Origin of the sequence: Sphingomonas folli (genome assembly GCF_019429525.1) — a bacterium.
GTDB classification, from domain to species: domain Bacteria; phylum Pseudomonadota; class Alphaproteobacteria; order Sphingomonadales; family Sphingomonadaceae; genus Sphingomonas; species Sphingomonas folii.
Map to the genome: position 1 here is coordinate 394,703 of NZ_JAHXZL010000003.1, position 57,671 is coordinate 452,373.

Annotated in this window: 44 protein-coding genes and 1 pseudogene (2 of these 45 running past the window's edge); 21 read left to right on the forward strand and 24 right to left on the reverse strand. The window is 67.1% G+C overall.

Annotated elements, in window-relative coordinates:
- The 5 genes from KZ813_RS06730 to KZ813_RS06750 form a co-directional block, all read right to left on the reverse strand.
- A protein-coding gene (locus KZ813_RS06730) for an N-acetyltransferase DgcN family protein (protein ID WP_219754187.1) crosses the window boundary here: on the reverse strand, positions 1 to 241 show its beginning. The gene continues 803 nt to the left of window position 1, outside the view; only the first 241 of its 1,044 coding nucleotides appear in the window; it begins with the start codon at positions 239 to 241; its stop codon lies beyond the left edge, outside the window.
- Between the two features lie 2 nt (positions 242 to 243).
- Positions 244 to 2,553 (reverse strand): TonB-dependent receptor, encoded by a 2,310-nt coding sequence (locus KZ813_RS06735; protein ID WP_219754188.1) that lies wholly within the window; start codon positions 2,551 to 2,553, stop codon positions 244 to 246.
- Between the two features lie 66 nt (positions 2,554 to 2,619).
- On the reverse strand, positions 2,620 to 3,894 hold the full coding sequence (locus KZ813_RS06740) for a peptide MFS transporter (RefSeq protein WP_308461807.1): 1,275 nt from the start codon (positions 3,892 to 3,894) through the stop codon (positions 2,620 to 2,622).
- Positions 3,891 to 4,880, reverse strand: coding sequence for a dipeptide epimerase (locus tag KZ813_RS06745; protein WP_219754189.1), 990 nt, complete (start codon positions 4,878 to 4,880; stop codon positions 3,891 to 3,893). Before KZ813_RS06745 ends, KZ813_RS06740 begins: the two co-directional genes overlap by 4 nt.
- Complete coding sequence (locus KZ813_RS06750) at positions 4,880 to 6,865, reverse strand: serine hydrolase domain-containing protein (protein ID WP_258046468.1); 1,986 nt, start codon at positions 6,863 to 6,865, stop codon at positions 4,880 to 4,882. The genes KZ813_RS06745 and KZ813_RS06750 overlap by 1 nt, the downstream gene beginning before the upstream one ends.
- Before the next feature lie 101 nt (positions 6,866 to 6,966).
- On the opposite strand from KZ813_RS06750, the gene KZ813_RS06755 reads away from it, so the two are divergent.
- The 7 genes from KZ813_RS06755 to KZ813_RS06785 all read left to right on the forward strand — a co-directional run bounded on the left by KZ813_RS06755 (position 6,967) and on the right by KZ813_RS06785 (position 12,085).
- Positions 6,967 to 7,671, forward strand: a complete 705-nt coding sequence (locus KZ813_RS06755; protein ID WP_219754191.1) for a helix-turn-helix domain-containing protein — start codon at positions 6,967 to 6,969, stop codon at positions 7,669 to 7,671.
- Positions 7,668 to 8,936 carry a dipeptidase gene (locus KZ813_RS06760; protein WP_219754192.1) on the forward strand — a complete coding sequence of 423 codons (1,269 nt, stop codon included), beginning with the start codon at positions 7,668 to 7,670 and terminating at the stop codon, positions 8,934 to 8,936. The genes KZ813_RS06755 and KZ813_RS06760 overlap by 4 nt, the downstream gene beginning before the upstream one ends.
- Positions 8,937 to 9,116: 180 nt before the next feature.
- On the forward strand, positions 9,117 to 9,656 hold the full coding sequence (locus tag KZ813_RS06765) for a GNAT family N-acetyltransferase (RefSeq protein WP_219754193.1): 540 nt from the start codon (positions 9,117 to 9,119) through the stop codon (positions 9,654 to 9,656).
- Between the two features lie 263 nt (positions 9,657 to 9,919).
- A complete protein-coding gene (locus tag KZ813_RS06770; protein ID WP_258046469.1) occupies positions 9,920 to 10,108 on the forward strand; it encodes a putative quinol monooxygenase in 189 nt (62 codons plus the stop codon).
- Positions 10,109 to 10,136: 28 nt separating this feature from the next.
- Complete coding sequence (locus KZ813_RS06775) at positions 10,137 to 11,141, forward strand: aldo/keto reductase (protein ID WP_219754195.1); 1,005 nt, start codon at positions 10,137 to 10,139, stop codon at positions 11,139 to 11,141.
- A gap of 577 nt (positions 11,142 to 11,718) precedes the next feature.
- On the forward strand, positions 11,719 to 11,877 hold the full coding sequence (locus tag KZ813_RS06780) for a hypothetical protein (RefSeq protein WP_219754196.1): 159 nt from the start codon (positions 11,719 to 11,721) through the stop codon (positions 11,875 to 11,877).
- Positions 11,878 to 11,902: 25 nt separating this feature from the next.
- Positions 11,903 to 12,085, forward strand: a complete 183-nt coding sequence (locus tag KZ813_RS06785; RefSeq protein ID WP_219754197.1) for a hypothetical protein — start codon at positions 11,903 to 11,905, stop codon at positions 12,083 to 12,085.
- Positions 12,086 to 12,345: 260 nt separating this feature from the next.
- On the opposite strand, the gene KZ813_RS06790 is transcribed toward KZ813_RS06785, so the two are convergent.
- The 3 genes from KZ813_RS06790 to KZ813_RS06800 all read right to left on the reverse strand — a co-directional run bounded on the left by KZ813_RS06790 (position 12,346) and on the right by KZ813_RS06800 (position 18,326).
- Entirely contained in the window at positions 12,346 to 14,325 is a 1,980-nt protein-coding gene (locus tag KZ813_RS06790) for a S9 family peptidase (protein ID WP_219754198.1), read from the reverse strand.
- Between the two features lie 53 nt (positions 14,326 to 14,378).
- A complete protein-coding gene (locus KZ813_RS06795; RefSeq protein WP_219754199.1) occupies positions 14,379 to 17,177 on the reverse strand; it encodes a TonB-dependent receptor plug domain-containing protein in 2,799 nt (932 codons plus the stop codon).
- A gap of 252 nt (positions 17,178 to 17,429) precedes the next feature.
- A complete protein-coding gene (locus tag KZ813_RS06800) occupies positions 17,430 to 18,326 on the reverse strand; it encodes a LysR family transcriptional regulator (RefSeq protein WP_308461809.1) in 897 nt (298 codons plus the stop codon).
- Positions 18,327 to 18,777: 451 nt separating this feature from the next.
- Here KZ813_RS06800 and KZ813_RS06805 point away from each other — a divergent pair, with 451 nt between their 5' ends.
- Both KZ813_RS06805 and KZ813_RS06810 read left to right on the forward strand, forming a co-directional pair.
- On the forward strand, positions 18,778 to 21,465 hold the full coding sequence (locus KZ813_RS06805; RefSeq protein ID WP_219754200.1) for a TonB-dependent receptor plug domain-containing protein: 2,688 nt from the start codon (positions 18,778 to 18,780) through the stop codon (positions 21,463 to 21,465).
- 54 nt (positions 21,466 to 21,519) lie between these two features.
- Positions 21,520 to 22,065 (forward strand): GNAT family N-acetyltransferase, encoded by a 546-nt coding sequence (locus KZ813_RS06810; RefSeq protein WP_219754201.1) that lies wholly within the window; start codon positions 21,520 to 21,522, stop codon positions 22,063 to 22,065.
- 86 nt (positions 22,066 to 22,151) lie between these two features.
- Here KZ813_RS06810 and KZ813_RS06815 read toward each other — a convergent pair whose 3' ends face one another.
- The gene (locus KZ813_RS06815) at positions 22,152 to 22,997 is read right to left on the reverse strand and encodes an N-formylglutamate amidohydrolase (protein WP_219754202.1); all 846 of its coding nucleotides are present in this window, start codon (positions 22,995 to 22,997) and stop codon (positions 22,152 to 22,154) included.
- Between KZ813_RS06815 and KZ813_RS06820 the strand changes: the two genes are divergently transcribed.
- Both KZ813_RS06820 and KZ813_RS06825 read left to right on the forward strand, forming a co-directional pair.
- A complete protein-coding gene (locus KZ813_RS06820) occupies positions 22,991 to 23,932 on the forward strand; it encodes a transglutaminase family protein (protein ID WP_219754203.1) in 942 nt (313 codons plus the stop codon). The genes KZ813_RS06815 and KZ813_RS06820 overlap by 7 nt on opposite strands.
- Positions 23,926 to 24,741 (forward strand): transglutaminase-like domain-containing protein, encoded by an 816-nt coding sequence (locus KZ813_RS06825; RefSeq protein ID WP_219754204.1) that lies wholly within the window; start codon positions 23,926 to 23,928, stop codon positions 24,739 to 24,741. The genes KZ813_RS06820 and KZ813_RS06825 overlap by 7 nt, the downstream gene beginning before the upstream one ends.
- A 340-nt stretch (positions 24,742 to 25,081) precedes the next feature.
- Here the strand turns inward: KZ813_RS06825 and KZ813_RS06830 are convergent, their stop codons facing one another.
- The 5 genes from KZ813_RS06830 to KZ813_RS06850 all read right to left on the reverse strand — a co-directional run bounded on the left by KZ813_RS06830 (position 25,082) and on the right by KZ813_RS06850 (position 32,348).
- Positions 25,082 to 26,644 (reverse strand): sulfatase family protein, encoded by a 1,563-nt coding sequence (locus KZ813_RS06830; protein ID WP_219754205.1) that lies wholly within the window; start codon positions 26,642 to 26,644, stop codon positions 25,082 to 25,084.
- Positions 26,644 to 28,953: a TonB-dependent receptor gene (locus tag KZ813_RS06835; RefSeq protein WP_219754206.1), complete on the reverse strand. Its 2,310-nt coding sequence runs from the start codon at positions 28,951 to 28,953 to the stop codon at positions 26,644 to 26,646. Before KZ813_RS06835 ends, KZ813_RS06830 begins: the two co-directional genes overlap by 1 nt.
- An 83-nt stretch (positions 28,954 to 29,036) precedes the next feature.
- Positions 29,037 to 30,290 (reverse strand): MFS transporter, encoded by a 1,254-nt coding sequence (locus tag KZ813_RS06840; protein WP_219754207.1) that lies wholly within the window; start codon positions 30,288 to 30,290, stop codon positions 29,037 to 29,039.
- 106 nt (positions 30,291 to 30,396) lie between these two features.
- Positions 30,397 to 31,455: an LLM class flavin-dependent oxidoreductase gene (locus KZ813_RS06845; RefSeq protein WP_219754273.1), complete on the reverse strand. Its 1,059-nt coding sequence runs from the start codon at positions 31,453 to 31,455 to the stop codon at positions 30,397 to 30,399.
- Positions 31,452 to 32,348, reverse strand: a complete 897-nt coding sequence (locus tag KZ813_RS06850) for an aldo/keto reductase (protein ID WP_219754208.1) — start codon at positions 32,346 to 32,348, stop codon at positions 31,452 to 31,454. Before KZ813_RS06850 ends, KZ813_RS06845 begins: the two co-directional genes overlap by 4 nt.
- Positions 32,349 to 32,377: 29 nt before the next feature.
- Here KZ813_RS06850 and KZ813_RS06855 point away from each other — a divergent pair, with 29 nt between their 5' ends.
- Positions 32,378 to 33,457 (forward strand): Gfo/Idh/MocA family protein, encoded by a 1,080-nt coding sequence (locus KZ813_RS06855; protein ID WP_219754209.1) that lies wholly within the window; start codon positions 32,378 to 32,380, stop codon positions 33,455 to 33,457.
- 471 nt (positions 33,458 to 33,928) lie between these two features.
- Here KZ813_RS06855 and KZ813_RS06860 read toward each other — a convergent pair whose 3' ends face one another.
- Positions 33,929 to 34,654: an SDR family oxidoreductase gene (locus KZ813_RS06860; RefSeq protein ID WP_219754210.1), complete on the reverse strand. Its 726-nt coding sequence runs from the start codon at positions 34,652 to 34,654 to the stop codon at positions 33,929 to 33,931.
- 147 nt (positions 34,655 to 34,801) lie between these two features.
- Between KZ813_RS06860 and KZ813_RS06865 the strand changes: the two genes are divergently transcribed.
- The gene (locus tag KZ813_RS06865; RefSeq protein WP_219754211.1) at positions 34,802 to 35,698 is read left to right on the forward strand and encodes an AraC family transcriptional regulator; all 897 of its coding nucleotides are present in this window, start codon (positions 34,802 to 34,804) and stop codon (positions 35,696 to 35,698) included.
- A gap of 185 nt (positions 35,699 to 35,883) precedes the next feature.
- On the opposite strand, the gene KZ813_RS06870 is transcribed toward KZ813_RS06865, so the two are convergent.
- The gene (locus tag KZ813_RS06870) at positions 35,884 to 36,435 is read right to left on the reverse strand and encodes a TetR/AcrR family transcriptional regulator (protein ID WP_219754212.1); all 552 of its coding nucleotides are present in this window, start codon (positions 36,433 to 36,435) and stop codon (positions 35,884 to 35,886) included.
- Between the two features lie 42 nt (positions 36,436 to 36,477).
- On the opposite strand from KZ813_RS06870, the gene KZ813_RS06875 reads away from it, so the two are divergent.
- A complete protein-coding gene (locus tag KZ813_RS06875; protein WP_219754213.1) occupies positions 36,478 to 37,194 on the forward strand; it encodes a DUF1349 domain-containing protein in 717 nt (238 codons plus the stop codon).
- The gene (locus tag KZ813_RS06880) at positions 37,194 to 37,775 is read left to right on the forward strand and encodes a sugar O-acetyltransferase (protein ID WP_219754214.1); all 582 of its coding nucleotides are present in this window, start codon (positions 37,194 to 37,196) and stop codon (positions 37,773 to 37,775) included. Before KZ813_RS06875 ends, KZ813_RS06880 begins: the two co-directional genes overlap by 1 nt.
- Before the next feature lie 98 nt (positions 37,776 to 37,873).
- Here the strand turns inward: KZ813_RS06880 and KZ813_RS06885 are convergent.
- Positions 37,874 to 38,587: pseudogene (locus KZ813_RS06885) on the reverse strand (IS6 family transposase).
- Positions 38,588 to 38,651: 64 nt separating this feature from the next.
- Entirely contained in the window at positions 38,652 to 39,737 is a 1,086-nt protein-coding gene (locus KZ813_RS06890) for a cupin domain-containing protein (protein ID WP_258046471.1), read from the reverse strand.
- Between KZ813_RS06890 and KZ813_RS06895 the strand changes: the two genes are divergently transcribed.
- Positions 39,736 to 41,676: an alpha/beta fold hydrolase gene (locus tag KZ813_RS06895; RefSeq protein ID WP_219754215.1), complete on the forward strand. Its 1,941-nt coding sequence runs from the start codon at positions 39,736 to 39,738 to the stop codon at positions 41,674 to 41,676. The genes KZ813_RS06890 and KZ813_RS06895 overlap by 2 nt on opposite strands.
- Positions 41,677 to 41,737: 61 nt before the next feature.
- Positions 41,738 to 43,099, forward strand: coding sequence for an amidase (locus KZ813_RS06900; protein WP_219754216.1), 1,362 nt, complete (start codon positions 41,738 to 41,740; stop codon positions 43,097 to 43,099).
- A 38-nt stretch (positions 43,100 to 43,137) separates the two neighbouring features.
- Here KZ813_RS06900 and KZ813_RS06905 read toward each other — a convergent pair whose 3' ends face one another.
- A complete protein-coding gene (locus KZ813_RS06905) occupies positions 43,138 to 45,492 on the reverse strand; it encodes a TonB-dependent receptor (RefSeq protein WP_219754217.1) in 2,355 nt (784 codons plus the stop codon).
- 245 nt (positions 45,493 to 45,737) lie between these two features.
- Between KZ813_RS06905 and KZ813_RS06910 the strand changes: the two genes are divergently transcribed.
- Positions 45,738 to 47,021, forward strand: coding sequence for an MFS transporter (locus tag KZ813_RS06910; protein WP_219754218.1), 1,284 nt, complete (start codon positions 45,738 to 45,740; stop codon positions 47,019 to 47,021).
- Between the two features lie 63 nt (positions 47,022 to 47,084).
- Here the strand turns inward: KZ813_RS06910 and hisD (KZ813_RS06915) are convergent, their stop codons facing one another.
- Positions 47,085 to 48,392: a histidinol dehydrogenase gene (gene hisD / locus KZ813_RS06915; RefSeq protein WP_219754219.1), complete on the reverse strand. Its 1,308-nt coding sequence runs from the start codon at positions 48,390 to 48,392 to the stop codon at positions 47,085 to 47,087.
- Here hisD (KZ813_RS06915) and KZ813_RS06920 point away from each other — a divergent pair.
- From KZ813_RS06920 to KZ813_RS06930, 3 genes are all read left to right on the forward strand, one after another.
- Entirely contained in the window at positions 48,360 to 49,538 is a 1,179-nt protein-coding gene (locus KZ813_RS06920) for a LacI family DNA-binding transcriptional regulator (protein WP_219754220.1), read from the forward strand. The genes hisD (KZ813_RS06915) and KZ813_RS06920 overlap by 33 nt on opposite strands.
- 303 nt (positions 49,539 to 49,841) lie before the next feature.
- Entirely contained in the window at positions 49,842 to 52,493 is a 2,652-nt protein-coding gene (locus tag KZ813_RS06925) for a TonB-dependent receptor (protein WP_219754221.1), read from the forward strand.
- Between the two features lie 10 nt (positions 52,494 to 52,503).
- On the forward strand, positions 52,504 to 53,772 hold the full coding sequence (locus KZ813_RS06930; RefSeq protein ID WP_219754222.1) for an MFS transporter: 1,269 nt from the start codon (positions 52,504 to 52,506) through the stop codon (positions 53,770 to 53,772).
- Positions 53,773 to 53,858: 86 nt separating this feature from the next.
- On the opposite strand, the gene KZ813_RS06935 is transcribed toward KZ813_RS06930, so the two are convergent.
- The 4 genes in view from KZ813_RS06935 to hisD (KZ813_RS06950) are tightly spaced (at most 17 nt apart) and all read right to left on the reverse strand, a layout consistent with a single transcriptional unit that may run on beyond the window.
- The gene (locus tag KZ813_RS06935; RefSeq protein ID WP_219754223.1) at positions 53,859 to 54,608 is read right to left on the reverse strand and encodes an HpcH/HpaI aldolase family protein; all 750 of its coding nucleotides are present in this window, start codon (positions 54,606 to 54,608) and stop codon (positions 53,859 to 53,861) included.
- Complete coding sequence (locus tag KZ813_RS06940; RefSeq protein ID WP_219754224.1) at positions 54,605 to 55,756, reverse strand: cobalamin-independent methionine synthase II family protein; 1,152 nt, start codon at positions 55,754 to 55,756, stop codon at positions 54,605 to 54,607. Before KZ813_RS06940 ends, KZ813_RS06935 begins: the two co-directional genes overlap by 4 nt.
- A gap of 17 nt (positions 55,757 to 55,773) precedes the next feature.
- The gene (locus KZ813_RS06945; protein ID WP_258046472.1) at positions 55,774 to 56,541 is read right to left on the reverse strand and encodes an SDR family NAD(P)-dependent oxidoreductase; all 768 of its coding nucleotides are present in this window, start codon (positions 56,539 to 56,541) and stop codon (positions 55,774 to 55,776) included.
- On the reverse strand, positions 56,538 to 57,671 hold the 3' portion of the coding sequence (gene hisD / locus KZ813_RS06950) for a histidinol dehydrogenase (protein ID WP_219754225.1). 195 nt of this gene lie beyond the right edge of the window; 1,134 of the gene's 1,329 nt are visible here — the last part of the coding sequence; the start codon falls outside the window, past its right edge; it ends in the stop codon at positions 56,538 to 56,540. Before hisD (KZ813_RS06950) ends, KZ813_RS06945 begins: the two co-directional genes overlap by 4 nt.

Below are 57,671 nucleotides of genomic sequence, written 5' to 3' on the forward strand. Positions count from 1 at the left end.
CTCCGATCACCATCGATCGCGCCCCCGCCGCCGCGGCGATCGCGGGAGCCATCCGCGGCAGCCCGGTGGACACGGTCGCGGCGGGCAGCGCGTGCTCGGCGAGGCACTTGTCCGCCGCCCAGTCGCGCAGCCCGAGCGCGGTCTTGGCGAAGCCGGGCTCGGTCGCGTCGCCGAGGAACAGCAGGTATGGCGCCGCCAGCGCGTGCACCGCGCGCGGAGGAGGAGCGGGTGCGTCGCGCACGCTCAGAACCCGACGCCCAGTGTCGCGCCGATCGTGCGCGGCTGGATCGGGCTCACCTCGATCGCGCCGTTGGGGCGGGTCGGATAGGTGCCGGCCGAGATCAGCCCGCGCGAGTCGGCGACGTTGCGCGCGTAGACCGAGAGGTCGAACCGCCCCAGCGACACGCCCGCGCGCAGGCTGGCGGTGGTATAGCCGTCGAAGGTGATGCGCCGGCCGAACAGGTCGCGGTAGGCCGCGTCGAAATTGCCGAGCCGGTCGCTCACGGTCGAGACGTCGGCGCCGACATAGGGCCGCGCGCCGTCCCAGTCCCAGCTATATTCGGCCGAGACGTTGGCGTTCCAGGTCGGCGCGAACGGCAGCTGGTCGCCGTCGCGGCCACCGTTGGAAGTGTCGCCGCGCAGCCGCGTGTGGTTGTAGGCGACGGTGGTGGTGACGGTGAAGCCGCGTGTCGGGCGCAGCGTCGCGGTCGCCTCGACGCCGTAGCTGCGGGCGCCCTGCCCGTTGGCGTCGGCCGAGATCGGCCCGGCGTCGGTCTGGAAGGTCGCGACGATCAGCGTCTTGTCCCAGTCGAGATAATAGCCCGACAGGTCGATGCCGAAGCTGCGGTCGGCGGTCTCGGCGCGGACGCCCGCCTCATAGCTCATCAGCGTGTCGGCGTCGGTCTGGGTTGGATAGTCGGGGCCGGCACCGGGGGGCACGACATTGGGGCCGCCCGGGCGGTACCCCTTGGCGACGCGCGCGTAGACCTCGCTGTGCGGCGCGAACGCGTAGCGCGGCGACACCGACCAGGTGAACACGCCCTCCTTCGAGGTCGCGCGGTTCTGCGACGGGCCGCCGAACAGCGCGCCGTCGAGCGTCTGCGTGGTACGCTGGTCGTTGTGGCTGTAACGCCCGCCCGCGGTGAGGTCGAACGTGTCGCTGAGATGCAGGGTCGCGCTGCCGAACCCGGCATATTCCTTGTAGGTCGAGTCGAGCTGCGCCAGCACCAGGCCGTTGAAGCCTGGGATCACCGGCACCGGGGTGATCGGGCGGCCGGTCGCGGTGTCGAACGGGTAATAGCGCTGGTAGAGCTGCCCCGGCTCGCGCGTGTAATAGCCGCCGATCAGCCACTCCAGCGTGACGGAGCCGTGGGAGGCCAGCCGCAGCTCCTGGGTGAATTTCTTCTGCGTCGAGCGATTGGGATAATAGATGCCGTAGGCGTCGGGCGCGACGCCGTAGACGCTGGCGGACGCCAGTTGCGCCAGCGTCAGATCTGGCGCGACGATATTGTACGACACGTCGCTACGATCGGTCGCGACCTGCCGGCTGTAGCTGGTCACCGAGGTGAAGTCGGCGAAGCCGAGGTCATAGTCGAGCGTGCCGGTATACAGGCGGTAGCTCACCTCGTTGCGATCGGGGAACAGCTGGTACCGCACCTCGCGCCCGCGGGTGCTCGCGCCGGTGAACGGGTCGGCGGTGATCGGGCGCAGCGTCGCCGCGTCGGCGTCGAAAGCGTTGCGCGAGTCGACGTCGATGTTCTGCAGCACCGCGGTGAGTCGCAGCGAGAGCCGCTCGCTCGGCTTGAGCAGCAGCGAGGCGCGGCCGCCGTAGCTGCGCGCGCGGTTGACGTCACGGTCGGCGATGCCGATCGCGTCGATATACCCCGCGGTGCGGCGGTAGAAGCCGCTCGCGCGCAGCGCCACCGCGTCGCCGAGCGGCACGTTGACCACCGCATTGCCGTAATATCCGGTGCCGCCGTCGCGCACCGTCTCGGCGCCGCCCTGCCCGCGCGCCTCCCACGCGCCCAGCTTGGGCGCGACGGTGACATATTTGACCACGCCGCCCAGCGAGTTGGCGCCGTACAGCGTGCCCTGCGGCCCGCGCAGCACCTCCAGCCGCTCGATGTCGAACGTGTCGAAATCGCCCGCCAGCGTCGCGCCGTTGGTCTGCCCCGTGCTCGAGCCGAACGGCGTGTCGTCCAGATAGACCGCGACGGTCGGGCTCGCACCGCCGGCGTTGATGCCGCGCAGCACGACGCGGGTCTGGCCGGGATTGCCCGACTCGAACGACAGGCCTGGGACCAGCGCGGCATAGTCGGCGATGGTGCGCGCCTGACGCTGCTCGAGCGCCTCGCCGCCCAGCACCGACATCGACTGCGGCACGTCGGACAGCAGCTGCTCGCGCTTCTGCGCGGTGACGACGATGTCGCCGACCTGCGCGGCCTCGCGCTCGGGCGGCGCGGCCTCGGGAGCCGCCTGCTGCGCGGCCGCGGGCCCGCCGAGGAAGAGCGCCAGCGCGCTCGCGACCGACGCGCTACGACGAATGTCCCTCATCGATACCCCCCTCGATGTTGCTGAATAGGATGCTAGTGTCCTGATCAGAGAATAGTCAATCTATAATCAGCGCCGTTCGCCTGTACCGATCACCGCGATCGACGCCGGGTCGATCGCCGCCAGCAGCGCCGCGGCGAGCGCGGCCAGTCCGGCGAGCAGGACGAAGAAGGCGCCGTGTCCCAGCGCGGTCCAGGCGGTGCCGACCAGCCCGGCGGCGAGGCTGCCCGCGAACGTGGCGAGGTACCAGGCCGCCACGGTGGTCGCGCCCAGCCCCGCGGGCGCGAGCCGCGCGAACAGCCCCAGGCCGGTCGGCAGAATGTGCAGCTCGCCGACGGTCAGCAATGCGAAGAACAGCGCGAGCCACAGCCAGTGTGAGGCGCCGCCGCGCGCCGCCAGCGCCGCGAGCAGGAGATAGGCGCCGGCGACGATCAGCGCGCCCACCGCCATGCGCCGCACCGGCCGCTCCGCGCCGCCGCGCTCGGTGCGACGCCGCCAGCGCGCCAGCAGCGGCGGGGTCAGCGCCATCACGAACAAGGGGTTGAGCGACTGGAACCAGGTCATCGGCACGATCGCGCCGCCGGCGCGGCGGTCGACCCCGGTGTCGGCCCAGAGCGCGACGGTGTTGCCGACCTGCTCATAGGCGGCGCGGAAGACGGTGACGCCCAGCGCGACCGCCACCAGCAGCAGCGCCACCTCGCGCGTGAAGCGGCCGCGCGGCCCGGCGCGGCGCACCGGCGCGGCCTGCGCGGCGGCGGGCAGGTAGCGCTGCCCCCACAGGTAGATGCCCAGCCCCGCCACCATGCCGATACCGGCCGCGCCGAAGCCGTAATGCCAGCCGTACAGCTCCCCCAGCGTCCCGCACAGCAGCGGCGCGAGGAAGCCGCCGATATTCACCCCGACGTAATAGACGTTGTACGCCCAGCCGACGCGCGGGTCGCCGGGTTCGTAGAGGTCGTCGATCTGGCTCGGCAGGCTCGGCAGGAACAGCCCGTTGCCCAGCGCGATCGTCACCAGCGCGACGTAGAAGAGCGGCTCGAACGCCATCATGAAATGGCCCAGCGCCATGATCGCGCCGCCCAGCACGATCGCCCGCCGCTTGCCGAGCAGCCGGTCGGCGATCACCCCGCCCAGGATCGGCGTGAAATAGGCGCAGGCGGTGTAGGCGCCGTAGATCAGCGAGGCCTGCGCCTGCCCCAGCATCAGCTGCTTGGTCATGTAATAGACCAGCAGCGCGCGCATCCCGTAATAGGAAAACTGCTCCCACATGTTGGTGAGGAACAGCACGGTCAGCCCGCGCGGCTGACCGAACCAGGTCGGTGCCGGCGGCACGGGCGCGCTCACCCGCCCCACACCTCGGGCCCGGCGTGGAGCAGGCCGTCGTCGTAGCGGACGCTCGGCACACGGTCCTCCGCGAGGAAGGTCGGGCCGTCGAGGTCGACCAGGTCGGCGATCTGACCCAGCACGAAGCCCGGTGCGGTGGCGAGGCTGGTGCCGATCATCGTCCCCACCATCACGCCCAGCCCGCGCCGGCGCGCCTCGGCCGCCATCAGCAGTCCCTCGGTGAGCCCGCCGCACTTGTCGAGCTTGATGTTGACCACGTCGAACCGCCCGACCGCGTCGGCGACGTCGTCGAGCGTCAGCAGGCTCTCGTCCCCGGCGATCGCGATGGCGGAGCGATAGCCGTCGAGCGCGGCCTCGGCGCCGCGCGCGAGCGGCTGCTCGAGCAGCGACACGCGGTGTGGCAGCAGGCCCGCGACCAGCGCGTCGAGCTCGTCGCGCGCGAAGCCCTGGTTGCCGTCAACGCCGAGCCACACGTCGGGCCGCGCCGCGCGGATCGCGGCGACGCGCGCGAGATCCAGCGCCAGCTCGCCGGTCAGCTTCACCTTGATCGAGCGCGCCCGCGCGTAGCCGCGCGCCACCGCCGCCATCGCCTCGGGCGTGTCCGCGCTGACCGTGAAGGTGGTGACGATCGGGCGCGGCGGCTCGACCAGCCCGGCGAGCCGCCACACCGGCGTGCCGCCGCGCCGCGCCTCCAGCTCCCACAGCGCGGCGTCGACCGCGTTGCGCGCGCCGCCCGCGGGCATGAGCGCGCGCAGCCGCTCGCGCGTCGGCCCCGCCTCGATCGCCGCACGCGCCGCCTCGACGTCGGCCAGCATCTTGGCGAGATCATCGCCGAGGTAATAGGAGCCGGCGCCCTCGCCGCGCCCCCGATGCGCGCCGTCGTCGAGCGTCACGACCAGCACCTCGGCGGTCTCGAAGACATAGCCGGCGATGCGGAAGGGCTGCGCCAGCCGCAGCGTCGCGGTCTCGGTGTCGAGCCGCAGCATCAGTAGAACACCGTCAGCGCGAGCAGGTGGAAGGCCACCGCGACCCACAGCACCACCAGGGTAGCCAGCAGCAGCAGCACCGCCCACAGCTTGCGCGTCCACGGCCGCTCACTGCGCCACGTCACCCAGGCGTTCCACCCCGCGACGCCGACCGCGCCGACGAACACGACGATGCTCGCGAGCTGCAGCAGCGTCAGCGCGGCGTCGCCGGGGGCGCTGTCGCCGAACAGCACCGAGATCAGCCAGAACCAGCCGCCCAGCACCAGCAGCACCGCCAGCGCCATCACCCGCGCCGCGCGCGCCGCGCGCAGCGGTACCCCGGCGAGCGGCGCGGCGGCCTGGTAGCGGCGCCGCAGGTACCAGGCCGCCGGCCAGAACAGCACGGTCAGCAGCAGCACCGCGAGGCTGGCGTAGAGCGCGGGCAGCAGCCAGGCGGCGTTCCGATGGGCCGGCACGCGGTCCCACACCATGAAGGGCGAGACGAGGTCGAAGCTCCATCGCACCGGCTGTCCGTCGACCAGCTGCGCCGCGAGCCGATCGTGTCCCGCGGGATCGCGCCAGACATAGGGCGCGACCTCGACCCAGCGCACCGGCACCCCGTTGGCGCCCTTGATCGAGGGGATGACGAGCCGGCCCTGCGCGTCCGCCCCCACCTCGGCCTGGCCGAAGAGGTTGGCGATGTCGACGAAGTTGGTGAACGACGAGCGGCTGACCTGCCAGTGCCCGGCCAGCGCCGCGGCGTGCTGGCGCGCAGTGGCCGCGTCGACGCGGCCGGCCGGCAGCGTCGCGCCGGGGAAGTAGCGGTCGGCGAAATCCTGGAACAGCTGCCCGCGCACGACATGCGCCGCCCCGTCGCGCCCGGCCGAGTTGAACGAGACGTACAACCCGGTGCGCTCCGCGAGGAAGAGGTGGAGCGAGGTGTGCATCTGGTTGGTGTCGCCCAGGTGCGCGATCACGCGGCGGCCGTTGATGTTGGTCTCGAAGAAGCCCAGCTCCATGCGGTTGAGCGGCGGGATCAGCGAGCGCGGGTTCACCTCGGCGAGCGGGCTGTCGTGCATCAGCGCCGCGGTCCCGGGGCGCAGCACGCCGCGCCCGCCATCGAGGTGCGCGATCATGAACTTGGCCATGTCGAGCCCCGAGGCGGAGAGCGACCCCGCCGGGCCGGGCACGACGATCTCGAACGGCTTGGGATCGCCCGAGCCGAGCGGATAGCCCTGCGCCATCAACCCGCGCAGGCGCGGCGGCAGTGGCTGGCGGAAGCTGGCGGTCCGCATGTCGAGCGGGCGGAAGATGCGCTGCTCGACATAGTCGTCGAACGCCATGCCGCTCACCCGCTCGACGATGTAGCCCGCCAGCGTCGTCGCCCAGTTGGAATAGGCCGGGGTCGTGCCCGGCGCGTACACTCGCGCGGGGACATGGCGCTTGAGATAGGCGCCGATCGGCTCGACGTCGCGCGCGTCATAGGTGATCAGTTTCTTGTTCGCTTCCTCGAACCCGGCGGTGTGGGTCATGATCTGGCGCAGCGTGATCGGCTGGCCGCGATAGGCCGGGATGACGAAATCGAGGTAGCGGTTGACGTCGGCGTCGAGGTTGAGCCTGCCCGCCTCGACCTGCTGCATCACCGCGGTCCAGGTGACGAGCTTGGACACCGAGCCGGGGCGGAACAGGGTGAGGTTCGGGTCGACCGGGCGGCGCTTCGCCACGTCGGCATAGCCGTAGCCGCGCGCGGCGATCACCTGGCCGTCGCGCACCACCGTCACCACCGCGCCCGCGATGTCGCCGCTGTGCAGCGCATAGGGCATGTAGCCGTCGAGCCAGGCGGTGACGTCCTCGCCGGTGAGCGCGCGGCCGGGCGCGGGCGCCACCGGCACCGCGGGCGCGGCCGGCTGCGCCACGGTCGGCGCGCCCGGCCGCACCGGCGCCTGTGCTGGCGCCAGCGCCGCGATCGCCGCGGCGCCGAGCGCCGCCGACAGCCACGCGAGCATCCGTCCCGTCCCCATTGCCGCCGCCTCCGCTTGTCGTTATTCTCAGGTATGATCCTAATCAGGACAACGTTATCCTGTTTAGGCGCTTCGTCAATGGCCTCATGGAGGACGCCGCCGTGCCGACATCGCCCCCGACCCTGGGCGCGCTCCTCAAGGGGCTTCGCGCGCGGGAGGGCTGGACGCTCAAGGAGATGAGCGCCAAATCCGGGATCCCGGTCTCGACGCTGTCGAAGATCGAGCACGATCGGCTGACGCTGACCTATGACAAGCTGCAGGCGTTGGCGCGGCGGCTCGGCATGCGCATGACCGACCTGTTCGCGGAGGAGAGCGAGGAGGCGGCGCAGCCCGTCACCGCGCGGCGCAGCCTCGGCGACGTGGCGCAGTCGGTGCGGGTGGAGACGCCCAACTACGACTATTACTATCTCTGCACCGAGCTGCGGCGAAAGCGCATGATCCCGGTCGTCACCAAGATCCGCGCGCGCTCGGCCGAGCAGTTCGGCGAGCTGGTGCGCCACTCCGGCGAGGAGTTCCTCTACGTGCTGAGCGGGCGGGTGGAGGTGCAGACCGAATTCTACGATCCGGTCACGCTCGAGCCGGGCCAGGCGATCTACATCGACTCGAGCATGGGCCACGCCTATCTCGCCGCCACCGGCTGCGAGGAGGCCGAGGTGCTCGCGGTCATGTCGAGCGCCGAGGAGGAACTGATGGAATCGCTGTTGACGCTCCACCACGGCCAGCGCGGCGCGGGTGCCGAGAATGAGAATGATCCGCCCGCAACCCCGCGCCGCCGCGGGGGCACCCGATGAGGGCCGCGCTGCTCGCCGCCGCGGCGCTGCTCGCCGCCCCCCCCGCCGCCGCGCAGAATTATGGCGCTCGTGTCGCGCGCGTGCTCGAGGCGACGCCGCTGATCGACGGTCACAACGACTGGCCCGAGGCGCTCCGCGAGCGCGAGGGCGAGAAGCGCTGGAGGATGGACCTGCGCGACCTCGGCGCGAGCGACCCCGCCTACGATACCGATATCACGCGGCTGCGGCGCGGGCTGGTCGGGGGGCAGTTCTGGTCGGTGTGGGTGTCTCCCGACCTGCCCGGCAAGGAGCAGGTGGAGCAGACGCTCGAGCAGATCGACCTCGTCCACTCGCTCGCCGACCGTTATCCGGAGACATTCGCGCTGGCGCGCACCGCCGCCGACGTGCGCCGCGCGCACGCCGCGGGGCGGATCGCCTGCCTGATCGGGGTGGAGGGCGGGGGCCAGATCGACGGCAGCCTCTCGGTGCTGCGCGCCTATGCCGCGCTGGGTGCGGGCTATCTCACCCTCACCCACTCGCGCACGATCGACTGGGCCGATTCCGCCACCGACGACCCGCGCCACGACGGGCTCACCGACTTCGGGCGTGAGGTAGTGCTCGAGCTCAACCGCCTCGGCATGCTGGTCGACCTGTCGCATGTCAGCGAGAAGGTGATGCGCGACGCGCTGGCGGTCACGCGCGCGCCGGTGATCTTCTCGCACTCGGGCGCGCGCGCGCTCAACGACCACCCGCGCAACGTCTCGGACGACGTGCTGCGGCTGGTGGCGCGCAACGGCGGCGTGGTGATGGTCGACTATGCGCCGGGCTATGTCGCCGACGCCTACCGCCGCTGGTCCGCCGACTCGCTGGCCGAGAAAGCGCGGCTCAACTCGCCGCCATACAACGGGCTCGACATCGGCCAGCCGGAGAGAGCCGCGGCGGACTATGCGACCTGGCTCCGCGCGCACCCGGCCCCGACCGTGACGCTGGCGCAGGTGGCGGACCATATCGTCCATGTCGCCGAGGTGGCGGGCGTCGATCACGTCGGGCTCGGCTCGGACTTCGACGGCGTCGGCGCGACGCTGCCGACGGGCCTCGGCGACGTCTCGACCTACCCCGCGCTGCTCGCCGAGCTGATGCGGCGCGGCTGGTCCGACGCCGACGTCGCCAAGCTGGCCGGGGGCAACGTGCTGCGCGTGATGGAGGCGGCCGAGCGGGTCAAGGCACAGCTGGGCGCTGCTCCGTCGGCCGCTTCAGCCCACGTTCGCACTCGCAAGGGTCTGTAGACCCGGAAGCGGTCACTCGATCGCTCTCGACTCCCACCACTCATTCAACTCGGTGCCGGAGCCCTGTGGAAAATCGCACCGGCGCAGTGGTGCACCGCAAGCGGGAAGCGTGGGATGGTCCTGAAGCGGACAGGCCAAGGTTGGATCGCAAACAACGCTGCAGGGATGTGAGGATGACGCATGAAAGCAGCGATCGCAGTTCGAGCGGAGTGCCCTGGGGATGCTCCCGCGATCTTAGAGATTGTGGTGCGCGCTTACGCCAACGTGATCTATAGCGATCATCGCGAGCACCTGATGATCGAGCGGCTTCGTGGTACCGCCGCCTGGATCCCACCGCTGTCCCTTCTGGCCGAGGTCGGCGGGAGGGCCGTAGGACACATCCTGCTGACGAAGGGAGATATTTGTGGCTCAGGATCCTGGAATGAATCGCTTGCCCTAGCGCCGCTATCGGTGGTGCCCGACTACCAATCTAGAGGGGTGGGCAAAAGGCTGGTTGAATCGGCTTGTCAGAAGGCGCTCGAGCTTGGCTTTGGAACCATCGTCCTGGTCGGTCTTCCATCCTACTACCCCCGATACGGCTTCGAGCCGTTAAGCCGTTACCCAATCACGCTGCCATTCGACGCGCCTGATGAGAACTGCATGGTACTTCCTCTACGACCGGGAGCACTCGACGGCGTTGCAGGCGTGGTGAAGTACGCCAAGGAATGGCTGGAGCACTGAATGACTGCTTGAGGCGTCGCTACGATCTGAGGATATGTTCGAAGAGCGCTCTCAGTCTAACGCGAACTCGTCTAGGCTAGCTTCGCCAGGGCCCCAACCGACTTGTGCCGTTGCGGGCTGACCCGAGACCGGCGAGATGCTGCCGAGCGTACATGACCTAGGTCGTCTTCACCGGCTCACCCGGCTCTTCGCGAAATCCGGCTATTATCCGCCTGGATGCTCGCGGTGTTAGCAGAGCGACATCCCACCCATCCGCTATGAGCTTGGTCACCCGCTACGATCTCTGGATCGATCAGGCCGAGCCCGGCCGGTTCGTGCTGAACGAGCTCTACACCGATGCCGACGCGCTCGCCGCGCATCGTGCGAGCGCGCATTTCCAAACCTATCTCGCGTCGATCAACAACCTTGCTGAGCGGAGCGCGTTCACGCTCAATCCGCTAGCGTTCGGCTGACACGCATTCAGGCCCAAGGATCCGTACCATGGCACTCAAGGATATTCTGCCCTCGAAACTCGGTTTCGGCGCCGCACCGCTCGGCAATATGTTCCGCGCGATCCCCGAGGACGAGGCGCTCGCGACCGTCGAGGCCGCCTGGAAGGACGGCATTCGCTACTTCGACAACGCTCCCTTCTACGGCGCGGGCCTCGCCGAGATCCGCATGGGTGAGGCGCTGAAGGACAAGCCGCGCGACCAGTACGTCATCAGCACCAAGGTCGGCCGCCTCGTACTCGACGAGGTTGAGGAGGAGGCGCGCGACAATGGTGAGAAGGGCGACGTGTTCGCCAACGGCCGTCCAAACAAGGTCATCAACGACTATTCGCATGATGCCACGTTGCGCTCGATCGAGGACAGCCTGACACGCCTGCAGACCGACCGTATCGACATCGTCTGGGTCCATGACCTAGCGCAGGACTTCTACGGCGACGCCTGGATCGGTAAATTTGAGGAGGCGCGCACCGGCGCGTTCAAGGCGCTCGATCGCCTACGCGACGATGGCACGATCAAGGCGTGGGGGCTCGGCGTGAACCGAGTCGAGGCGGTAGAGCTGCTGCTCGACCTCGACGGTCCGCGACCCGACGGCTCGCTCCTCGCCGGTCGCTACACGTTGCTCGACCATGACCGCGCGCTCGAGCGCCTGATGCCGAAGGTCGCCAACCGCGGCTTGGGCATCGTCATCGGCGGGCCTTACAGCTCAGGTGCGCTCGTCGGTGGGCCGAATTTCGAATATGCCCCCGCCACGCCCAAGATCCTCGCCAAGGTCGCGGCGATCAAGGCGATTGCCGACCGCCACGGCGTCAGCATGAAGGCGGCGGGCCTACAATTCTCGCTCGCCAACCCCGCGGTCGCAGCCGTCATCCCCGGTGCCAGCCGACCGCAACGCATCGCAGAGGACACGGCGGCACTGAACGAGCCAATCCACGTCGACTTCTGGCGTGAACTGCGCGACGCCGGCCTTGTTAATCCGGCGGCACCGTTGCCACTCTGACCCAGAACCGGCCATTCCGGAGCTTCTGCCCGCCTCCCGACCCCGGCAGCTCGTTCATCTCGGTGCCAAGGTCCTTTGGCGTGCTGCAGAAATCAGGCTTGCCTGATCTTGCAGGCAAGCGGAACGGCGGCTTCGAAGCGTGGAAATGACGTGACCACCCACGCCTGCCACGCTAATCGCCAAACCCGATCGGATGGCAGCCGATTTAGCTCGACCTTTGGTCTGCGACGATCCCCGGAATAATCCGCTCTGGATGGGTCATGCTTTGCATCAACCCATGGCAGGGACTAGACAGGTTCATGAACCAGATATTAAGAACCTATCGGCGAGCGCGCCGGAGTGGTGAGGCCGTCACCACCAACTTCCTCGAGCTACTATCGCAAACGCCCGGCGCGATCCGCCTCCCGAACGATACATCGGGATCGGTGCGTAGGGCGATCGAGGAGGACGAGAGCGTCGGTCGCGTGCTCGCGTGGCTTCAGCCCGAGGGTTCACCACACAAGCACTAGGGTCGGACACCGCTCCTGGATGAGTGAAGCGGTGGCGTCTGCCCGGCGGATCGTGTAGGCGAGCGGCGATGTTCAAGACGTTCAACGACCCGATGCAGCCTCGCCGACACAGCCTTGTCGCTACCACCAACTACGACGCCAAGCGCTCGCCAGCCGTCGCCGATACCCCGTCGACTAACTACGAGGAGCTCGCCCGCCAGCTCGATCTGGGCACTCGGCGAGGATAGGCACGCAGCCACGAGGGTCTGATCCATGAAGAAGTCCGAGCTGCCCTTCCTCAAGGCCCGGCTGGATGCGGCTAATCGTCAGGCGGGAGCCGACGCCAATGACCGTGAGGTGGAGCGTGACCCGATCCGAAGCGACGCAGAGGGCAAGCACACAGCCACGGAGATCGGGCTCGTGGATGGGCATCGTGACCCTGATCCCGGCGCCTAGCCGGGCGGAGGCGTCGCCTACCCGCCCATGCATAGGTGTCCTGGTCCGCATTTCCTCGCGAGCTCGCGGGTCCAAGGTCCACCTGTCTACCCGGTTGCCTGAGACCTGGCCCTACTGCCCGCATAGAGCTTGGGGTGAGCTGGCCGCATCATGTTCGTGAAAAGGTTGGTGTTGACCTAGCATTCTACAAGCGCTCGGATGTACGCTCCTAGGTTGAGCGGACATCCAAGCAATCTCGTCGAGGTATGGTCCTGACGCATCTATCCTGCAGGTGCTGCAAGTAACGTTCTCTGCCAGAAGAGCATCGACGCGTTGAAATAATAGTCGCTGTTCTCCTTCTTGCGGAAGCCATGGCCCTCGTTCTGCGCGATGAGGTGCCAGGCCGTGCCGCCACGACCACGCACCGCCGCGATCATCTGATCGGCCTCCGACTTCGGCACGCGCGGGTCGTTGCCGCCAGTCGCCACCAGGAGAGGCATGGTGATCTTGGCGACGCTGGTGAGCGGGGAGATCGCGGTGAGCTTGGCGCGCTGCCGCGGGTCGCGCTCGTCGCCATACTCGACGCGGCGCAGATCGCGGCGGTAGCTTTGTGTGTTCTCCAGGAAGGTTACGAAATTGGAGATCGCGACATAGCAGTTCGCGCCCTTGAACCGCGCCGCGTAGCGGATCGCGCTGGCGTAGCACATGTACCCGCCATATGAGACGCCTGTCACCGCGAAGCGCGCCGGGTCCAGCGCCGGGTCACGCTCGAGCGCGTCGAGGAAGGCACCGATGTCGCGCACCGAATTCTCACGCAGGTCGGGGCCGTTGTCGAGGTTGACGAACCGCTTGCCGAAGCCTGACGAGCCGCGCACGTTGGGGTAGAACAGCGCCACGCCCAGCTCATTTAGCAGGTAATTGTCGGCGCCGAGGAAGTCGGGCCGGGTCTGGCCCTCGGGACCGCCGTGGATATCCACCACCAGCGGACGCTTGCCGGGAAAGCGACGTGCGTCGGGCCGGTAGAGGAAACCCGACACGGTCTGGCCGTCGAAGCTCTTCACCTCGACCAGCTGCGGCGTGGCGTTGGTGGCCGGATCCAGCCCACCTGCCTCGCTGTCGGTCCAGCGCGTGACGGCCAGCGTCCGCGCGTCCACCGCGAAGGCATCGCCGGGCACGCGCGCTGCTCCGATGCTCAGCCCGATCACACCCCAGGGGGAGATCTCCAGCGCCGGGCCGATGCTGTACGGGATGACGCCCTCTGGCAGACCGGTCACCGGCCGCGCCGTCCCGCTGGCGACGTCGAGCACACGCAGCCGGCTGATCCCCGCCTCGTTGACGGCGTATGCGACGGTCCCACCGTCGGGTGACAGTGCATAGTCGCTCACGTCCCAGCGCGGCTCGCGCGACACCGCGGTGAAGCGGCCGCGCGCGTCGAGCCGGCCGAGCCGCAGGAAATCCGCGCCGCCCGCGTCGGACACGACCCAGATGGCGCCGTCGGCCCCGTAGCGTGGATGCTCGTAAGACACCTGCGCCTTCACGTCGGTGAGCGCGCGGAGGGTGCCCGAGGCGAGGTCGAGCTCGTAAAGGTCAGCCTTGTTGATCGACTGGCGGTTGAGCACCAGCGCGCGGCGCCCATCATCTGAGAAATCGGCGATGTTCCAACCGCCTCCGCGCACCTGCGCAACGCGGCGGTCGCTGGCGCGGTCGCGCGGGTCGATCACGTAGAGGTCGCTGTCGGCGCCGTTGCGCCGGGTCGAGGAATAGCCGACCAGCGCGCCGTCGCGGCTCCAGGCGCCGAACCAGTTCCGGCTCTTGCCGTCGGTCAGCAGCTCGAGCCGGCCATCGGCGAGGCGGTAGAGCTGATAGAACTCACCGCCGCCGACATCCTTCTGCACCACCAGCGCGTCGGCACGGCCCGGCGCCAGCGTGGCGGCGAGGATGGGCTCGTCCTCGAAGCTGAGCTGGTGCCGCGAGGCGAGCGGGGCGGCGACCCGATGCACCTGATCCGTGCTGCCGAAGCGGGTGCGGATCAGCATCGAGCGGTCGGCGTCGTTCCAGCCAAGGAACTGAGCGCGCCGCGACTGGAGATAGGGGCGGGTCGCCTCGGCCAGGGCGACCGGGATGGCAGGCACGCCGTCCGCGACGATTGCCGCCGGCTTCGCGACGACGGCGGAAGCCGGGGCGGGATCACCCGCCTGAGCGACAGCGCTGAGCGGGATGAGGAGCGAGGTGGCGAGCAGGAACGGGCACAGCGGCCGCATGGCAGGTCTCCGGGAAGAGGACCGTCGCCGCCGATGACGGCGACGGTGAGGGATCAGAAGCGGACGCGGGCGCCGACCGTGACGTACCGGCCGATGACATCGTAGTAAGGCGAGTAGAGCGACCCCACCGGCGGCGCCTTGTCGAACAGGTTGCTGGCATTGGCATAGACCTCGAGCGACGGCCCGCTCGTCACCGGCACGCGCGCGGCGAGCTGCAGATCGACGTAGGTGTAGGCGCCGATATGTCCGTTGGTGATGTCCTGCGTCAGATTATACTCGCCCGGCGAGACGTAGCGCGCCCGCAGCTCGGCGGAGTAGGTCTTGTCATCATAGCCGACCGCGCCGTTGACCCGCCATTTCGGCACACCCAACCCGAAGGAGTAACCCTGCGAGCGGACGTACTCGATCTGGCTGACACCGTCATCGGTGCTGAGCCCGTCGACCCAGGTACCGAGCAGGCGGAAACGCAGCCGCCCACCGCTGTCCACCCCGAGCCGGCTGAGCGGCAGCAGGTACGACAGCTCGGCGTCGATGCCGTTGGTCTGATATTTGGACAAGTTCACGAAAGTGGAGCGGGTGCGGACCAAGGTACCCGCAGCGTCGCGGTCGATCCGCGAGCACAGGTCGAGGTTGCCCGCGAAGCAGCGGGTCACCAGATCCTGCGGCGCGATCGTCGTGATCACGTCGTCGATCCGAATGTCATAATAGTCGACCGTCAGGTTCAGCCCTGTGACCGAAGCGGGCGACCAGGTCACGCCGCCGGTGAAGGTGTTCGCTACCTCCGGACGGAGCGCGACGTTCCCCCCGCCGATATTCTGGACGTAGACACTCTGCCCGGTCTGGGGATCGGTCAGGTTGTTGTAGCCGATCGTCGACTGAGTGAAGAGCTCGGACAGGCTGGCCGAGCGGATGTCGCGCGAGTAGGTTGCACGGCCGCGTAGCCCAGGAAAGAACTCGTTGGTGGCTCCCAGCTTATACGACCAGATCGAACCGGTGGTGCTGTAGTCGCTGACGCGAACGGCGCCATTGAGCTCGAGCCGGCGCAACAGCGGCGTGTCGTGGATCAGCGGCACCAGCAGCTCGCCGAACGCCTCCTTCACCGTGAAAGCACCCGCCAAGGGCGAGAAGCTGAACGAGGTGAAGGCGCGAGCCAGATCGAGCGCGCCGACGCGCGTGTCGATCTGCTCCTTGCGCGCCTCGAACCCTGCGGCAAACGAGACGTCGCCCGCGGGCAGCGCGAACGGCTCGCCGCGCAGCGAGAAGCCGGTAACATCGAGCTTGGTGGTCGAGCGCGACATCGGCGTGCCGGTGACATAGGCCGCGGCGGCGGCCGACGGAGCTCCCTCGCCGAACAGGTTGATCGGCACGCAGGCGGTGGTCGGGTCGGTGAGCGCGACGCGGCAGATCGGTTGGCCTGTTGTCGGGCTGACGATCGAGTCGACGGCCTGGGCGTAGTTCTGCGTCAGGATGAAGCCGGGCGTGTCGATGTTGTTCTGGAACGCGCCGTGCGTATAATAAGCGCTCCAGCGCAGCTTGGTGCCGATCGTGCCATCCAGAGCCAGTGTCGCCTGCGTGGTCTCCCGCTCGAAGTCGATCGTCGAGTAAGCGAAGTCGTTGTTGAAGCGGCCAAGGAAGAAACTGGTCTGCCCCGCCGCGGTCATCCGCTCACGCACCGCGGTCGGAAGAAAGGCATTGTCGATGCCGATCCGCAGCCCGCTGGTGGCGCTGCTGCGATTGTGGTCACCAAACCAGATATAGTCGTTGTACATGCGTGAGTGGCGCACCTCCGCGGTGGCCTTCACCGCGTCCGAGAGCTCGTAGCTGACACGCGCCAGCCCGTTGTAGCGGCGCTGCGGTGTCACCAGCGGGCTGAGATCGTCGTTGGAGGGCCCCTCACCGCCGATCGAGTTGGTACCCCGCACAGTGCCGCCGTCGAAGCGGCGCAACGTGCCATCGGGGTTGAACGCGTTCCCGGCGAGTACGCCCGACATGATCAGGCCGCCATAGGCTGCGTTGGAGAAGCCGACGTCAGGTGCAAGCACGAAGCGTCCGGCGCCGTCGGCCACGGTCGCCCAGCGCCCGATCCGCGGCCGGCTGACCTTGGGTACGACGCCGTCGTTGTCGAGATACTCACCTCCGACCAGCACATGGCCGCGGCCACCGGCGAACTCGGCGCCGAACGCGCCCTCGAAGCGGCGCTCGGCGGCGTCGCCGAACGAGGAGATGCCCGCCTGCGCGCCGAGCCGAAGGCCGTTGAAGCGATCGTCGATGCTGACATTGACCACGCCTGCGACAGCGCCCGAGCCCCAGGCCGCCGAGGCGCCGCCGGTGACCACATCGACGCTCTTGATCAGCACTGTGGGGATCGTGTTGAGGTCGTTGTCACTGGCGAACCGGCGGCCATCGAGCAGCACCAGGGTACGGCTGGTGCCGAGGCCACGCAGATCGACCGGAGCGGTACCCGCGCCGGTGTTGGTGCCCGTGGTCTGCGCCGAGGTGGTGGCGCGGAACTGAGGCAGGTCGTTGAGCGCGGCAGCGACGTTGGGTCGGCCGCCTATGCTGAGGTCGTTGGCGGTGACCCGCAGCGTCGGCGTGGGCGCGTCATAGCCGGCGCGATCGATGCGCGAGCCGGTGACGACGACGTCCTGCCCGGCAGCGTCGCGTTGGTCGAGCGCACTCGCCTGGTCGGGCGTGGCGGTGGTCGAGGTGGCGGCCGGGTCGATCCCGGCATCGGCAGCGGCTGCCGTCGGTGTGGTCGCCTGCGCGAGCGCCGGCGCCGCGAACGTCGCGGTCAGCGCGAGCGCGCTGCCGCCCGCCGCAAGCGAGCGGCGGAACAAACTATCATGCAACATCAACAAACCCCTTCGAGTAGCCGCTTGCGCGGCGCGTCGTCGTTCTCCCTGCGGAAAGCCCTATGGCGGGCGTTGCGGCCTTTGGCGGCGCGCGGCCGGGCATGGTGAACGCGCGCCCGAACGCATCGCAAGATGCTCGGGCGAGCGTTTGTGGCACCGCTCCCGATCTGTGTGACACGTTCTTGCGTCGAGAGCCCGAAAAGGGAAAGACTATTGTCCGATGTTATCCTGACGGCTCATCATAGCCGCGGGTTATGGGTTTGTTGCCGGCGCTAGGCTTGCGACCAGATGCTCTAGGAAGGCCGCTGCTAACGCACCGGGCGGGCGGCTCTCCGGATATAACGCGTAGACGTCAAAAGCGATCGGGGGGTCGAGCGGACGGCTCTCGAGCCCCTGCGCCACCGCGGTGCTCGCCGTGTAGCTGTCAACGACAGTCACGCCGACACCAGCCTCGACGAGCGCCGCCGCGACAAAGAAGGTGCGAGCTGCGGCGACTTCGTCGAGTTGCAGGTCCTGCTGCTCGAGCGCGGCGAGCAACATCTGTCCCTGCGGTCCGCTGTCGACCGTCGAGACGAAGGGCAGCCCGGCGAGACGATCAAGCGCTACGCGCGCGGGTGGGTCGCGCAACTCCCCGGCGCGGTAGAGGAGCACCATCTCGCCGCGACCGACGTGCACGCTCTGCAACGCCGCGCCACGGGGACGATGATAGCTGATGACGATGTCGCTCTCGCCCTCGAGCAGGTTCCGCGCGATATCGTCGGTGTGGATCGTGTGTAGCTCGAAGCGCACCTCGCGATGGCGCTCAAGGAAGCGCGCTACTGCACGCGGAATTGCGCCCAGCCCAAGAGATGGGAGCGTCGAGAGCCGCAGCGTCGTGCCGCGGCCGCGCCGCAGGTTGCGCGCGCGCTGCTGCATGAGATGGACGCCACTCTGGATCGCAGCGGCATCGTCAAATAAAGCGTGTGCGTCGGCGGTAGGCACCATCTTGCCCTTGATCCGCTCAAACAGTGGGAAGCCGAGTACCTGCTCGGCATGTTGCAGCACCTTGGTGACCGACGGCTGCGACACGTGGAGCGCGCGCGCCGCTGCGCTCACCGAGCCGGCCGAGTAGACCGCGTGGAACACCTCGATATGGCGCAGGCGCATCATGCCATCATCACCTTGGCTTGGTGTTGCAGGCCTTGATCGATGTCAACGCTAGGTGCCGGCAGCTCTGAGAACGTGGCGGCCTCGGAATGGCGCCGAAGGAACTGATGTGCTCGCACGCGATGATATGACATGAGACATTAGGGGACGCAGAATTAATCTGCTCTAAGCCCCTAGTCATTCCTCAATTTCGGTTGATCGTTCATCGGGCGATCGTGAGAGTTATGCGACATATCTGCAACATGCATCAGGATTAAACGCGGTTTGGTTCATTTGCCTATTGTCCGACGAGCGCGCCGAAGTCCACTCTCGGCATCAGCGGCACGCCTCAACGATGCCGCAGACATCTGCAGGGCTGATCATCACGCGTCCTGGCGCGCCGGGCTGAAACCGGCGGCGAAGGGCGGGAACGTCTGGAAGGGAGCCTGAGAGCCACTCGTCAAAGGGGCCTCAGATGATCAGACACATGACCTCGACTGTCGCACTCGCGTTCGCCCTCGTCGCAGCGCAGGCGGCGCACGGAGAAGGAACCACGACGAGCGACGCGGCGCCGGCTGCGCCGCAGGCGGACGTGCCGCAGGATACGTCGGCGTCGGCGGGCACGGCCGCGACGGTACAGCCCGAGACCGACATCGTCGTGCTCGGCACCCGGCGCACCGACCGCACGCTGACCAACTCGCCCTCGCCGGTGGACGTGATCAGCGCGGCGGAACTGACCACCCAGCCGGCCACCAACATGGTCGATCAGCTCAAGAACATCGTGCCCTCCTTCTACGCGGGCCAGAACACGATATCCGACGCCTCCACCTTCGTGCGCTCGCCGTCGCTGCGCGGCCTCGCCGGCGACCAGGTGCTCGTCATGCTGAACGGCAAGCGCTACAATCGCTCGGCGCTGGTGCAGGTCTACGGCGGCAGCGACACCGGCCTCGGCCGCGGCGCGCAGGGGCCGGACATCTCCGCCATCCCCTCGCTCGCGATCGGCAGCCTGCAGGTGCTGCGCGAGGGAGCGACCGCGCAATATGGTTCGGACGCGATCGCCGGTGTGCTCAACTATGGCCTGCGCGAGAACCAGGGCATCGAGCTCGTCGGGCGCGCCGGCCAGTTCTACGCAGGGGACGGCGAGAGCTACCAGATCGCCGGCAACGCGGGAGTCAAGGGCGACTGGGGCTTCATCAACGTCACCGGCGAGTACACCGACGACGGCCAGACCAGCCGGGGCCGTACCCGTCCGTCCGCGGCCAATTTCGCGCAGAACTTCCCCGATCTCGCCTCGCAGCTGCCGAACTACCCGCTGCCCGCGCAGATCTGGGGCAGCTCGCCGATCCACGGCTTCAAGGCGGTATACAACTCGGCGATCAACGTGACCGAGACCAGCAAGCTCTACGTCTTCGCCAACTATGCCGAGAGCAAGGGCAACCAGAGCTTCAACTACCGCGCCTCGGTGTCGAGCACCGCCACCGACACAACCGGCGTCGTTCGCAACCAGGGGGCGAACGGCGCCTTCAACAACATCTTCTTCCTGACCCCCTGTCCGGCGGGCAGCGCCACCTGCCCCGCCGGCGGCTTCGTGCGCGACGGCAACACCTTCCGCTTCGCCGACCTGTACCCGGCCGGCTTCACCCCGCGCTTCGTCGGCGAGACGCAGCAGGTCTACGGCGTGCTCGGTTACAAGGGCACCGCCGGCGCCTTCAGCTACGACGTGTCAGGCACGCTCGCGCGCAACAAGCTGTCGCTCTCGATGTACAGCTCGGCCAACTTCTCGTTCGGCCCCGACACGCAGACCAGCTTCGATTTCGGCGAACTCATCCAGAAGGAGACCAACTTCAACGCCGACTTCACCTACGCGGCCGATCTCGGCCTGGCCGCGCCGCTGACGATCTCCGCCGGCGCCGAATATCGCGAGGAGACCTACGCGCAGACCGCGGGCGACCCGCAATCCTATGCCGCAGGTCCCTACGCGGTCGCGCAGCAGCTCTACGCGCAGACGGCGCCGGGCGTGTACACCTTCTCGGGCACCACCGCGGCACAGGGTGTCGGCGCCAGCGGCTATGCCGGGACCAGCCCGGAGACGGCAGGGCGCTTCAACCAGAAGGCGTATGGCGCCTATGTCGGGCTCGAGACCGACCTGACCGAGGCGCTGACGGTGGGCGCCGCAGGGCGCTACGAGCATTACAACACCTTCGGCGACGCCTGGGTCGGCAAGGTCAACGCGCTCTACAAGTTCGCCGAGGCCTTCTCGATCCGCGGCAGCGTCGGCACCGGCTTCCACGCACCCTCCCCGGGCCAGTCGAACGTCTCGATCGTGACGACCTCGTTCAACAACGGCGTCGCCTTCCAGAGCGGCACCTATCCGACCAACACCGCGGTGGCGCAATATTACGGCGCCACGCCGCTCACGCCGGAGAAGTCGACGAACTACGGCCTGGGGTTCATCCTGGAGCCGGTCAGCGGCATGACGATCACGGTCGACGGCTATCAGATCAACCTGCGCAACCGCATCGGGCTGACCTCGCCCTTCATCGTCTCCGCGGCCGACCTCGCGGCGCAGCCCGCCCTGCTGCCGGTCGGCGTCGACGGCCAGGTGCAGTATTTCACCAACGGCTTCCGCACGCGAACGCGCGGCATCGACGTGGTGGGCACCTGGCGAACGCAGCTCAGCGAGGCGCTGCTCAATTTCTCCATCGCGTACAACTACAACGAGACCAAGGTCACCGACTATGACGAGCGGGTGGTGAGCACCGCGCAGCTGATCGACGCGGAGAACCTCGCGCCCAGGCACCGGATCGTGTTCAACGGCAACTGGTCGCTGGGCAACCTCAGCTTCAACGTGCGCGAGAACTATTACAGCTCCTTTACCAGCGCGCAGGACTATGGGCAGACGAACGGCGTCGCCAACCAGGTGTTCGGGGGCAAGTTCACCACCGACCTCGAGCTGAGCTACACCTTCGCCGAGCACATCACGCTCTCGGTCGGCGCGCAGAACTTCACCGACGAGCACCCCGACCGGCTCGCGCCGACCTCGACGGTGCAGATCTACCCGCTCACCGGCGGGACCTCGGACGGGCAGGTGTACCCGCGCAACGGCGGGCCGTTCGGCTTCAACGGCGGCTTCTACTACACGCGCCTGCGGGTGAAATACTGACGGACCGCGGCGGGGCGGCTTGCCCGCCCCGCCCCGACCGGTCAGGATCGCACGATGGAACTCACGCACCGCGTCGCCACGCTCGACGACCTCGACGCCATCCGCGTCGTCGTGCGTCGGGCGATCGAGCAGCTGCAATCGGACTTCCTCACGCCCGAGCAGGTCGCGGCCAGCCACCGGGTAATGGGGGTGGACACGCAGCTGCTGCGCGACGGGACCTACATCCTCGTTCTCGCGGGTGATCGGATCGCCGGTTGCGGCGGGTGGAGCTACCGCAGGACGCTGTTCGGCGGCGACACCAGCGTGGTCGCGCGCGAGCCGGAGACGCTGGATCCGGCAGGCGACGCGGCTCGCATCCGCGCGATGTACACCGATCCCTCTTTCACGCGCCGCGGCATCGGCCGACGCGTGCTGGAGCTGTGCGAGCAGGCGGCCTGGTCGCACGGTTTTCGGCGAGCAGAGATGATGGCGACGATGGCCGGTGAGCCGCTCTATCGTTCGTGCGGCTATGTCCGGCTGGACAAGCCCCTCACTGCTACGACCGGCGACACCGCCGTGCCTCTCGTGCGAATGGGTAAGCTACTTACCTGTAGTGGCTAGCGATGACAGTCTTCCACCCGTCGGAGACGATGAACTCGCCCGAAGGCAAAGCTGCCCGCTTCTCGGCGCGGGGGAGCCGGCTCGGCTCATCTACCAGAACGCTGCCGGTCTCGATCAAACCCAGGATCCGTGATCGGGCCCGCCACGTCCTGCAGGGCGGTTGAGAGCACGTCGACCAGCAACGTGGTCCAGCGAAGCTGGGCCAAGGCGTCCCCGAGCAGGTCCTGACGGATTTCCAGCTCGGCATAGAGCCGCCGACTGGCGTAGGCGTGCCGTGGGACGGTATAGTCGACCGCGTCCATCCGGTATGGCGCATTGTCGCCGACCGTGAGATCGGGCTCGCGTCGTAGCCTCGCGAGCAGCGCGAGCGCGAAGGACGGATCGCCTCCGTCGTGGAGGACGCCGATCTCCCAAGGTCGTGGCGTGCCATCAGCCAAGGCCGGGGTGAAGCTGTGAAGTGAGATCAGGATGGTCTCCTGCCCCGCCCCATCTCGCCGTGACAGCGTGTCCGCGATCGCGCGCTGATACGGTTCGTGCACGGCGGCGACGCGCGCGGCACGATCCTCCGGCGACAGCGCCACGTTCCCGGAGACGATCGTCGCGTCGCTGATCGCCGGCATCGCGTCCATCGCGCCGGGATCGCGGTTACAATCGACCACCAGCCGCGAGTACGTCTGCCGCACGAAGGTGGCGTCGCAAGCCTCGGCCAGCGCGACTCCCAGCCCGTCGACCCCGATATCCCAGGCGATATGACGGCGCAGGTCGCTCTCCCGCAAGCCTAGCGATTGCAACGAAGAAGGGATGACATTGCCCGCGTGATCGCCGATGAAGAGGTATGGCGCGCGACCCGCCGGGTTGACGATCTTGACCGCTGGCGGGTCGCGGTCCGTCAGTAACGGAGGCTCGACGCCGCGATGACCGTTCGATGCCATTCCTGAACCTCTCGCACGTAACGACCTATACCTACAAGCAGCCGGTCTCGTTCGGCGAACATCGGATCATGGTTCGGCCGCGCGAGAGCTTCGACCAGCACCTGTTGGAAGCCACGCTGACGATCGATCCGGAACCCAGCGATGTGCGCTGGCTGCAGGACGTGTTCGGCAACGCGGTTGCGATCGCGACCTTCGATCGACGTGCAAGCCGGCTGGTCTTCGACAGCAAGGCACGGCTTCAGCACGAGCCTGGCGACGTTCAGCACGTCGACATCGAGGAATATGCCCGCAGCTATCCCTTCACCTATTCTTCCGAGGAGATGCCCGATCTTCTCCGCTCGATCGAGCGCCAGCACCTCGATCCGCAACGCGCGGTGGACACCTGGGTGAGGCGATTCCTGAACGCCGAAGGGTCGACCGACACGCTGGGCATGCTGACCGCGATGACCACCGCGATCCGGCGCGAGTTCACCTATGTCCCACGCGCGGAGAAGGGCACCCAGACACCGATCGAGACCCTGCGGCGTCGCAAGGGCACCTGCCGCGACTATGCTATCCTGATGATCGAGGCAGTTCGCGCGCTCGGCTTCGCCGCCCGCTTCGTGTCGGGCTACGTCTACAGCCCTGGCGGAGGACGCGACACGCGCGTGGGGGGCGGCAACACGCATGCCTGGGTGCGGGTCTACCTGCCCGGGTCCGGCTGGGTTGAGTTCGATCCGACCAACGGCATCATCGGGAGCGCCGGGCTCGTACGCGTCGCGATCGCGCGTGACATCTATCAGGCCGTGCCGATCTCCGGAACCTACGACGGCTTCCCCGGCAGCTTCCTCGACATGGCGGTGACCGTTGATATCACCGTCGACCCGTCGCCATCCCCACCCGCCTCCCGAACGCCGGGCGCCCCCTCCGAGAACAGGAAGTCCGCCCGATGCTGATCCGTGCCGGCTACGACATCACATTTGCCGCCGACGCCGCCACCCCGATGATGGCGATGCTGAGCTTGCATCCGTCGCGGAACAAGGACCTGCGCACGCCACATCGCATTGCGACCACGCCGGATGTGCCGATGTACGATTATGTCGACGCGTTCGGCAATGTCTGCACCCGCGTCACCGTGCCCGCGGGGGGCCTGACGCTCAGCTGCGACTTCGTCGTCGAGGACGACGGTCGGCCGGACGTTTACACACCCGGCGCCATCCAGCACCCGATCGAGGACCTGCCGAACGACGTCCTGATCTTCCTGCTCGGCAGTCGCTACTGCGAGACCGACCGCTTGTCCGAGACGGCATGGTCGCTGTTCGGGCATGTCAAACCGGGCTGGGAGCGCGTCCAGGCCATCGTCGCCTTCACCCACGACCACGTCGAGTTTGGCTATCATCACGCGCGTCCCACCAAGACTGCCTGGGACGCGCACCAGGAGCAGCAAGGCGTGTGCCGCGACTTCGCGCATCTCGCCATCACGCTGTGCCGCTGCATGAACATTCCAGCACGCTATTGCACCGGTTATCTCGGTGACATCGGCGTCGCCCGATCGGACGCCGCGATGGACTTCTCTGCCTGGTTTGACGTCTATCTCGGCGGCGCCTGGCACACCTTCGACGCGCGCCACAACCAACCTCGCATCGGCCGCATCTTGATGGCACGCGGGCGTGACGCCACCGACACCGCGCTCACGACCGTCTTCGGAACGGCGGAACTTGGCCGCTTCGAGGTCCACACCGACGAGGTCGCCGAGCTTGGCTGAGGCCGGCGCGCGATCTGTCGTCACCTTTGCAGTCGCATTTCGGCTTCACCCGCGACGGCGCTGACCTACAAGCGGTCATTCGGGATCGCCATGCCACATCCTAAATCTGGGTATTTGTTCAGCTTACAATCCCACGCTCTCACTTGGTCGCGGGAAGGGCAGCACTTTGTTAGTGGAAGGATGTAGCGGCGCAATTGGTCATGGGCGATCCGGGCTGGGTTACGAACTCACACCTTCCCGCGTTGGGCGAGCGCGCGCGCGAACAGGCAGAATATTAAGGTATAGGTCAGCGCGTGAGAAGGATTCGAGCGGTTCGGGCGCTGGCCGCTTGAACAGCGCGTCACCCGCCTCCTTGACGCGGCCGCGCCACCGACGGAAAGAAGGATGGCGGAAACGGCGCCTGCGGCGACCCCTTCGGATCGCGAAGGTCGCTGCGCTGACCCGCGTCGGCGCTCAGCGGGATCTGCATGCCCCGACTCTCCTCGAGCAGACGGAACAGCTTCGCGCTCATCCGCTCCGCGAGGTCTTCATGACCGGGTCGAGCTATCAAATTGTTGCTTTCATGCGGATCGGCAGCAAGGTCGTACAGTTCGTCGAGGTCCCAGATGCCGTGGAAGTGCATGTATTTGTACCGATCATCACGCAGCGCGTGGACGGTCGGGGTCTGCGGGAAATTCCGCTCCCAATAATATTCGTAGAGCAGCTCGCTGCGCCACGGCACCTCTCCACCGCGCGCGAGTGGCAGCATGTTCGATCCCGCCATCCCGGCCGGCGCGGCGAGGCCTGCGGCGGCGAGCATGGTCGGGGCGATATCGATGTTGGCGACCACCTGCTCGACCCGCGACCCCGCCGGAAACAGCGACGGGCAGCGCATCAGCATCGGCACGCGCATCGATTCCTCATACGCCGCACGCTTGTCGATCAGCCCGTGCTCGCCGAACATGAAGCCGTTGTCGCCCATGTAGACGATAAGCGTGTCGTCGAGCTCGCCCCGCTTCTCCAGTAGCGCCATGATCTGCGCCAGCCCCTCGTCGACCGCGAGCAGCGTCTCCATGTAGCGCTTGTAGTAGTCCGCGATGTCAAGACGCCCATGATAGGCGTAGTCGACCCCGTGCCAGCTGTTGCGCTGGTTCTCGACCCACATCGGCCGCCCCGGCACGCCGCGCTTCATGCTGTCGGGATAACGGAAGGTCTCCTTGTCGTACTTGCCGGCGTGGCGCGTGGCGGGAATGAATTCGGAATGCACCGCCTTGTGCGCGAGATGCATCATCCACGGCTTGTTCGGGTCTCGCTTGGCGAGCCAGGCGAGCGCATAGTCGGTCAGCTCGTCGGTTATATACCCCTTCTGCGGCACCTTCTTCCCGTCGACGTTGAGCCCGTCGGCGGACGGCAGATATGTCCCCTGTCCCTTGAAGCTGACCCAGTGGTCGAAGCCCGGCTGCGGCCCGTCGCCCTCGTCGCCCATGTGCCACTTGCCGATGAAGGCCGTGTCGTAGCCCGCGGCCTGGAGATAGCGCGGGTAGAAGATCAGGCCCGGCGGGATCGGGTGGTTGTTGTCCACCACCTTGTGCTGGTGCGCGTAGAGCCCGGTCAGGATCGACGCGCGGCTGGGCGAGCACAGGGCCGTCGTGACGAAGGCATTGCGGAAATGCGCGCCCTCCCGCGCCAGCCGATCGAGCGTCGGGGTCGCGCCGAACGACTGCGGCGCCATGAACCCCAGCGCGTCATAGCGATGATCGTCGGTCAGGACGAAAAGGATGTTCTTGGGTTTCACCCGCGGCACCCGCTTCAAGCGCAGCAACCGAGGCGCCGCCGCCGCGACGCCGGGAGCCATCGTGTAGAGGCCGAACGCCCCGCCGCTCCCAGCGAGCAGGACGCCACGACGATCGAACTCGTCCGTCATCAGAAATCCTTCCGCAGCAGCAGCCCGGCATAGCGGCGATCGTCGCGCGGCACGAAGCGGACCGTCCCGGCGAAGGTACCGTTGGCGAGGAAACTGGAATAAGAAGTGTCGGTCAGGTTCTTGACGTACGCCCGCAATTGCCACCCCTGCCCCGGCTGGATCAGCGCGACGCTCGCGTTCCAGATTGCATAGGCGGGCTGGATCGTGCTCGGCGTCTGGCCGAGGTTGTACTGCACCTCGCTGCTGAAGGTCAGGTCACTCTGTATCTCAGCCGAGAGGCTGTCGGTCAGGCCGAAGCGGTAGGCGCCATTGCCGAACAATCGCACCTTCGGCGCGAAGGGCAGCGGCCGGCCGTCGATGTTGCAGCTCGTCGGCGCGCCGAACGGACAATTGAAGCGGCGCACCGTCGCGTCGGTATAGGCCGCCGACAGATCGACGGTGAACCCTGTGGTCGGCCGCAGCGTCACGTCCGCCTCGACGCCGCGCGAGCGAACCGACCCCGCGTTGATGAGCCGCGTTACCTGCGCGCCCCCGACGGTGTCGTTGAAGTTTGCCTGGTAGCCGTCGAATGTCGTCGTATAGACCGCCAGATTATAGCTGAAGGAGCGGTCCGCGGCGCTGCCCTTCAGCCCCGCTTCCCACGATTTGGACGTCTCGGGATCGAGCGGCACCTCGTCGAGCGGCGTGGTCGGGTCCAAGGACCGCATGTTGAAATAGACGTTGTACGCGGGCCCTTTATAGCCGCGGGAGTAGGTGGCATAGGTCTGCGCACGATCGCCCAGATCGAGCTGGAGCCCCAGGCGGTAGCTGTCGCCTCGCCGCGTGGTGTCGCCGCTGGTGTTGTGATAGGCGCGGATGCCCGGCCGATCGAGCGCCGCCAAGCCGCTGCTGGTGGGATCGTTGCTGGACGTGCGGACGTGGTAATAGCTCAATTCGTCCCAGGTCGAGCGATAGCCGGCGATTGCGCGAAACGCCTCGGTAAAGTTGAGGTTGGCCTCGCCGAACAGGGCATAATTGTCGTTGGTGACGCCGTAATTGGCGACTCCGGTCGTGGTCGTCGTTATCCCACCGGCCAGCGTCGACAGCTCGCGTTGATAGCGTTCGTCAGTCTTGGCGTGAAGGTAATAGGCGCCGAGGACATAGTCGATCAGCCCGCCCTTGGGCGAGGTCACCCTCAACTCCTGAGAGAATTGCTTGCTACGGACGCGTCCCTCGTCGAGGCCCTGCGGGAAGTCACTCGTCAGCACCGCGAGGCCGTCATAATCCTGCCGCTGATCGTTGCGCCACTCGCGATAGGCGGTGATCGAGGTGAGGTTGTAATCCCCCGCCGTCAGCGAACTCGTCAGCGACCCGCCGTAATTCTTGTCACGGACGTCGGTGTCGATGTTCGTCGCCGCGAGCCGGTTCTCGGGCGAAGCGGCAATCCCCTGCGCTGCCAGGGCGGCGGTGAGCGGGGCGGAGGTGCTGACCGCGTTGGTCGGATAAGCGATGCGCGAAACGGAGTAATAGACGCTGGGGCTCACCGTCTCCCTCGTATCAAGATAGTCGCCGATGACGGTGAACTTCAGCTCGTCGGTCGGCGTGAAGATCAGCTTGCCCCGCGCACCGTAACGGCGTGACGCATTGACATCGTTGCCGGTGACGACGTTGCGCACGTTGCCATTGTAGTCGCTGTAGAGGCCGCCGATCAGCGCCGTCAGCGTCCCCGGCACGATCGCGCCCGACACGCCCGCCTTGATGCGGTACTCCTCGTCGGTCGTCGCGCCCACCTCACCGAAAGCCCGGAATTCATTGCTCGGATCCCGCGTGACGATGTTGACCACGCCCGCCGAGGCGTTCTTGCCGAACAACGTTCCCTGAGGGCCGCGCAGCACCTCGATCCGCTCCACTTCGCCCAGATCCAGCGTCGACTGGCCCGGCCGTGTCAGCACCACGCCGTCGAGGACGGTCGACACCGACGGTTCAACGCCCGGCGAGGTCGTGATCGTGCCAACACCGCGGATGAAGACGGTGCGGTCCTTGTTCGACGCACCGGCGCGGAATCCGACCGAGGGGATCGAGGCGCTGATCGTCTCGAGGTTGTTGAGCTGTCGCTCGGCCAACGACTGCCCGCTGACCGCGGTGATCGCGATCGGCACTTCCTGAAGGCTCTCGTTGCGGAAGCGCGCGGTGACCACCACGTCCCCGCTCTCAGGCGCATCCGGCGCCGCAGTCCGCTCGGCGGGAGCTGGCGCCTCCTGCGCCATAGCGGGAGGGCTGGTCAGGCAGGCGGCGCTCGCGAGCAAGGCGGCCAGGTGGCGGTTGGTCATGAATGATCCCCTCTATCCTCCTCGCCGAGCTATATTCTAGCTGCCCGGTCGGGAATAAAGATCGTTCTCGCCCCCCGACAATCTCACGTTTGCACCAGCCGGTCGAGCCGGGGGAGAAGCAGCTGGATCCATCCGAGCGCGGCGAGATAGGCGACGCTCGCGAACAGCAGCAGGGGCAAGTAGCCAAGCCCCGCCGTGAGCAGCAGCCCCGCGACCTTCGCGATGACGAGGCCGCCGACATTGCCGCTGAACGAGCCGAAGGCGGTCACGCGCCCCACCTTTTCCTGCGGCACGATATCGGCGATCAGCGCGAACACGGTGGTCGAAAACGCCTGATGCCCGGCCAGCGCCAGCGCCATCAGGCCGACCGCGAGTGCATAATCGTGCGACAGCAGCGCGAGCGGGATCGGCAGCACGCACAGACCCGCGACCAGCATCACGCCCTTGCGCGTACGGTCGACCGACCAGCCCATCGCCAGCAACCGCGTCGACGCGCCCCCGCCTACCAGCGACCCCACGGCCGCCCCGCCATAGGCGATCGCCAACGGCACGCCGAGCGCGACGCCGGTCAACCCGAACTGGCGGTGGAAGAAATCGGGCAGCCAGAACAGGAGCAGCCACCAGGTCGCATCCGACAGCACCTTTGCCACCGCCACCGCCCAGGTCCGACGTTCCCCCAGGATCGGCCCGTAATCGGTGCGCCCCGCTGCCACCCGCGGGATCGCCTGCGCCTCCATATCGCTCGCGCGACCAAAGCTCAGCCCCCGCGTTGCCAGCAACCAGGCGAGTGCCCAGCCGAGCCCGATCGTCCCTGCGACGACGAAGGTCCCCCGCCACCCGAACGCCAGCGCCACCGTGGGGATCGCCAGCGGGGCTAGGATCGCGCCCAGGCTGCTCGCCGCGTTGCTGACCCCGAACCCGGTCGAGCGCCAGCGGTGCGGCAGCACCACCGCGATCGTCTTCGCGCCGGTTGGGGTCCCCATCGACTCGGTCATGCCCAGCGTGACGCGGACCGCAACGAACTGCGCCATGCTGTGCGCCCAGCCATGCAACAACGCGGCGATGCTCCACGCCGCGACACCCACGGGGTTGGCCCATTTGACGCCGAGCCGGTCCGCGATCCACCCGCTGACGAGAAACCCGCCCGCGGCGCCCGCCTGAAACCAAGCCGCGAGCGTGCCGTAATCGTCGTCGCTCCAGCCGAGCTCCGCCGCGATCGTCGGCTTCAAGACGGCGATGATCTGCCGATCGACGAGGTTCAGCACCCCCGCGGTGATGACCAACGCGAACAGCAGGCCGCGTCGAACGTTGCCGAGATCGGCGAGAAGCTTGGTCACCCCGTCACCCCGGGCCGGTCGCGGACTCCACCCTTTCGCTCACCCGCCCGCTTCCGCTCCGGCGGGACAGTGGATGCCGCGACGAGCCCGGCATGACGAAAGAGCCTCACACCAACGGCCCATGATCCAACCGTGGCAGCACGTGGCGTGCGAACAGGTCCGCCTCCGCCGCGTGCGGATAGCCCGACAGGATGAAAGCCTCGATGCCCTCGGCGCGATAGGCCTTCAGCTTGGCGAGCACCTGGTCCGGGTTGCCTACGATCGCCGCGCCGCAGCCGGAGCGCGCGCGGCCGATCCCGGTCCAGAGATTGTCCTCGACATACTCCCCACCCGCCGACTCGCGCAGCTCGGCTTGGCGCCGCACGCCCGCAGACTGGGCATCCAGCGACCGCGCCCGGATCGCCGCGCCCTCCGCGTCGTCCAGCTTCGACAGCAGCCGGTCCGCCGCGGCGCGTGCTTCCTCCTCGGTGTCGCGCACTACGACATGGACGCGATAACCGAAGCGCAGGGTGCGGCCGTACCGCTCGGCGCGTGCGCGCAGGTCCGCGACCGTCTCCCGCACCTTGTCCATCGTGTCCGGCCACATGAGGTAGACGTCGCATCCCTCCGCCGCCGCCTCGCGCGCCGCCTCGGAAAGGCCACCGAAATAGAGCATCGGGCAGCGCCCCGACATGGTCGTGATGCGCGGCGGGTCGACCTTTATCTGCCAGAACTCGCCGCGGTGATCGAGCGATTGGCCGTCGAGCAAGGTCCGCAGGATCCGCATCGCCTCGCGCGTGCGCCGATAGCGCGGCTCGCTCGCCAGCGTGTCGCCGGGCAGGTCGCTCGAGATGATGTTGACGGTGAGCCGGCCGCCGAGCATCCGGTCGATCGTCGCGATCTGACGCGCGAGTTGCGGCGGCCAGCTTTCGCCGATCCGTACCGCCATCAGCAGCCGCATACGCTTGAGCAGCGGCGCGATACCCGCGGCGAAGGCAGTGGTGTCGATGCCGAGCTGATAGCCGGACGGCAGCAGTATATTGTCGAACCCGCCGGACTCGGCCTGCAACGCGATGTCGCGACAATGCTCCCAGCTCGACCGCAGCGCCGCATCGGGTACGCCGAGAAACTCGTAATCGTCGTCACACAGCGCCGAGAACCAGCTCACCTCACAGGGATTCGTCATGGCAGCTTCGTCCCCATACCCGCCTCCAGCACCGCATACCATTGCGCCCGCGTCCACTCGACCTTCACCGCATCGGCGGCGGCGGCGACGCGTGCCGCGTTCTGCGAACCGACGATTGGAATGATCCCGACCGGATGCGCCATGGCCCAGGCCAGCGCCGCGGTCGGCCCGTCGACGCCAAAGGCGGCGCCCTGCTCCGCGAGAAGCGTCGCCGCGGGATGATCTCCCGCCAGCCGACCGCCGCCAAGCGGCGACCAGGCGAGCACCGCGAGGTCGTGCTGCATGGCATGGTCGAGCGTGCCGTCGAACAGTGGATCGGGCCGCAGCGGCGAGAACTCCGGCTGGATCGAGACGATCGGCACCGCGAGGAACGCCTGCAACGCGTCGAACTCCGCGACGCTGTAATTGGACACGCCGATGCTGCGCACCTTACCGGCATCGACCATCGCGCTGAGCGCCTCGGCCACTTCGCGCGGGTGCGTCAGGAAGTCGCGGCGGTGAACTTGGTATAGATCCACCGTCTCGACGCCCATCCGCGACAGCGAAGCGTCCAGCGCCTGCGCCAGATAGTCCGCGCCCGAGTCATACGGGATGCCTAGGCGGATCCCGCCCTTGGTCGCGATCACCATCTTGTCGCGCAAGCTGCGATCCTCGGCCAGCGCCTTCCCGAACAGCGCCTCCGCGGATCCGAAGCCAGCGGGCGTGTCGCAGCCGTAGATGTCCGCGGTATCGAACAGCGTTATCCCGGCCGCCAGCGCCGCGTCGATCAGCCGGCGCGTCGCCTTCACGTCGTTGCCGGCGAGCCGCCACATGCCCCATGCCAGCGGCGAGACGGAAAGGTCGCTCTTGCCCAGTGGGCGGGGTTGGTTCGATAGGCGCAGCGTCGTCGTCATTGCGGCGACATGACATAGCGAGGCGCGCGATGGTAGACGGGATCAGGTACGGCGTCGTCGGCACGGGCATGATGGGGGTCGAACACCTCCGCAACATCGCCCTCGTCCCCGGCGCCCGCGTCACCGCGCTGATGGACCCGGTCGCCACGTCGATCGAATGGGCGCGCGAGGTGGCCGGTGACGACGTGCCTGCCTTCGACCGGATCGAGGACTTTGCCGCCCGCGCTGAGGTGGACGCGATCGTCGTCGCCTCGCCGAATTTCACCCATCGCGCCGTCCTGGAGCCGCTGTTCGGCATGGACGCCGCGATCCTGTGCGAGAAGCCGCTGGCGACGAGACTCGAGGACGCGAGGTGGATCGTCGAGCGTGCGGCGGTGCATGCGAGGCCGTTCTGGACGGGCATGGAGTACCGCTTCATGCCCGCCGCCGCCGCCTTCATCGAGCAGGTTCACGGCGGGCGCGTCGGCCGGTTGCAGATGCTCTCGATCCGCGAGCATCGCTTTCCCTTTCTGCCCAAGGTCGGCGACTGGAACCGCTTCGCCCGCTACACCGGCGGCACGATGGTGGAGAAATGCTGCCACTTCTTCGATCTGATGCGGCTGATCGTCCAGTCCGAAGCCGTGCGCGTCTATTGCTCGGGCGCCATGGATGTGAACCACCGCGACGAGCGCTACGGCGGTGAGACCCCCGACATCATCGACAACAGCTTCACCACGGTCGACTTCGCCAACGGCGTTCGAGCGATGCTCGACTTGTCGATGTTCGCCGATGGCGCCGAGCATCAGGAAGAGATGAGCGCAACGGGCGATGCGGCGCGGCTCGACGTCCTGATCCCGCCCGGCGACATCGTCTTCTCGCCGCGGGTCGGTTTTCGGAGTGAGAAGCAGATCGAGCGCAAACACTTTGCCGTCGATCCGATCGCGCATGCGGCAGGCAGTCACGAGGGGGCGACCTATTACCAGCATCTGGCCTTCGCCGCCGCGGTACGTGGCGAGGGGGCGGTGCAAGTGACTGCGGTCGACGGTCTGCGCGCCGTGGAGATCGGCGCCGCCGCGGAGATTAGCGCCCGAGAGAAACGCGTCGTGGATATGAAGGAACTGGAATTCTGAGAGCACTACCAGCCCCAGTGCAGCCGAGGGGAGAAGTCGCACGGAGGTTCTGTCAAGCCAGACGAACCGGCTCCACAAGCGCCCGCAGACTTGTGCGTCACACGGTGCTTCAGCTACTACCCTAAGGCTGCTAGTGCCGCGAACTCTCCCGAGCTGGTTGCAAGATTTCCTTCGCTCGCGTGCCATTGAGTAAGCGAACGGAGTAGAAATTTGCTGATACCACGCTATGTGCAGTTTCTTCGACAACACCATCCGCAACTGATGAGCAAGGTACAAGGTTGTCGATCGACCAGCCTTAAGAACGATCACCGGCGCGAGCTACCCTACGAGCCTGCCACTTAGCGCGACAGATCCGTCGAACCAGAAGCGCCGTTCCATACTCTCTCATAGCTGCCTGATATCTGCCGCTCGTTCATGCGAGCGAACCCACTGCTTGAGCGTGCCGGCAACATCACCGGCACGCCCATGCACTCACATGTCCGCTGCGGTCGGGCGGACGATGACCTCGTTGATGTCGACGCCCTCGGGTTGCTCCAGCGCGTAGCGGACCGCCCGCGCGATCGCGTCCGGCGCCAGCGACTTTTTCCGCCATCCCGTCAGCGCGGCCGCGACTGCCGCGTCGGTGATGTCGTGGCCCAGTTCAGTGGCGACCACGCCCGGAGAGATCAACGTCGAGCGGATCTCGTCATGCTCCTGCCGCAAGCCCTCGGTGATGGCGCGCACCGCATGCTTGGTGCCGCAATAGACGGCCGCGGTGGGCATCACCATGTGCGCGGCTACAGACGCGACGTTGACGACATGGCCGCTCTGCTGCGCCACGAACCGCGGGAGCACTGCCGCGATACCATTGAGGACGCCGTGGATGTTGACGTCGACCATGCGTTTCCACTCGTCGCGCTTGAGCGCAGCGAGCGGCGACAGCGGCATAACGCCCGCATTGTTGACCAGCACGTCGACGCGGCCGAACCTCGCTCGCGCGGCCTCGACGAAAGCCTCGAAATCGGCGCCGTCGGTGACGTCGAGTTCGCGCCACGCGACGGTCTCGCCCAGTTCATCAGCCAGCGCCCTCAACCGCTCCCGGCGGCGCGCGCCGATGAACAGCCGGGCACCGGTCTTAGCCAATTCGCGTGCGGTTGCCTCGCCGATCCCGCTCGAGGCGCCAGTGACGAGGACGACCTTGTCGATGCTTCCTACCATGATGCAGTCCTTCTTTGCAGTGACGGCAGACAGATGGTCCGATGCCCGTCTCTGGCGGTAGAGCGATCGTCCGAGTGGCTTGCCCGATCCTCCAGACTCGTAGCCACGCGCTTGCCCGCGCCGCTCAACTGGGGAAGGAAGGCTGGCATGGACCGGATCGCCGAACTCGCCGCCATGATCGATCGGCACGTCGTGGGCACCGGCGTTTGCACGACAGCGATGTCGCGTGTGTCGCTGATCCGCGCCGACGCGCCGAGCACCCCCACGCCAGCCGTGTACGAGGCCTCACTCTGCCTGATCGCCCAAGGCTCGAAGCGCGTGGCGATCGGCGAGCACAGCGTCGTCTATGACACCGCCCATCACCTCATCGTGTCGGTCGACCTGCCGTTGGTCGGCCACGTCCTCGAAGCGAGTCGCGAGCGGCCCTATCTTTGCTGCAAGATCGATCTCGATCCCGCGATGATGGCCGATCTCATGGTGGACGAGGGCGACGCGGTGCCCCGCGCCGACCTCCCGGTGCTCGGCGTCTACCCCAGCGATCCCGACCTGATCGACGCAGCGTTCCGGCTGGTCGGACTGCTTGACAGGCCAGACACGATCCGGGCGCTGGCGCCGCTGATCGAGCGCGAGATCCTTTACCGTCTGCTCACCGGTCCGCACGGATCAATGCTGCGCCATGTCGCGACCGCTGGTAGCCATCTCAATCAGGTCAGCCGCGCTATTGCCGCCATCCGCCGCCGTTTTGACGCGCCGATCCGCATCGACGATGTCGCGGCCGAGGCCGGCATGAGCTCCTCCTCGTTGCACGCGCATTTCAAGGCGATTACTCGCATGACGCCGCTGGAGTACCAGAAGCAGTTGCGACTGCAGGAGGCCAGGCGGCTGATGCTCGTGGGGGGCGTGACGGCGAGCACGGCGGGCTTCACGGTCGGCTACGAGAGCCCATCGCAATTCAGCCGCGAATATCGGCGTCTTTTCGGTGCGCCTCCACGCACCGACATCGAGCGCCTTCACGCCGCACCTGCGGCGGCTATGGCGCTATGACGGCGGTCCGAACCGCGAACGAACCTGGAAAACCCATCGACCTACGCTGACGCAGGCCCAGAACCAGTCGCTCAGCATCGCATGGCCGCTTCCGGAAACCAGACAGTCGTTCATCTCCGCGGTATGACTAGTTTTGTCGGTCGAGCCGCCATCAGAGAGGAACAGCGCGACCCACGTCTGTCACCTCAGAGCGATGCGACCCGTTCGACGATGATGCGGATCGCCTCGCGATCCAGCGGCGCGCGGTCGATCGAATTGTGGATGCCGATCCCTTCGACAAGGGCGTCGAGCGCCCTGGCCGTAAGCGGATCGAAGAAGCGCTCAAGCGCACGGCGGCTGTTGTCCATCCACTGTTGCATTACGGCGCCCACCGCCGGATGCCGCGCGGCAAAGGCGTAAAGTTCGTAGCTCAGCAGGAGTGTGCGTGGTTCAGCCCAGATCGTGCCGGCGATGATATCGACGACCGCGTCGATCGCCGCGTACCGATCACCGGCTGCCTCAAGGCGAGCGCCGAATAGAGCGGATGACTGCGCCGCCAATTGTAGGAACGCGGCACTTATCAGCGCTTCCAGAGAGTCGAAATAGTAGGTCACCGATCCGAGCGGCACGCCTGCCTCGTCGGCGATCCGACGATGGGTCGTTCCTGCCACGCCACGTGAGGCGATCACCTCCAATGTCGCATCGACGATGCGCTGCCGCCGTGTCGGGTCGTTCCGCCTGCCCATGCCCATGGTCATGCTCTCATCCACTTGCGCGCGTGTGTACGTTTGTACATATAGATGGCTATCGAGATAGGTCCGCCGCACATGAATGATCAAATGTTGAACCGAAGAACAATTATCGGCGGCGCGGCTGCGCTGGGCGTGGCGGGCGCGAATGCGCCGTCTCAGGCGCAAGCCGCGAGCAAGTCCGTTCTGGGGCGTCGTGACGGCCGCTGGCTCAACGAGCCTCGGCGATGGTCGGTCGATCCCGCAGGTGACCTGTCGATGGTGACGGACAAGGGCACCGATTTTTGGCGAGAGACGCATTACGGCTTCACCCGCGACAGCGGCCACTTCCTCGGCTTCACCACGCCCGCAGCGTTCACGGCACAACTGCGTATCCGAGGTCAGTACCAGAAGCTATATGACCAGGCCGGGATCATGGTCCGGCTAGATGAACGGCACTGGGTGAAGGCGGGCATCGAGCTGTCGGATGGTCGTGCGATGCTAAGCAGCGTCCTGACGAATGACAAATCCGACTGGGCAACCGGCCCCTACGAACATGACGCACAGGACTTCTGGATGCGCGCAACTGTCGAGAGAGGCGTGCTGCGCCTTCAGGCATCTGCCGACGGCAAAACATGGCCATTGGTGCGGCTCGCGCCGTTCCCGATCGCCGCGTCATATCAGGTCGGACCCATGGCATGCACACCCGAACGGGACGGCTTGGCGATCCGCTTCTCTGATCTGCGGATAACCCCTCCCCTCGGCAAGGATCTGCACGACCTGAGCTGATGGCGATGACCGAAAAGCAGAAGATGCTCGCCGGCGAGCTCTACACAGCGAATGATCCAGAACTGACTGCTGATGCCGCGCGCGCTTCCGAATGGGTGGCACGCTACAACGCGGCGTCGACGGCGTCCCTGGACCATAAGCGTGCGCTGCTGAACGAAGGGCTGGGTCATGTCGGCGCGGACGTGATCATCCGGGCACCGTTCCACTGCGACTACGGGTACAACGTCCATCTCGACGACGGCGTGTTCATCAACTTCGGTTGCGTCATTCTGGATGTCGTCACGGTGCGGATCGGAGCCGGCACGCAAGTCGGGCCCGGCGTGCAAATACTCACAGCCGACCATCCACGTGACGCCGCGGCCCGAGCGCAGATGCTAGAGTTCGGCCGACCGGTGACGATCGGCCGCAACGTGTGGATCGGCGGAGGTGCCATCATCCTGCCCGGTATGACGATCGGTGATGATGCGATCATCGGGGCTGGCAGCGTCGTCACACGAGATGTTGCCGCGAACGTGACGGTCGCTGGCAATCCCGCACGACCTCTGAAGTTGAAAGCCGATCAGCAACCTTTGACGGCCTAATCGCCCTGCTGACCTAATCTCGGTCACTCAGGAGGGTGCTGTCATTCTAATGCGAACTCATCTCTGCACGATGCACTTAGGGCTTCGTGGGCCACGGATCAGCTGGCGAGCGCCTGCCACTCGGCCGGCGCCGCGGAGCGGCGCTGCTTGTAGGTCTGCCTGTCAATGAGGTGGCGTTCGTGGTTGAAGTGGTTGTGGACGTTGGCATGAACTTAGGCGAACTTCTGTAACGTTCGCATCTGCCGGAACCGCAGCATCGCCCGCTCTCGTCGCCTGAAGGGCAGGTGCGAGTTCTCGACTCGGTCGTTGGCCCAGCGACCCACCTCCTGCTTCTCGCGGCTGCCAAGCTCCGTCAGTGCAGCGCCGTAGGAGCGCAGACCGTCGGTGGTGATCGCCTCGGGCGAGTCGTGGCGCTTGAGCGCCGTCTTCATGAACGCGAGCGCCGCCTTCTTGTCTCGTGTTTTAGTGACGTAGCTCTCGAGGATCTCACCCTCGTGATCGACAGCGCGCCATAGGTAGACCATCTCGCCGTTCAGCTTCACGTACATCTCGTCCAGGTGCCAGCGCCAGTGACGAAAGCCGCGCATGCGGCTCACCCGCTGGCGCCGCACCTCACCCGCGAACAGCGGACCGAACCTGTTCCACCACAGCCTCACCGTCTCATGGCAGATGTCGATCCCGCGCTCGAACAGCAGGTCTTCCACGTTCCGCAGCGACAGCGGGAAGCGCACGTACATCAACACCAGCCTGATCACCTCGGGCGACGAGTTGAAGTAGCGGAACGGACTGGCTGGCCTGCGCGGGCGGGGCATGCCTCCCCCCTACCTCGGTGAGCACCGCAGGTGCATTAGCTTTGACAGAGCCATTCGGCGCCTTTCAGAAGATTGGCATTCCCGGCGAGTCTCCGCCCCGGACGACAAACGCCTTCATGTCAACGGATGCTGTGTTTCGAAAGCTATGCGGCAAATGGACAGGTACGCTGAGCGTGTCGCCAGCACCCATAATGATCGCGCCCTGATCCCAGCTGACCTCCAACGTGCCCTCGTGCACGAACAAGACCTCGACCTCGGCGCGGGCGTGCAGCGGTACGAAGGCACCCGTCGTCATCGTCAGCCGGCGCAGATTGAAGCCGTGTGGCCACCAGCCCGCGATCGGACCCGCCGGGAAGCCGTCGCCGGTCGCGATCGGGGTGATGACACCAGCCTCCTCGACCCCCTCACTCGCCAGCGGTGAGGCGGGATTGGCGATCATGTCCTCCGCGGCCGCGACGCACTCCCGCATCTTGTCCATAGGAGGGGTTTTGAGTTCGGACGCGGCGTCGACGCCCGTCGCCTCGGCCAATTCCACATCCTCCAAAGTGTATTCACCGCGCGAGGTGTCGATCAGTCGCCCTCCCTTCGCCAGCTTGAGACCATGCCCCGACGCTGCCTCGAACACTGCCGGCGCCCAGGTGACCTTTCCGGGATCGTCCTCGCCCAGAACCGTGAAGAGGAAGCCGACCCCCTCGTCGAGCTTCTCGAATCCGCGGAACATGTGGATCGGAACCGAGGCTACATCACCCGGACCGATCTCGATGGATCCGTCCTCCTTGTTGGGTCCGAACGGCAAGCGCCAGTGACCGGAGTGGACGACGAATACCTCGGCGGTGTCATGGCTGTGCTGCGAGTTGACGCAGCCGAACGGCTGACGTGCGGCACCGATGTTGAAGCCGTGGCGCTCGGTGATGTGAACGTGCTGGTCGGCGCTCTCCGAGACGCCCGCGCCGATGATCGTGAAGTTCTCCTTCTCGGTCGATCCCGGCGTACGGGTGTCGATGAACGCCGTGCGGCACGGCACCAGATCGGCATAGCGCACCAGGCGAGCCTTCATGGCTTCCTCAGTCCAGTTCACATCCATCTCCGCCGCTATGGGAAAACGTCTTGCATCCGAATGCACAACAGCTAGACCAGTCGCGATCGGCATGCAAGACGACTCCTCCGGTGGCATGAAGGACGACGTGAACACCATCGCGCAGCCCGCTTTGAGCGCAACATCGACGGCGCCCGTGCCGCTCGTGCTGCTGCCGGGTACGCTGTGCGACGGACGGCTGTTCGCTCCCCTGCTGTCGCGGCTGGACGAGCGCTTGATCGCGACACCCTCGATCGACGGCGACGACCCGGTCGCCGTCGCACGGCGGCTGCTCGCGCGCTTGCCGGCGCATTTCGCCCTTCTCGGCTTCTCGCTCGGCGGCCTGGTGGCGCTCGAGATGGCGCTGATGGCGCCAGACCGAGTCGTCGGGCTGGCACTCGTGAACAGCAACGCGCGGGCCCGAGCGGTCGACGCGCCACCTCACCCCGGACCTCCATCCGCGGCCATCGCCGCGGTTGCGCCTCGAGCCTTCGGTTCGGCTCGCGGCGGCGATGACGGCCTGCGCGTGCTTCTGGAGGACATGGCATCGACCTTCGACGCGCCAACGCATGCAGCGCAAGAAAAGCTCGCCGCCACCCGAACGGACAAGCGCTCTCTCCTCGCGCAACTGGCCATGCCCGCGCTCGTACTCGGCGGCGTGCAGGACGTGCTCTGCCCGCCGACACTGCAGCACGAGCTTGCGGAGGGACTGCCGGACGCAGCGCTGGTACTGCTTGACGGGGTCGGCCACTTCGCGCCGCTGGAGAGTCCCGACGACGTCGCAGTACACGTCGCGACCTGGCTCGCACGCGTCGATCACGCCGCAGCCGCTGCTAACCTGCCAACATCGACATGTCGCACAGGAGACGAGATGACCAAGGCCGCCACGCACGATCAGTCCAGCCAACCATCGACTACGGATGAAAGCCAGCAGAACGCAGCCGTTCTGCAGGTCGAGCGCCGCGACTTCACCGAGCTCGTCCCGACAGACCGGGAGCGCGTGCAGGGCATGCGCGGATTCGACCCGATCTACACCGACATCGTCGACTATATCGTCCGCTGCACCCATCGGATCTGGGATGAGCGGGATGTCGGGCTCATCTACACGCATTACACGCACAACTGCGTCGCCTACACCACCATGGGCACGATGTACGACCGCGAGACGCACATCCGCGACACGATCCAGCGCCTCGTCGAGTTCCCGGACCGCCGCGGCCTTGCGCAGCAGGTCATCTGGCGCGGCAATGATCGCGACGGCTTCTACACCAGCCACATGACGCACGGACAGGGGCGGCATTCGCAGTTCGGCATGTACGGCAAGCCGACGGGACGCACCTTCCTGACGCGAACGGTCGCCGACTGCATGATCCTGGAGAACAAGATCTACAAGGAGTGGATCGTGCGCGACAACATGGGCCCGGTTATCCAGCTTGGCCTGGATCCGCACGCCTACGCGCAGGACATCGCTGTCAGGAAATTCGAGGCGGGTGAGCCGATCATGGAAGTCGTCGAGAACCGGCGTCTGCTCGGCCAGTATCCGCCCGAGACGGACGCGGACACGTCCATCGCCCACAGCGAGGGCGAGGCGCAGCTGCTGCGCGACCTCCACCACATCTACAATAAGCGAATGTTCGGGCGCATCCACGAGCTCTACGCACCCAATTGCCAGTGGCACGGGCCGCTAATGCGCGAGTACTACGGCGTGGCAGCGGTGCTGCAGCAGACGATGCGGCTCGTCGCCCTCATCCCGGACGGCTTTTACGTGCCCCAGCACATTTGCTCAGTCGAGAGTGAGGAGGGCGGCACGAAATACGCCGTCCGCTGGACGCTCGACGGGCACCATCTCGGGTACGGGCCGCTCGGCGCGCCGACCGGCCACCCGCTGTTCGTCATGGGCGTCAGCCATTACCACGTCCGAGACGGAAAGATCATCGACGAATGGTCGGTCTACGACGAGCTGTCGATGCTGGCGCAGATCAAGCTCGCGGCCCTGCAGCGCGCTGCGGGCTGACGCATAGCGGCGCGCTCTTCGGGGCGCGCCGTTCCACTGCATCGAACGGATCGGCGGCACCATGGACGATGGTCACGACATTCGCGCCTTCCTCAGCAGCTGCGAGGCTGGACGGGACAGCGCGGGCGCCGCAGTCGCGGCGTGTCTCGCGCGGATCGCCGCGCACGACCGCGCCGGCCTGTCCCTCTCCGCCATGCTCCGCGTCAGCCCGGACGCGCAGGACGTAGCGAGCGATCGCGACGGCGCACGCCGACGGGGCGCGCGCGTGGGCACCCTTCATGGCGTGCCGATCGCGGTGAAGGACAACATCGACCTGGCGGGCATGCCGACCACCTCGGGCTGCCGCGCGCTTGAGGCGGCCATGCCTTGGCGGACCGCGCCCGCGCTGGACGCCCTCCTGGCTGCGGGCGCGATCGTCGTTGGCAAGACAAACCTGTCGGAACTCTCGTTCGAGATCCGGTCGCGCAGTTCGCTAGGTGGCGATACACGCAATCCCTTTTCGCCGACGGTGACGTCGGGCGGCTCCAGCGGCGGCACCGCGGTCGCGGTCGCGGCCGGGTTCGCCTTGGCCGGGCTGGGTACAGACACGGGAGGCTCGATCCGCGTACCGGCCGCCTATAACGGGCTCGTGGGGCTGCGACCGACCTGGGGCACGATACCGACCATCGGGGTCGCACCGCTCGCGCCTTCCACGGACACCGTCGGCACGATCACCCGCAGCGTGGACGACGCGGCGACGATGTTAGGCCTGCTTGCGGCGGCGCGATCACCGTCGTCGGACGCGCGTGCCGGCATGCGGGTCGGCGTCCTGCGCCAGCTCCTCGGTACATCCGTCGAGATCGACGCAGGCATCGACCGGGCGAAGGCCGCGCTGCACGCCGCAGGGGTTGAGGTCGATGCGGCGCCGGACCTGCCGGACGCGGTCCTGCCGCGCGGCGACCATATCGTGGACGAGGAGTTCGGCCCCTCATTCGATGCTTACCTCAGGAGCAACTTCCGGCCGGGCACGGCTGCCGATTCGCTGGCGGCGGTGATCGCCGAGCGAGGATTCCTCCCGGAGTATGAAGAGGTCCTGCGCGCGCGCGCGGTACCGCGAAGCGCTTCGGTGAGAGCCGCCATCCTGGTGCGCCACGCCGAGCTGAGGTCCGCCCTGACGCGAGTGATAGAGAGCGGCGGCTTCGACGCCCTCCTCTACCCGCCCTCGGCCGTCCTGCCTTCCTCGATGGATAACCCGAAGGGCGGATGGGCTCCCGAACTCGCCGCGTGCAGCGGCTGGCCGGCGCTGACGGTACCGGTGGGTCGGGCGAGCGGCGGGATGCCGCTGTCGGCAGAGCTCCTCGGCCGCCCTTACGCGGAAGCGACGCTCTTCGCGCTCGGCCGAGCGATCGAGGCTTCCGCGGCCCGCCCCACACCTAGACTCTGAGGACCGGCCGCTTGCAGGCGGCCGGCCCGGCTCGTGCGTCAGAATTTAACGCCCGCACGTACCCCGTACGTCGCGGGCGGGCCGTAAGAGACCTGCACGCGCTGGGCGCGCCCTACCACGGCGCTCAGCAGAACCGCCCGGTCGGTGACGTTGTTGCCGTAACCCTCCACGTAGAAGCGGCCGCCTGCCTCCGTCCAGCGCAGCGACACGTCGAATTTGTCATACGCCCTCTGGAAGTCGAGAACGGTGTTGAAGTCGGTCGTGAAGTAGCTGCTCGAGTGCAACCAGTTGGCGTAGGGCGCGATCGTACCCGCGCTCCCGAGATTGATGTCGTAGTAGACTGCCACCGTCGTCTTCAGCTTGGGTGACTGCGGGATGCGGCGCCCGGCCAGATCGAGCGAGACCGGATCCTGCCCGTTCGAGGCGCCGTAGAAGTTGTTGCCACTGATGTAGCGGGTGTACTTGCCATTCAGATATGCTGCCGTCACGTCGATGTGCAAATCCGGTAGGGGTAAGGTGCGCAGCGTCACCTCGCCGCCGTAGCTCCGCGCGCGGCCGGCGCTTCCGAAGTACGACAAGAGCGGTGTATACACGTTGATTTGAAGGTCAGTGTATTTGTTGTAGTACAGCGCCAGCTCGGTCTGGACGCGTCCGTTGAAGAACTGGTTCTTGATGCCTGCCTCGTAAGCGTTCACCTTCTGCGGCGTGTACGACGCAGGGATGGCGGCGTCCCCTCCCGTGTCGTTGACCCCGCCCGAGGCGAAACCGGTCGAGGCGGTGGCATACACCATGGTCCTGCGATCTGGCGTGTACTGAAGACCGGCCCGCCAGGTCACGCTGTCGAACGACGGCGAACCGGAAGTCACGCTGTACGGGGTCGTGAACTCGTACGTGTTGGGAACGCCGTCGGCGAAGTCGGCGAAGTCGAACGACTTCTTCTCGTACGAGTAGCGGATGCCACCGATGACGCGCAGCGTCTCGGGCACGATCGCGTAGGTTCCCTGCGCGTAAGCGGCATAGGCATTCGTCTTGAGCGCCGCGTCGGCACGGAAGCCCGGAACAGTGGAGCCCGGTGCGTCGATCTTCTGCTGATACGTCTCGAAGATGTCGTCGTGCAGGTAGTAGCCGCCGATGATCCACTGAAACGGATCGGTGCTGTTCGAGACCAGCTGCACCTCCTGCGTGAACGTCTTCGCACGCGTGTTGGGCTCCTGTTGCCCTGAGCCGAAGCCGATCGCAGGCGCCTGGAAGACCACGCTGCTCTGGTCGTTGTCGGCGCTGCGGTGCGCTCGGAAGAAGGTGTAGCCCGTGATGGATCTCACCGTAGCGCCACCGAGATCGTAGCTGATCGTGCCCGAACCATAGTTCTCGCGCAGATGCTCGAACGGCTGATAGTCCCAGTCGTTGGTGTAGGGTCCGGGCGTGACTGCCACGCCGACATCCACCCCGTTCACGAGGACGGAGCCGTTCTTCACAGAAGGGTTCACGGCATAGGGCACGCCGTTGATGGACTGGTAGCCCGTCTGCGGATTGATGAGCGTGCCCGCCACCTTGTAGCCGTAAGAGCCCGCGCCCGCATCGTCGCGACGCCAGAAACCGCCGTGCAGCTCGACCTCCAGCTGGCTGTCCGGAGTCCACTTCAGCGAGGCACGCCCGGCATATTCCTTGAGATCGGCCATCTCGACGCCGGCGGTGCTGCGGACGTAGCCGTCGTGGTCCTGGTAGACGCCGGCGACGCGCAGGGCGAGTGTATCGCTGAGCGGCGCGTTCACGAAGCCGTCGATCCGCTGCGAGTTGTAGTTGCCGAAGTCGACGTTCAGCCCAGCCTCGACCTTGTTGGTCGGCGAGGCCGTGACGACGCTCAGATTGCCGCCGAAGGTGTTGCGGCCGTACAGCGTTCCCTGCGGCCCGCGCTGCACCTCGACGCGGGCGACGTCGAAGAGGGGGATGCTCTGCTGCTGCGTGCGGCTCTGGTAGATGCCGTCGATGTAGAAGCCGATCACCGGGTCGTTCTGCGCACTGACCAGGCTCGTGCGTACGCCGCGGATAGCGGGGAACGAGTCCGATCCCTGGCTACCCCATGTGAAACCGGGCGCGATGAATTCCAGTCGGCCGACATTGTCGGCGTGGAGGCGCTGCAGATCCGCCCCGCTGACCGCCGTGATCGAGATGGGCACGTCCTGCAGCCGTTCGGCCCGGCGCTGCGCCGTGACGATGACGTCGCCGGGCAGGAGATCTCCGGTCTGGTCCGCCGAGGACGATGACTGTTGCGACGCGCTCGCCTCGACCGGCGTCGACGCGGGCGCCTCCTGCGCCGCCGCGGGAACTGTGCCGAGCCCGGCCGCAGCAAGGGCCAGCACCGACGCATCTCGAAGCCACAGCATGCTCTTCATCGCCCTTCCCTCCCATTGGCCGCCACGTGCCTCTCCAGCGCGACTCTCGGCTCGGCGATAGAATGCATGCGGATGCATGTACGAGCAAGTGGGTAGCGGGATAAAGTTGCTGTATGTTGCCGCCGGCAGGCTAAGCGCCGCGGAGGGCAGCGTGCATGGGTGCGGAGACGCTTCTCGAATGTACCGACGCAAGCCTGTTTACAACAGAATGCGAATGCAATCTAACGGCGGGAGAGAGGTACGGGATGGCGCACGAGAACCAGACGACTCCGAGGCCGGCACGATCGCTTTCCCGCGAGCGGCGCCTCGCCATCTTCGCGGCGCTGATGCTGGGCGAGTTCCTTTATGGCTGGGCCTGGAACAGCGTGGACGTGCTTCGACCGTTCCAACGCAGCGCTCTCGACCTGACGCTCGTCCAGGCTGGCTCGACCTACTCCGCGCAGGGAGCGGGAGCGCTGATCGGCGCGATCCTCATCGGACAACTCGCCGATCGCTTTGGCCGGCGCAGCGTAGCCGCGGCGATCATCATGGGCTATGGCCTCTCGTTGCTGTCCGGACTGCTCGTGACGAGCTATCCGCAACTGCTTGCCCAGCGCTTCCTGCTCGGCCTCTTCACCGGGGGCGTCTTCCCCGTAGGGGTCAGCATCTACGTCAATCTGTTCGAGGAGCATCTGCGCGGCAGGGTGGCCGGCATGCTCAACGCATGCTTCAGTTCGTCCATCGTCGCGCTCGGCTTGGCCCTGGGCGCTTTGGGCGGTCACGACTGGCATCTCCTGCTCTGGATCGGCGGCGTGCCGCCGCTGCTTCTCGCTGGCGCCATGCTGCTGCTCATTCCCGCAGGATCGGTGGTCGACCGGCACGTCACGCGCGGCGAGAAGCTGCCGGTACGGGAGTTGTTCCACCCGGCGGTTCGCCGACAGACGCTGCTGCTTGCGACGATGACCGGGCTGAACTTCTTCGGCTATCAGGCATATAGCGGTTGGCTCACGACCTATCTCACCGGCGTACGCGGTCTGTCGGCCGGTGCGGCCGGGAACCTCGTCGCCTGGCAGTTCGCAGGCAACATCATCGGCGGCTTCGCCTGGGGCTGGGCGGCGGATCGCTTCGGCCGGCGCTTCAACGCCAGCGGCTTCCTTGTCGCGTCGGTCGCCATCCTCGTGTATCTCTCGATGCCGACCAGCCTGACGCTGTTCCGTCTCGTCGGGCTCATCTACGGATCGATGCTGTGCTCCAGCGTGATCTGGGGTCCGTGGCTGGCCGAGCTGTATCCGCCCCACTTACGCTCCACGGCTGCCTCGATCTTCAACTGGGGACGCATCATCAGCTTCTTCGCGCCGCTCGCGACGGGCTTGCTCGCCGATCGCTACGGCCTGCCCGCCGCCATGGCGTCGGCGGCTGCGGCCTTCGCAGCGGCCGCCCTGATCTGGCTCAGCCAGCGCGAGACGCTGCGGTCGAAGGTGCGGGAGCGCTCGATGCCAGCCGCCGATCCCCTCTTCCCGGCCTCAGCATCGGTGCGGGACGCCAGCTGAGAAGTCGGCAGCGACCTGAGCATTCGGGGGCGGTCCGGCTTGGCCCTCCGCCCCCTTCGAGCCTCAGGCCAGACTCGCAGACTGGTGCAGTCGGTCGACCCGGACCTGCGCCGCCTTCATGTGGCCATCCAGCCCCTCGCTCGCGCTCTGGCGCGAGGCAGGCGGGCCGACCTTCAGCACCGCCTCGTCCGACAGCCACTGGTGCGTGGCGATCTTGACGTAGCTGCCGACCCATAGTCCGCCCGTGTAGCGCCCCGCGCCCATCGTCGGCAGCGTGTGGTTGGTGCCCACCGTCTTGTCCGAATAGACGACGCTGGCGTTCTCGCCGATGAACAGCGATCCATAGTTCCGCAGCTTGGCGGCCAGCCCATGAGCGTCGGTCGTATGCACCTGGAGATGCTCCGCCGCGACATGGTCGGAGTAGGCGATCATCGCGGTCTCGTCGGCGCAGAGGACGATCTCGCCGTAGTTGGCCCAGCTCTCACCCGCGATCTTCGCGGTCGCCAGCGTCGCGAGCTGACGCTCCACCTCGCGCGCGGTCTCTTCTGCCACGGCGCGATCGGTGGTGATCAGGCCGACGCGCGTGCGCACGTCATGCTCCGCCTGGGCGAGCAGGTCCGTGGCGATGAGGCGGGGGTCGCCGCTCGCGTCCGCCAGCACGAAGATCTCCGAAGGTCCGGCGAGCTGGTCGATGCCCACCGGTCCGAACACCTGCCGCTTCGCCTCGTTGACGAAGGCGTTGCCGGGCCCGACGATCTTGTTCACCTGAGGCACACTCGCCGTTCCGAACGCCATCGCGGCGATCGCCTGGGCCCCGCCGATCCGGAAGATGCGGTCGGCGCCCGAGAGATGGCACCCCGCGATCATCGCCTGGTGCGCGTTGGGGGGAAGGCATGCGACCACCTCGTCGCAGCCTGCCACCTTGCCCGGCACGATCGTCATGATCGGCGCTGAAAGCAGCGGGAAGCGCCCGCCTGGCACGTAGGCGCCGACCCGCTCGATCGGGATCACGCGATGTCCGAGATGCAGGCCGGGCAGCGGCTCCACTTCGAGCGGCAGCATGGTCGCAAGCTGCGCCTGGGCGAATCGCCGGACGTTCTCGATAGCGAACTCGGTATCCGCGCGCGTCTGCGGGTCCAGCGCCGACACCGCGGCGAGCCTCTCCTCGTGCGTGACCTCGAACCGGTCGAGTTCCGCACGGTCGAACTTGATCGAATATTCGCGCACCGCCTCGTCGCCGCGCGATTTCACGTCCGCGAGGACGGCCTCGACGATGCCGACCACGTCGCTCGTATCGGCGATCGAGTCGCGCGCCGGCGCCTTGACATACGTGGTGCTGTGCTCGAACCCCTGCGGCGCCGTATCGGCCATGTGCGTCGTCTCCCTGCGAGCGTCGCGACGTGCGATGCTGACGCGACGTTATTGAATTCGAATGCAGTTGTCACGGGGGCACGGTTGGCTGGACGCAGAAGCGATGACGGTGAGGCGCCCGACGACGAGGCGACCGCCCTCACGCGCGCGCCGAAGCGGGCGACTTCCTACGACGTCGCCCGCCGCGCCGGCGTGTCACAATCGGCCGTATCGAGGTGTTTTTCGCCGAACGGCTCGATCTCCTCGGCGACGCGTCAGCGCATCATGAAGGCCGCCGGCGAGCTGGGCTATCGCCCGAACGCGCTGGCTCAGGGCCTGATCTCGCGACGCACGCATCTGGTCGCGGTGATCATGTCGAGCCTGACCATGCTCCACTACCCCGAGGTTCTCGCCGAGCTGTCGCATCGCTTGACGGAGCGCGACCTGCGCATGTTGCTGTTCTCGCTCGAGGCGGAGAGTGACGTGGACGGCGTGCTGGAGCAGGTGTGGCGGCACAGCGTGGACGGCGTGATCTGCGCCGCGCATCTGACAGACCCTCAGGTCGAGCAGTTCATCGCCCACCGCGTGCCGCTTGTGCTCTACAACCGCCTGAGCGGCCGCGCTCCGGCGACGTCGGTCGCGTGCGACTCGGTGGCGGGGCAGCGCGAACTGGTTGAGCGGCTCCTGGCGGCCGGTCATCGACGCTTCGCCGTCGTCGCCGGGCCGGCAGACAGCTACGTCGGAGAGGAACGTCGCCGCGCCGCGCTGGCGCGGCTTGGTGAAGCTGGGATCACCACCGTTCCCGAACGGCGCGGCGACTTCAGCTACGCCAGCGGCGGCGACGCGATGATCGCGCTGATGGCCGAGGCGGGGCAACTCGACGCGGTCGTGTGCGTCAACGATCTCATGGCCATCGGTGCGATCGACGCCGCGCGGGAGCGCTTCGGGCTGCGGATTCCGGAGGATCTCTCGGTCGTCGGTTTCGACGGCACCGACCCCGCAGGATGGAACAGCTACCGGTTGTGCTCGATCCGCCAGCCGGTCCGACGCATGACCCAGGCGGCGGTCGACATGCTGCTGGAGCGCGTCGAGGACGCCCGCATCCCGCCCGAGCGACGCTTGTTCAGCGGCCAGTTCATGGAAGGCCGGTCGGCTCGTCTCGCCTGACGCGCGCGGGCGCATTCGAAACCGCAAAACGCCTGTTTGAAGGAGGCCTGGGCGTCGCTCAGCACGGCGCCTCGCCGATCCCGCTATGGCGTCGGCGTGGCGGGAGACAGCCCCACCTGGCTCTTGCGATCAACGTCAAACGCGAGCTCTCGCGCATCAGGCGGACAGCGTCGCCAGCCGCCCGCCTTTGTACTTCGAATGCAAAAACTCATGGACAGGTATGTGCGGCGTCGATAGCCTCCTCGCAATAAACGAACATGAGGGGGAAGCATGTCGGTTTTTAAGCTCATTTTCGGTACCTCTGTGCTGGCGCTCGTCGCCGGTACTCAGCCGGCGTTCGCGCAGGTCGATCAGGCGAGCGCGCCTGGCGCGGTGGACACCGCCTCGCAACCGCAGAGCAACGCCGCGGTCGCCGACACGTCCGCGGGGGAGCAGGGCGGCGGCATTGGCGACATCGTCGTGACCGCGCAACGTCGCGAGGAGAACCTGCAGACGGTGCCGCTGGCGATCACCGCGATCTCGGGTGACACCCTGAAGAACCGCGGCGTCGTGGACATGTCGCGGCTCAACGAGTTCGTGCCGGGCTTCAGCTTCGGCCAGACCGGTTCCGACGTCCGCCCCGCGATGCGCGGCGTCCGTACTGCCAACAACGGCGTCACCGGCGACCCGACCATCGGCTACTTCATCGACGGCATCTACCAGTCTCGTACAAGCCAGGCGTCGCTCGGATTCGCCGACGTGGCCACGCTGGAGGTGCAGCGGGGACCGCAGGGAACCCTCTATGGCCGCAACACCTTCGGCGGCAACATCGTCGTGACCACCAACGCGCCGACGCACGAGCTCGACTATGGGTCGACGCTGACGGTCGGCAACTACGACAAGGTGCGCTTCGAGGGCTACGTCAACGTACCACTGTCGGAGAACGTGGCGGTGCGCCTCGTCGGCGTCACCGACTATGCCGACGGATGGGTCAAGAACAGCTACGACCCGCAGGCGGATCTCTTCGACGAGAACAAGCAGTATGTCCGAGGTTCGGTTAAATGGGACGTCGGCGATTTCAGCGCCACCTTCCGTGCCGACTACGCCAAGCAGGGTGGAAACGGCGCCTCGGCGTTTGGCTACAAGCAGATCGGGTCGTACATCGATCCGGCCACGTGTCAGATCCTCTTCAACTCGCCCAGCATCGTCTATCTGAACGAGCGCGCCGGCAACCGCGACGGAGTGCCCGACTGCAGGACCACCGCGGCCGGTCCGCTCGGTCCGGTCGGCACCGGCGTCGACCTCGGCATCCCGATCGACAATCCCGGGGACGAGTTCACCGTCTCGAACGACTACAAGCCGTTCCGAAACCTCTACCAGGCATCGACCTCGCTGACCGCGTCCTACGACTTCGGTCCGATGTCGCTGAAGTCGATCACCGGATATGTGCATTACCGCGGCAAGCGCACCACCGACTCCGACTTCTCGTCGTCGTCGATCGCGATCGATCTGGCGCGCACGCAAACTGACACCTTCAGTCAGGAGGTGCAGCTGCTGTCTTCTAAGTCGCAGCGGTTCGAGTATGTGCTCGGCGGCTACTTCCTCAACGACACGCTGGTGAACGGCTTCATCAATCAGCAGCTGCCGCGCGTGATCCGCTCCAGCGCGCTGGGGGCGCCCATCACCGGATCGCAGAACAACGGCACGTACCAGTACGAGCGCGTGAAGGTGTACTCGAGAGCCGCCTACGGCCAGGCCACGTTCCATGTCACCGACGCGTGGTCGGTCACCGGCGGTGTGCGCTACACGCACGAGAAGAAGGAGTATCTCAACGCCACTGCGTTCTGGTACCTGCCCGCCACGCTGCCGAACGGCGTCAATCCACTGACGCAGGTGACGATCAACGACCCGACGCCGCCGCTCAGCATCTTCCCGGCGGAACCGTCGAACTGCGACGACGACGGCGTCACCGCGGCGACGATCCTCAACGCGACCGGTCAGCAGGTGGCGTCCACCTACTGCCCTCTAGAGTTCAGCCAAGTCACGTGGAAGGCGGGCACGGAGTTGCAGGTGACCGACAGCAACCTGCTCTACGCCAGCGCCTCGACCGGTTTCCGCTCGGGTGGCTTCAACGCCGGTCTCGCCGCCGCGCAGAGCGCGCCGACGTTCGGCCCCGAGAAGGTCACCGCGTTCGAGCTCGGCGCAAAGAACCGCTTCTTCGGCAACACGGTCCAGCTCAACCTGTCGGCATTCTACAACAAGTACCGAGATCTGCAGGAGAGTCGCCAAATCATCGTCGGGGGCACGACGCTGCAGACGACCTTCAACGCCGCGCGCGCGCGCTCCTACGGCATCGAGGCGGAGGCGATCTGGGAGCCGACGCCGGAGCTCACGATCGGAGCGAACCTGTCGCTGCTCAACGCCAAGTATTCGAAGTTCGAGAACGTCCCGCTACCGTTCGGCGGATCAATCCTCGTCAACGATCCGGCGGCGACGGCACCGACCGTCGTCAACGGAGTGACGATCGCGGGCATCGGACAGCGTCGCGTCATCGCTCCAGGCTACGATTGCCAGCCGCTGACCGGAACCGGCGGCGCCGGGCAGCCGGCCCTGTCGTTCGTCTGCGATCTCTCCGGCAACAACATCCCGCATTCGCCGAAATACTCGGGCTCGGCCTACGCCTCCTACCGGATCGATCTGGGCGGGGACTCGGCCCTGACGCCGTTCGTCGCCGCGTCCTTTGCCGGGCACCATGACGAGCAGTCCTTCAACGACCGCCTCGCGCGGGAGGAGCCGTGGTTGAAGCTGGACGCCACGCTGACCTACGAGGTCAACAAGCAGCTGTCGCTGATCGCCTTCGTCGACAACATCACGAACGAAAGCATACAGACGCTCGTCTCGTACGGCGGCACGCCGCTGCAGGCGAGCTACGAACCGCCGCGCATGTACGGCCTGCGGCTCCGCTTCCAGCGCTGAGGAGTCGAGGGTGACCAGCGCGATCGGAACGGCAACAACTCTCGCTCCCGCCAAGGGCGGCGTGGACGGCGGCGCCACCGTCGTGCCGATGTCGGAAGCGCCGGAACCGGCGTTTGAACACGGGCTTGCTCGCCGCCTGGCGGCGTTTGCCTTCGTGCTGGTCGCCGAGTTCTTCTACGGCTGGGCCTGGAACACGGTCGACGTGCTGCGGCCCTTCATCCGCGACAGCCTCGGCCTGTCGCTCACCCAGGCGGGATCGGCCTACTCGGCGCAGGGAGCGGGGGCACTGATCGGCGCGATCACCTTCGGTCAACTCGCCGACCGGCTCGGCCGACGCAACATGCTGGTCGCGATCATGGTCGGCTACGGCGTCATGCTGATCGCCGGCGCCGCCGTGGACAGCTACGTACAGCTGCTGGCGCAGCGTTTCGTGCTCGGGCTCTTTCTCGGCGGCAGCTTTCCGGTGATCGTGGGTATCTACGTCGCCCTGTTCGCGCCGCGGGTGCGCGGTCGGCTGGCGAGTGCCGTCAATCTGACCTTCAGCAGCGCCATCGTCGTGCTCGGCCTCGCGCTCGGCCACTTAGGCGATCGCGACTGGCGCGTGCTGTTGTGGCTCGGCGGCATCCCGCCCGTCGCGCTCGCCGCTTTGGCCTGGGTGATCGTGCCGGCGAGCGAAGCGAGCGCTCGGGTGTCGCGCTTCCCGATCGGCGAGCTGTTCGCGCCGAGCGTGCGGCGACAGACCCTGCTTTTGGCGACGCTAACCGGGCTCAACTTCTTCGCCTACCAGGCCTTCAGCGGGTGGCTGACGATCTACCTCAAGGAGGTGCGGCAGCTGCCCCCGGAGATCGTCGGGAACCTGGTCGCGGCGCAGTTCGCGGGCAACATGATCGGCGGCTTCGTCTGGGGCTGGGCCTGCGATCGGCTAGGACGCAGGTTCGGCGCGCTCGGCTTCGCGCTGACCGCCGCGACGGTCGCGATCTACATCGCGAGCCCCTCCATCGTCCCACTGCTGCTGGCGGTCGGCTTCCTCTACGGCTTCGGCGTCTCGTGCAGCATCGTCTGGGGGCCCTGGCTGGCCGAATTGTACCCGCCGCATCTCAAATCCACCGCCGCCTCGATCTTCAACTGGGGCCGGCTGATCAGCTTCTTCTCGCCGCTCGCCACCGGCGCACTGGCGAGCGCGGTCGGCCTCCAGGCGGCGATGCTCGCGTCGTGCGTCATCTTCGTGGTCGCGGCGCTGATCTGGCGGAGCTTGCCGGAGACGCTGGCGCGCGGGTGACCGCCAGCACCGCCGTTCGATGGCACCACGGCGCCGCCCCTCTCGCCCGGCAAGCTGATCTCCGTTGTCGAGAGGGCCAACGCCCCTTACGCGGCTCCGGCCTGTGCCAGCGCCTTCGCACCCGCAAGCATGAAGCCGTGGTCGGAGCCGAGCAGGAAGAGCGTGGCCCCCTTGTCGGCCCACAGCGGGATGTCGTCCGCGCGCGACAGGAACATGCCGATCGGACGGCGGTGTGCTCGCCCTGCGGCGCAGATGCGCTCGACCGCGGCGACGACGCGCGGATCGTCCTGGTCGGTTGTGCCGTAGGCGACCGTCAGGTCGGCTCGACCGACAAAGAGCGCGTCTACGCCGTCCACCTTCGCTATGTCGTCGATCGCGTCGACGGCTTCTGGATCCTCGATCTGCGCGACGACCACCGTCCGTCGGGCGGAGGCGGCGAGATGATCCGCCATCGATCTCGTCGTATAACCCGCTGCCCGGGAGGATCCGGCGTAACCCCGTCCGCCCGCGCCGTAGTGCGCCATGCGAACCAGGGCTCGCGCCTCGTCGGCGGAGCGGACATGCGGGCCGACCACGCCGGTGGCGCCACAATCCAATGCGGCGAGCACGTGTTCTGGCGTGGTGCTCGCCACGCGTACCAGAACGTCCTTGCCGCCGGCGCGTGCCGCCAGCACGCAGCCGTCGATCGCGGCGCGGTCGAAGGGCGCGTGCTCGGCGTCCAGGCACAGGCAATCGAGCGACGACAGCGCCAGCACCTCCACGACGATCGGGGACGGAGTCTTCACGAAGGTTCCGACGACGCGCTCCCCCGCGGCGAGGCGCTGTTTCAGCGTCATGCCGCGCGCTTCCACAGGCGCTCGCTGGCGCGCGCGGCGCCTTCGGCGAGCGTCCCCAGCTTGGCGTAGACGATGTCCGCATCCACGGCGCCGAAACCGGCGAAGGTCGAGAAACCGCAGTCGGTGCCCGCGATCACGCGTTCGCGGCCGACCAGGCCGGCAAACTGCTCGATCCGCTGCGCGACCAGCTCGGGATGCTCGACGAAGTTGGTGGTCGAGTCGATCACCCCGGGGATCAGCACGCGATCCTCGGGAACCAGCCCGGCGAGGTCGCGGAAAGCCTGCCAGTCGTGCTGATGGCGCGGGTTCGCCGTCTCGAACAGCAGACCCTGCGGCTTCGCCTTCATCAGCACCGGGAGGATCGTGCGCATCTCCACGTCGCGCGTGTGCGGCCCCTCGTAATTGCCCCAACAGACATGCATGCGGACCTTCGCCGCCGGCACATTGCGGAGCGCATGGTTGAGCACCTCGACGTGCCGTTCGATCAGGGTGAGATAGTCCGCTTCGCTGCGGTCCTTGTACATCATGTGGCGGCCGAGCCCGAGATCCGGGCTGTCGAGCTGCAGCGTCAGACCGGCGGCGACGATCGCCTCATATTCCGGGCGCATGGCCTCGGCGAGCGCCTCGAGATAGTCGTCCTGCGAGGCATAGAACTCGTTGGGCTGGACCAGCGCGATCACGCCCGGCGACGCGGCGTTCATGAAGGCGCCGACGGGGCGGTGCGTCGCCACGGCACGGCTGAGGTTCTCGACGTCGGCGTGGAGCGGGGCCAGCGTGCGAGGCGCCACCGCGGCGACGCAGCAGGGGCGACGGTAGGTCGGCGTGCCGCCGCCCGCCGCCTGGCGCTGCAGGAAGGCAGGGAAATCCTCCAGATCCGCCGGCGGTGTACGCGGCGAGTCGCCGTCGAAGCCGGTGATCCGGTCCTTGATGTAGGTGGCGTAGCTGATCTTCGACATCTCGCCATCGGAGACGAGGTCGATGCCGCTCTCGACCTGTCGGGCGACGCAGGCGTCCACCGCCGCGCCGAGCACGTCGTCGAGCAGGGCGGCGTCGACCGGCTCTCCGCGCTCCTGCGCGAAGATCAGGTCGGTCACGACGCGGCTTCGCGGCAGCGAGCCGACATGGGTGGTTAGTATGCGGTCGACCATGGTGATCCTTTCAGACGTCAGTCCGCGGTCCAGCCGCCGTCGACGACGAGGCTCGTGCCCGTCACCATCGAGGCGGCAGGCGAAGCAAGGTAGACGACGGCGCCCATCAGGTCCTCCACCTTCCCGAGCCGTCCGAGCTTGATTCGCTTGAGAACGTCGTCGCGGAACGCGGCGTCGTCGAGGAAGGGACGGGTCATCGGCGTCTCGATGAAGGTCGGCGCGATCGTGTTCGATCGGATCCGGTACGGCGCCAGATCGAGCGCCATCGCCTTCGACATGCCTTCCAGCGCCCACTTCGACGCGCAGTAGAGCGTCCGCCGGGACCCGCCGACATGCCCCATCTGAGATCCCATATGGATGATCGAGCCGCCGTGCGCGGCGCCGATCATACCGTCGGCCACGGACTGGGCCACGAAGAAGGCTGCCTTGAGGTTGAGGTCGAGCACGGCGTCGTAATCGTCCTCGGAGACCGCCACGAACGGCTTCGGCCTGTTGGTGCCGGCGTTGTTGACGAGGATCTCGAACGCCCCCTGCGCCGCGATGGTGGCGCGCGTCGTGGCCGTGTCGAGCACGTCCAGTACCAGCGCGCGCGCCATGCCCCCCGCGGCGGTGATCGCCCCGGCTGCTTCCTCGATCTCCGTCAAGGTGCGCGCCGCCAGGGTGACGTGTGCGCCCGCCTCCGCCAGCGCGGCGGCCGCGGCCAGCCCGATGCCGCGCCCTGCCCCGGTCACCAGCGCACGCAAGCCGTCCAGCCGGAAGCCTGGCGAACGTGGCAGATCGATCATTCGGCGGCGACCAGCGGCTCCGCTGCGCCGGCATAGGGCACGTTTCGCCCCCCGTACCGACGCACGCGGACGTTGGCCTGCTCGCCGTGCCCGGCGAAGCCCTCCAGTGCACAGAGGCGGCTGCAATACTCACCGATCTCCGCCGAGGCTGCATCGCTTGTCACCCGCTGATAGGTGCAGGTCTTGAGGAACTTGCCCACCCAGAGACCGCCCGTATAGCGTGCCGCCTTCCGCGTCGGCAGCGTGTGATTGGTGCCGATCACCTTGTCTCCGAACGCCACGTTCGTCCGCGGACCCAGGAACAGAGCGCCGTAGTTGGTCATGTTCTCGAGGAAGTAGTCGGGGTCGCGAGTCATCACCTGGACGTGCTCCGAGGCGATGTCGTCGGCGATGCGCACCATCTCCGCCTCGTCCTCGGCCACGATCACCTCGCCGTAGCTCTCCCACGCCCGCCGGGCGTAATCGGCGGTCGGCAGGATCTCGAGCAGTCGCTCGATCTCCGCCATCGTCTCGCGCGCCAGCTTCTCGGACGTGGTGAGCAGGATGGCCGGGCTGTCCGGGCCGTGCTCCGCCTGCCCCAGCAGATCGGTGGCACACAGTTCGGCGTCCGCGCCCTGCTCATCCGCGATCACCAGAGTCTCAGTCGGCCCCGCGAACAGGTCGATGCCGACGCGGCCGAACAACTGTCGCTTGGCCTCGGCGACGAAAGCGTTCCCGGGACCAACGAGGATGTCGACGGGGGCAATCGACGGCGTGCCGATGCCCATCGCCGCGACGGCCTGGATGCCGCCCAGGCAGTAGATCTCGTCGGCTCCCGCCATCGCCTGCGCGGCGACGATCGCGGGAGCGGGCCTGCCCTGGAACGGCGGCGCGCAGGTGACGACCCGCGGGACTCCCGCGACCTTCGCGGTAATGACGCTCATGTGCGCCGAGGCGAGCAGCGGGTACTTGCCGCCGGGCACGTAGCAGCCGGCTGCGTTGACCGGCACGTTGCGGTGACCGAGCACGACGCCGGGTAGCGTCTCCACCTCAACATCGGACATCGACTCGCGCTGGATCCGTGCGAAATTGCGAACCTGCGTCTGCGCGAACTCGATGTCCTTGATGTCTTGCGCGGACATCTGATCGAT

Excerpts from the sequence above, each read along its gene's own strand:
- KZ813_RS06735 (WP_219754188.1), bottom strand. The coding sequence starts at position 2,553 with ATGAGGGACATTCGTCGTAGCGCGTCGGTCGCGAGCGCGCTGGCGCTC.
- KZ813_RS06745 (WP_219754189.1), bottom strand. The coding sequence starts at position 4,880 with ATGCTGCGGCTCGACACCGAGACCGCGACGCTGCGGCTGGCGCAGCCC.
- KZ813_RS06750 (WP_258046468.1), bottom strand. The coding sequence starts at position 6,865 with ATGCTCGCGTGGCTGTCGGCGGCGCTCGGCGCCGCGGCGATCGCGGCG.
- KZ813_RS06755 (WP_219754191.1), top strand. The coding sequence starts at position 6,967 with ATGGAGGACGCCGCCGTGCCGACATCGCCCCCGACCCTGGGCGCGCTC.
- KZ813_RS06760 (WP_219754192.1), top strand. The coding sequence starts at position 7,668 with ATGAGGGCCGCGCTGCTCGCCGCCGCGGCGCTGCTCGCCGCCCCCCCC.
- KZ813_RS06765 (WP_219754193.1), top strand. The coding sequence starts at position 9,117 with ATGAAAGCAGCGATCGCAGTTCGAGCGGAGTGCCCTGGGGATGCTCCC.
- KZ813_RS06775 (WP_219754195.1), top strand. The coding sequence starts at position 10,137 with ATGGCACTCAAGGATATTCTGCCCTCGAAACTCGGTTTCGGCGCCGCA.
- KZ813_RS06780 (WP_219754196.1), top strand. The coding sequence starts at position 11,719 with ATGTTCAAGACGTTCAACGACCCGATGCAGCCTCGCCGACACAGCCTT.
- KZ813_RS06785 (WP_219754197.1), top strand. The coding sequence starts at position 11,903 with ATGAAGAAGTCCGAGCTGCCCTTCCTCAAGGCCCGGCTGGATGCGGCT.
- KZ813_RS06790 (WP_219754198.1), bottom strand. The coding sequence starts at position 14,325 with ATGCGGCCGCTGTGCCCGTTCCTGCTCGCCACCTCGCTCCTCATCCCG.
- KZ813_RS06795 (WP_219754199.1), bottom strand. The coding sequence starts at position 17,177 with ATGTTGCATGATAGTTTGTTCCGCCGCTCGCTTGCGGCGGGCGGCAGC.
- KZ813_RS06800 (WP_308461809.1), bottom strand. The coding sequence starts at position 18,326 with ATGATGCGCCTGCGCCATATCGAGGTGTTCCACGCGGTCTACTCGGCC.
- KZ813_RS06805 (WP_219754200.1), top strand. The coding sequence starts at position 18,778 with ATGATCAGACACATGACCTCGACTGTCGCACTCGCGTTCGCCCTCGTC.
- KZ813_RS06810 (WP_219754201.1), top strand. The coding sequence starts at position 21,520 with ATGGAACTCACGCACCGCGTCGCCACGCTCGACGACCTCGACGCCATC.
- KZ813_RS06820 (WP_219754203.1), top strand. The coding sequence starts at position 22,991 with ATGCCATTCCTGAACCTCTCGCACGTAACGACCTATACCTACAAGCAG.
- KZ813_RS06815 (WP_219754202.1), bottom strand. The coding sequence starts at position 22,997 with ATGGCATCGAACGGTCATCGCGGCGTCGAGCCTCCGTTACTGACGGAC.
- KZ813_RS06825 (WP_219754204.1), top strand. The coding sequence starts at position 23,926 with ATGCTGATCCGTGCCGGCTACGACATCACATTTGCCGCCGACGCCGCC.
- KZ813_RS06830 (WP_219754205.1), bottom strand. The coding sequence starts at position 26,644 with ATGACGGACGAGTTCGATCGTCGTGGCGTCCTGCTCGCTGGGAGCGGC.
- KZ813_RS06835 (WP_219754206.1), bottom strand. The coding sequence starts at position 28,953 with ATGACCAACCGCCACCTGGCCGCCTTGCTCGCGAGCGCCGCCTGCCTG.
- KZ813_RS06845 (WP_219754273.1), bottom strand. The coding sequence starts at position 31,455 with ATGACGAATCCCTGTGAGGTGAGCTGGTTCTCGGCGCTGTGTGACGAC.
- KZ813_RS06850 (WP_219754208.1), bottom strand. The coding sequence starts at position 32,348 with ATGACGACGACGCTGCGCCTATCGAACCAACCCCGCCCACTGGGCAAG.
- KZ813_RS06855 (WP_219754209.1), top strand. The coding sequence starts at position 32,378 with ATGGTAGACGGGATCAGGTACGGCGTCGTCGGCACGGGCATGATGGGG.
- KZ813_RS06860 (WP_219754210.1), bottom strand. The coding sequence starts at position 34,654 with ATGGTAGGAAGCATCGACAAGGTCGTCCTCGTCACTGGCGCCTCGAGC.
- KZ813_RS06865 (WP_219754211.1), top strand. The coding sequence starts at position 34,802 with ATGGACCGGATCGCCGAACTCGCCGCCATGATCGATCGGCACGTCGTG.
- KZ813_RS06870 (WP_219754212.1), bottom strand. The coding sequence starts at position 36,435 with ATGACCATGGGCATGGGCAGGCGGAACGACCCGACACGGCGGCAGCGC.
- KZ813_RS06875 (WP_219754213.1), top strand. The coding sequence starts at position 36,478 with ATGGCTATCGAGATAGGTCCGCCGCACATGAATGATCAAATGTTGAAC.
- KZ813_RS06880 (WP_219754214.1), top strand. The coding sequence starts at position 37,194 with ATGGCGATGACCGAAAAGCAGAAGATGCTCGCCGGCGAGCTCTACACA.
- KZ813_RS06895 (WP_219754215.1), top strand. The coding sequence starts at position 39,736 with ATGCAAGACGACTCCTCCGGTGGCATGAAGGACGACGTGAACACCATC.
- KZ813_RS06890 (WP_258046471.1), bottom strand. The coding sequence starts at position 39,737 with ATGCCGATCGCGACTGGTCTAGCTGTTGTGCATTCGGATGCAAGACGT.
- KZ813_RS06900 (WP_219754216.1), top strand. The coding sequence starts at position 41,738 with ATGGACGATGGTCACGACATTCGCGCCTTCCTCAGCAGCTGCGAGGCT.
- KZ813_RS06905 (WP_219754217.1), bottom strand. The coding sequence starts at position 45,492 with ATGAAGAGCATGCTGTGGCTTCGAGATGCGTCGGTGCTGGCCCTTGCT.
- KZ813_RS06910 (WP_219754218.1), top strand. The coding sequence starts at position 45,738 with ATGGCGCACGAGAACCAGACGACTCCGAGGCCGGCACGATCGCTTTCC.
- hisD (WP_219754219.1), bottom strand. The coding sequence starts at position 48,392 with ATGGCCGATACGGCGCCGCAGGGGTTCGAGCACAGCACCACGTATGTC.
- KZ813_RS06935 (WP_219754223.1), bottom strand. The coding sequence starts at position 54,608 with ATGACGCTGAAACAGCGCCTCGCCGCGGGGGAGCGCGTCGTCGGAACC.
- KZ813_RS06940 (WP_219754224.1), bottom strand. The coding sequence starts at position 55,756 with ATGGTCGACCGCATACTAACCACCCATGTCGGCTCGCTGCCGCGAAGC.
- KZ813_RS06945 (WP_258046472.1), bottom strand. The coding sequence starts at position 56,541 with ATGATCGATCTGCCACGTTCGCCAGGCTTCCGGCTGGACGGCTTGCGT.